The organism is Bradyrhizobium sp. SZCCHNR1043 (assembly GCF_032489675.1).
In the GTDB taxonomy this organism is placed as follows: Bacteria; Pseudomonadota; Alphaproteobacteria; order Rhizobiales; family Xanthobacteraceae; genus Bradyrhizobium.
On the sequence record NZ_JAUEYN010000016.1, the window covers coordinates 54,866 to 112,536 of the forward strand.

Below are 57,671 nucleotides of genomic sequence, written 5' to 3' on the forward strand. Positions count from 1 at the left end.
CGATCCGTTCTTCACGACCTTTGCGACGGCGCGCGAGGAGGAAGCGGTCGGCATTCTCACTGGGGCCTGGATGGGCGGCCGACGCGGCGCGCTGTTGATGCAGACCTCGGGCTTCGCCACGCTCGCCAACGTGCTGGCCTCGCTGATCGTGCCCTGCCAAATCCCGCTGATCATGATCGTGTCCGAGCGCGGCACGCTGGGCGAGTTCAATGTCGGCCAGTCGCTGGTGTGCCGAACCATGCGGCCAGTGCTCGATGCACTGGCCATGGAGCACCACACCATGACGCGGCTCGACGAGCTCGAATTCGTCGTCGACCGCTCGATCAAGCAGGCGGTGGCGACCCAGGCGCCGGTGGCGCTCATCCTCTCGCCTTTGCTCACCGGCGGAAAGGTGTTCGCATGAGCGCCCCTCACAGCAACACCAAGATCATGAACCGCTACGACCTCACCTGCCGTCTGGTCGCGAAGCTCAAGCACGAGGAAGCCGTCATCGGCGGCATCGGCAACACCAATTTCGACCTGTGGGCCGCCGGCCAGCGGCCGCAGAATTTCTACATGCTCGGCAGCATGGGGCTGGCCTGCCCGATCGCGCTCGGCGTCGCGCTGGCGCAGCCGCAACGCCCTGTGTTCGCGCTCGAAGGCGACGGCTCGCTGCTGATGCAACTGGGCTGCCTGACCACGATTGCCACGCTGGCGCCGAAGAATTTGGCCATCATCGTCATGGACAACGGCGTCTACCAGATCACCGGCAGCCAGCCGACGCCGGCCCGGAACGCCGACATCGTCGCCATTGCCGCCGGCTGCGGCATCGGCGCCAGCCATTGGGCCGCAGACGAGGAAGATTTCGAACGCTTGATCGCTCTTGCGCTCGAGACGCCCGGCCCGGTGCTGATTGCGGCGAAGATCGACGACAAGCCCGGTGTGGGCGCCACCAGGCGCGATCCGGCACAGATCCGCGAGCGCTTCATGCAGGGTCTGGGAGTCCGGCAGCCGATCTGAGGCGCCGGACGAAAGCTGTTCGCGGTACGATGAGAAGGCCATGTTCCGGCTTCCGAGCCACGTTAACTAAACCGGTGCCTCAAGCGACCGTGACCCCGGTTCGTGGCCCGGAACGTGCTAAGCAGCGTCCATGATGATCGTCATTCGCCTCTCGGCCTGGCTGCTCGCCGCAGCCGTTGCCTTCGCAACGCTGGGCCCGCCCAACTATAGGCCACATTCGCACCTGGGACAGGACGGCGAACACGCCCTCGCCTTCATCCTGATCGGCCTTGCCTTCGGCCTCGCCTATCGCAGTCATCGGCTGCTGACCACCGGGATTGCGGTGATCCTGATCGGTGCACTCGAACTCTCGCAGTTCCTGGCGCCGGGACGTCACGCGCGGCTGGAAGACTTCATCGTCGACGCCGCGGCCGCCTGCCTCGGATTCGGCCTGTCCGCGGCCATCGACTGGCTCATCCGACAGATCCGCACGCAGACCGCATGACGAGAGGCCCCGCCGCTGATGCGACGAGGCCCCTGTCGTCAGAACGTCAGATCACTCGATGATCTTGATGACGCGGCGCGTGCGCGGATCGACGATCACGCGGCGATCGTTTACGACGGCGTAGCGATACTCGGTGTAGCGCGGCACCGGACGCAGCTCGACGGTGGCGGGCAGCGGCTCGCCGACCACGACGCGCTCATGGACGACCACCGACGGCGCGCGCTCGGCCTCGATCGAGTTGATCACCGCGTTCGGAATTTCCAGGCCAGCACCGACGGCGGCGCCGACCGTTCCACCCACCATGGCGCCGACCGGACCGGCAACGGCGCCGCCGGCCGCAGCGCCATTGGCGGCACCTTCGACGGTCGTGGACTGTGCGAACGCAGCGGCCGACGCCAGCAGCGAGGTGGCGATCAGCGAAACGGCAAGACGGGTTCTCATCATTGTCTCTCCTCCAGTGCTTTCGAGATGCCGATCAACACCAAGGGATCGCCTGCAGTTCCGGTTCCAAATGGCCGAAACTTCATCATGCCACCGGGAACAAAACCTCGAACTCGTCGAGGACGACAGAAGTGCTCAGTTGCTATCCACGTTTCAAACAACCACGCGCAGGTTCGCACTCTCGCGGCGGATCACGCCCGAGTCCCACGATCGACGGCCCTTCGATGAATCGAGAGGGCGCAGGGAATGCCGGGTGAAGGCCTCACCCATGGCCCGCCTGCTGAAAAAAATGCAGGCGGCAGGTACCACAGGCAAAGCCGATCAACCGGCATTCCCTGCGCGGCGGTCTTAACGCTTCTTTCGCGCTCTCCTCGGGGACCGGCTGATTGACCCCGTCGCTCGCGCGAGGGCATGAGCCCTCGCCGCGCGCTTGACCTCGGCACCGGGAGGCCAGGACCACACGACTTCGCGTCCGTGATGTGTCGTTCGTCTGCATGCGCAAGCACATGCTGCGACATCTCACGGCCACCGCATCCCTGCCCCACGTGTCGTGACGATCGCGCGCAACGTCCCTCTCATCGAGGCAGGATGCGCACATGATGCATGATTTCTGAAAAATGGAAAGCACTTTCTTGGCTTCGCAGCGATGTGCGCGAGATCAGCTTGATTTCGTGGATAAATTCGATTCGTCCGATGCGGCGTGCCGTAGCCCTGGCGGCGCGCGTTTCAACCACGTGCGTACAAAGTGCCCAGACTGATTTGCCCGACGAGCGCGCAACCCTTGTTCTTCGGATCGCTTCTGGCCCGTCACGACCTTCCCGGTCGATGCCGGCGATGTCTGCGCTGGAGGCCACATCGAAGCTAATCGTGGAATGGTCGGCAGACAGCTCTTGACCAAAGCGGAACCGGCAGCCGTTATTGCGCAAGGCGATGGAGTTCGATCGATCGGATGATGGACAGATGAAGCTGGTGAGGGTGACGCTGGTCGCGGCGTTCATGCTTGGGAGCATGCAACCGAGTCATGCCGCCGTGCGCATTGTTTTTGATCAGGGCGGGCGGATCGGAAACTATATCGACAGGTTCAAACTTTTACGCGACTTCGGCGCGTCCGTCATCATCGACGGGATCTGCGCCGGCGCCTGCACGCTCGTGCTGGCGTACATTCCCCACGACAGCATCTGCGTGACCCCAAGAGCCGTGTTCGGCTTCAGGGTCGCGGACAATCCTGGGCCCGATGGGAAGGCAATTCCCAACCCTGAAGCCACGCAGATGCTCTATGATCGTTACCCACCCGCGGTCAGGCAATGGATTACGCGACACGGCGGCATGACCGCGCGCGCGATCTACCTCCGCGGCCGGCAACTCCAAGCGCTGTATCGGCCCTGCACCACCGATGTCGAAGGTGGACGCGGCCAGCCACGGTAGCCAGTGCCCACGAATGATGCTGCGCCGGGTCACCATGACGAGACGACCTCGCAGCGGCCGGGCTCGAGGCCACCCAAGAGTTGGGTTCAAATACCGAGTCTGAAGCCGAGCCGCTTCTTGAATTGCTAAAGGACTGTAAACGCGCCGGTGATTTTGACGGCTTTGCGCCTCAACGGCAGCTTGCGCTTTATCGGCGATATTGCGGGCTCACCTCGTAAAGCTGCCATGTCTGCTTCTGACCCATTGCGGACGTGGCCTAAGCAATCGATAAATCACTATTAAGCGTGTAAATGGGCGGAAGTGGCCCCACCGACTAGTTTGAAGATATCCTAACATAGTCCGAAGCGATGGTTGTCCCATGTCTCGCGCCGCCCCGGCGACAATACTCTCTCTGGCTGATCGATTTGCACTGTGGGTGTCGACAGGCCGCATTACAGATGGTCTTTGGATCGGAAGTTCTCAATCGGATTCGGAGCCAGATCTCCAGCGCGTCGAAGCGGCGCTTCATCTGATTGAACAGTACGCCCCACTTCACTACCAGCGTGTCAAGAATAACCTATCTCGAATTTGGGTGACGCTCGTTCCGCACGGAGCCGGTTGCTATCGGCATTCGATGAACGCCTGCTTGCTGGACGAACGCGTCATGGCTTCTGAAAACGCATCGATCGAATGGATCGCAACCGCGATTGTACACGAGGCGACCCATGCCAGGCTGGAGAAATGGGGTATCCGCTACGACGAAGCGGCCCGCCACCGGATCGAACGGATTTGCGCTCGAAGAGAACTTGATTTTGCTCGGCATTTGTCAGGAGTCGACGCCCTGCACGAAGAGATCACTTGGAGGCTCGACCGACACAATGAGAAGGACACATCCTATACCGACCAAAACATGTGGCAGAAAATAGATCAGGGCCATGCGGAGATTCTTCGTCATCTGGGAATGCCAGAATGGATTATAGCTCTAGTGTTTAGGGCGAGGACTCTACTCAACGGGATTCGCCGCTTCACACGACGCTCAGCCAGTGTTTCAATTCGATGACCTCGTACCCCAAGGACGTCAGCTTGTGGCCCATCTCGGACCTTTCGATCGTCGCGTGTGATGTCCGCTCGGGGGGCTCAACCGGAAGTAATCCACGGCGGGACCGAAAGGCGGCTTTTGACCCACAGCGGACGCAATGACGGACTGCGGAGCAACGGATATTGTCCAGCCGAGGGCGGCCACCAGGGGAGCTAGATCGTGGATCTTTCGATTATCGTTCACGATGCCGAGGAGGCCGTGCGGGTCTCAACGCTTGCAGAATTTGAAAGAGTAATCCGCATGGCTCGCGACGAAGCGCGAACGCTGGACACGTTGAACATCATCTCCCTCCAGGCCCCAAACGGCAATGATCTTGCGTTGGTCGTGGGTGGCGACGAGACCGTCCTCGCTTTTCAGTTCGGTCACCACAATCCGCCGTACTATGTAAGTCGCGGCGATCAGTCCAGCACGCATCCGGTTATGACTTGCTACGTCGGGCTCGCTCATCACACGGAGTTTCCGCGCAAATATGTGATACCCTTTGAAAAGGGCCTAATTGCCGCTCAAGAGTTTGCTGAATCTGAGACGCTCCCGAAGTCGATAGAGTGGATGGAGACGTGATCGACTGTCTGCATATGGCCCGTTCCGGACCTTCCGGAGTGGCGCTGAGAATGTCCGCTCTCGGGCCCGATCGGAAGTAGGCGCCGGAGTGCCTCAGGGCCCCTTTTGACCCCAAGCGACCCACCAAGGCTTGCTTTCATCAACTCTCGCCGGCCGCGGCGGAACATTCCGGGTTGACACCGGTTCGCCCAAGTTCCAGTGCGCTTGGAGCCGCCACGCGTTTTCTCAAGGGGTCCGCTGATGTCATCGTCCGATGTGGTCAGGAGTGCTCACGACCGCCGTCAACGAAGGCTGCTGATCGTGCTGGCCTTGGGATTTATCGCCTTTGGCGCCGCCGCGGCGGGCCTGTTCTACGTCTTGCAGCCCGAAGCTCTCCGGATCGCCGTCGGACCGGCGGGGAGTGACGACCACAAGGTGGTCCAGGCGATGGCCGACGCCTTCGGTGAGGAAAGCAGGACCGTCCGGCTCTCCCCGATCACGACCGGCGGAGCGGCTGAATCCCTGGCCCTGCTGGCCGCCGACAAAACCGATCTGGCGGTCGGCCGCGGCGACCTCGGCATGCCGCCCGATGCGCAAACACTGGCGGTCCTACGCAAGAACTATGTCGTGCTGTGGTCGCCCTCCGGGCGACGCGGCAACGAGCCCAAGCAGAAGGCCAGCGGCAAGATCGCAGATATCGCCCATCTGGCAGGTCACAAGGTCGGCATCATCGGGCGGACCGGAGCAAATGTCGCAGTGCTCCAGACCATTCTGGAGGGGTCCGGCGTGCAACCCGATAAGGTCGCCACGGCTCAATTCGGGACAGACGAGGTCGAGAAGCTTGCGCAAGACCCCACCCTCGATGCGTATCTCGCCGTCGGTCCGCTCGACAGCAAGATCACGGTGGACGCGATCACCGCGACCTCCCGAGCCCGCGGAGCTCCGACGTTTCTTCCGATCGAAGCATCGGAGGCCATTGCCCTGAAGCATCCGCGCTACGAGGCCGAGGAAATTCCAGCCAGCGTCTTCAATGCAAAACCAGCCTGGCCGGAGGACAATGTCGACACGATCAGCGTCAATCACCTGATCCTGGCCAAGAAGGGGCTCTCCGAAGCCAAGGCGGCGGCCTTCTACCGGCAGCTTTTCGCGGTCCGCGACACGATCACGCAAGGCCTCGCCGGCGCTTCGCACATCATGAAACCCGACACGGAGAAGGAGACCGAGCCTTCCGTGCATCGAGGCGCCGCGGCGGTGATCAACGGCACGGAGCGAACCTTTCTGGACAAGTACAGCGACTACTTCTGGTTCGCCTTGCTCGTTCTTTCCGGCATCGGTTCGGCCGCCGAATGGCTGCGCCGCTATCTGAACCGGGATGAACTGGAGGACAACACCAGCGGCCGCAACCGCATTCTTGCGGCGGTGTCGGAGGTGCGCAATGCCGGCTCGGAACACGATCTGCTGACCTGGCAACGGGAGGTCGACGGGATCATCGCCGAGACCCTCAAGGGCTATGACGATGGAGCCATCGAACAGGAGGACTTGGCGGCATTCGGCCTCGTCCTCGAACTCTTCAACCATGCCGTCGCCGAAAGGCGAGCGACGCTGCAGAGCGGCGCCTCCGATCAATCATGGACGACAGGTCCAACCCTCGCCTCTCGGCGATAGGCTCGGCTCATGAGGAGGAGATTTCGTGAGTCGACACCAGTTCGAACGGACCTTGCCACCGGACTTTTCCGATGTTCTGGACGGAGGACGCCGCGTGGCGAGCGCGTAGCAGCGTCCGCAAACAGCCATCGGGCGCGACGGATCGACGCCAGTGCGATGCCGCCGCGCCGTTCAGTCGATGATGCCCGGCCCTTCGGTCATCGCGCGCGCAACGCCCTCCTTCATCTGCTTCACCACCTCCGGCGCGTGCCCCTGCCACAGGACGACCTCGGCAATGATGCGCAGCGGCGCGCGGGATCGATGAGACCGCGTCGGATTTCCCGGGAACTTCTTGTCCGTCAGGTTCGGGTCGTCGACGAACGGACCGGTGGGCTCGACGACGTAGATCCGTCCCCGTCCGTCACCGGCAGCCAACTCGGCGCCCCAGATTGCCGCGTCCAGCGTGGCCGTGAAGTAGACCCAGGACAGCGGCTCCGCGTCGGTGAAATTGGAGACATATCCGACCGCGATCATGTCGCCCGGCCGCAAATCGGCTCGCGTGCCGTGAAAGAAGGATTGTGCAAACACGGTCGCAACAGATGACATCGGTGACCTCGATGGGTTTCCAGCACTCGTCATCTGTCGCGGAGCGGCAGTCGAATGCAAATGATCGTTTCGTCGGTTGAAGACTCTGTCGGCGAGCTACCCGCCTCTCTCGTTCCGCCACCTAGCTAGTCCACCAGCGCCGCGTGGCCTGGCACGTCTCCAGCGCCCGCTGATAGCCGGCACGGGCGCGCAGCCGCGTCATGTACGCCTGCACCGTATCCCCGAATACGACACCGGCGTTCTTCCGCGCCATCTCGAGCGCGTAGCCTACGGAGATGTCCGCCGCGGTGAACGCATCGCCGGCCATGTAGGGCCCGCGCTCCAGCTGTCGCGTCACCAGGCTCAATCGGGTCGTGAACACGTTCATCGCCTGACGCGCGCTCCAGTTGTTGCGCTCGCTTTCAGGCGCAAGGTGCCGGGCTCCCGAAACGAAATAAAGCGAGGCTGCGAGGCCGGCCTCACCGAGGTGGAGAAACTGCTGGTAGGCAGGAAAAGCAACATCATGTGCCGCGGGCGCCAGCGCTGTCGGCCCATACCGCCCCAGGATGTACTCCATGATCGCAACGGACTCGACCATCGTGACATCGCCATCGCGGATCGCCGGAATGAATCCGGCGGGATTGATCGCCAGGAACTCGGCGTCGTTCTCGACCCCGGCCAGGAGGTCCACGTCCCGAAGCCGGTATGGGAGTTCCATCTCTTCCAGCAGCCATACGACGCGGAAGCCTCTGCCCTCTCCGAACACCGTGATCATCGTTCGCAACCTCCTCCGTTGTCCGCTCCCAGGACGGCCCTCCGTTCGTCAGCCCGACATGCGGCCGGAGATTTTCTCAGCGGCTCCTCGAACTCCGGCTTGGCGCAGCACATCATGATCAGACTCGAAGATGAAAAGACGCACTAAAGATGTCGGCGGCTAGCCCATCCCAAACCGTCCAAACAGGTGGGAGCACAGCCCGCTTTCAGGTCTGAAGCAGAAGCAGGCGACCAAGGCCCTCAATGGCTGCATTTGACCCGCAGCGGGCATCCTAAGCCTACGAAACGAGCTGGGATCAGCGGCTCGAAAGTGTTTGGATAGCCCGCCACGCTGCCTTTCGAACGTGACCGTCGACGTCCGAGGACAGCTGTGACAACACTGGTAGAATGTCAGGGACTGAAAACTTCTCGGCTAACTCGCAAGCCCATTGCCGGTGTCGGGCAAGCTCATCAACTTGGAATGCATCGAAAAGCGTTCGCCAATGGGCAGAGTGGGCTCGCTGCCGCAGGACCCAAGCAGCTTCGCGCCGAATTTCATTTTCCGAGGCGTCGTTGTAGATGCGAAACACCGTCGGAAAATCTGCATCGACCCAGGTTGTACCCAGCGTGCGAATAGCGGTTTGCCGTGTCGCTTTGGATGGATTTGCCAGTAGAGCTACCACAAGCTCGTGCGCCTCTTGCAACTCCCATTGTGCGACGACTTCACACGCTGTGCGCACAACGTATTCTGATGGATCACGGAGAGCCCTCAAAATGATAGAGCGCAACTCGCGCCCATGTGGGTGACGTCCGATTGCATCAATAGCCGCCCGTCGTTCAAATTGATCTTCGAGTCCGGCTGCGTTGGCCAGTGCCTTTAGTGCCGCCGCACCTTCTTGCAAGGCGAGTTTGCGTATGACTTGGTGGGTAGTCGGCGGGTGCGCGCCGGAGGGCGAATTGCAGGACACGACAGCGTTCCAATGTAGGATTGTTCTACTGTTGCACCAAGCGGGGCAGTTCTGCAATTGGCCCAACGCGGACTTTTCAGCCGACGCTGGCGACGTCGGCTCGCAGACATTAACTGGAAAAGGCCGGTGAAGGGACCAAGGAATCAAGCTCAGCCGGCCGGAACGATCGCCCGGTCCGTCAGCCAGCCAAGTCCCTCCGCGGTCGTCGCCCGCGGCTTGTATTCGCAGCCGATCCAGCCGGGATAGCCGATCGCATCGAGGTGGCGGAACAGGAAGGCGTAGTTGATCTCGCCGGTGCCGGGCTCGTGGCGGCCCGGATTGTCGGCGAGCTGGATGTGCGCGATGCGGGCGAGATGCTTCTGCATCGTGCGGGCCAGATCGCCCTCCATGATCTGCATGTGGTAGATGTCGTACTGGACGAACAGATTGTCGGACTCGACCTCCGAGATCAGCTGCAGCGCCTGGGCGGTGCGGTTGAGGACAAAGCCGGGAATGTCGAACGTGTTGATCGGCTCGATCAAGAGCTTGATCCCCTGCGCTTTCAGCGCGGTTGCGGCAAAGCGCAGGTTGCGGACCAGCACCTGGTTGAGCTCGCGCGGGTCGGCATCATCAGGCGCTATCCCGACGAGGCAGTTGACCTGGCGGCAGTCGAGCGCCCGCGCGTATTCGATGGCGCGACGAACGCCGTCGCGGAATTCGTCGACGCGATCCGGCAGGATCGCGATGCCGCGCTCGCCCGCGGCCCAATTGCCGGCGGGCAGATTGTGCAACACCTGCGTCAGCCCGTGGCGCGTCAGCTGCTCGCGCAGCTCCGCCTTGTCGAAATCATACGGGAACAGATACTCGACGCCGCTGAAGCCAGCCGCCTTGGCGGCGGCAAAGCGGTCGACGAACGGAAGCTCGTTGAAGAGCATCGTAAGATTCGCAGCAAAGCGCGGCATGTCATGGTCCTCGAATTGGTCCTCGAATGAGAGCGGTCGCTGCGATCAGGCCGGCTGCAAGGTGCGCGGCGGCTCGGCCGGGGTGTCGTCGACCGGCAGGTCGAGCACCTCCTCGAATTCGACGACGTTGTCGATCTCGGTCCCCATCGCAATGTTGGTGACGCGTTCGAGCACGAACTCGACCACGACAGGCACCTGGTACTCCGCCATCCATTCGCGCGCGATCGCAAACGCCGCCTGCGCCTTGTCGGGATCGGTCACGCGGATGGCCTTGCAGCCGAGACCTTCGGCGACGGCTATGTGATCGACGCCGTAGCCGCCAACCTCCGGCGCATTGATGTTCTCGAACGACAGCTGGACCTGGTAGTCCATCGAGAAGCCGCGCTGCGCCTGCCGGATCAGGCCGAGATAGGCGTTGTTCACGACGACGTGGATGTAAGGCAGGTTGAACTGGGCGCCGACCGCGAGCTCCTCGATCAGGAACTGGAAATCATAGTCGCCCGAGAGCGCGACGATCTCGCGTTTGGGATCGGCGGCGCGTACACCGAGCGCAGCCGGCAGGGTCCAGCCCAACGGACCCGCCTGCCCCGCATTGATCCAGTGGCGCGGGCGGTGGACGCTGAGGAACTGGGCGCCACCGATCTGCGACAGGCCGATGACGCTGATATAGCAGGTGTCGCGGCCGAACGCCTTGTTCATCTCGTGATAGACGCGCTGCGGCTTGATCGGCACCTGGTCGAAATCGCTCCGCCTGAGCATCGTGCGCTTGCGATCCTGGCACGCCGCGGGCCACGCCTGCCGCTCGCGCAGCTTGCCAGCCTTGCGCCACTCGCGCGCGACGGTGATGAACAGCTCGAGCGCCGCCTTGGCGTCCGAGACGATGCCGAGATCGGGATTGAACACGCGGCCGATCTGGGTCGGCTCGATGTCGACATGCACGAAGCTGCGACCCTTGGTGTAGGTCTCGATCGATCCGGTGTGGCGGTTGGCCCAGCGGTTGCCGATGCCGAGCACGAAATCGGACTCCAGGAAATTGGCGTTGCCATAACGGTGGCTGGTCTGCAGGCCGACCATGCCGGCCATCAGCACATGATCGTCGGGAATGGCGCCCCAGCCCATCAGGGTCGGCACGACAGGAACGTTCACGGTCTCGGCGAACGTCACGAGGAGTTCGCTGGCATCGGCGTTGATGATGCCGCCGCCGGCGACGATCAGCGGGCGCTCGGCGGCATTGAGCATCTCCAGCGCCTTCTCGATCTGCTTGCGGCTCGCCGCGGGCTTGTAGACCGGCAGCGGCGTGTAGGTCTCGTCGTCGAACTCGATCTCGGCGAGTTGCACGTCGAGCGGCAGGTCGATCAGCACCGGTCCCGGGCGGCCGGAGCGCATGATGTGGAAAGCCTGGCTGAACACGCGCGGCACGAGGCCAGGCTCGCGCACCGTGACCGCCCATTTGGTCACGGGCTTGGCGATCTGCTCGATATCGACGGCCTGGAAATCCTCCTTGTGGAGCCGGGCCCGCGGCGCTTGGCCGGTGATGCAGAGGATTGGAATGGAGTCTGCGATCGCCGAATAGAGCCCGGTGATCATGTCGGTGCCGGCCGGGCCCGAGGTGCCGATGCACACGCCGATGTTGCCGGCCTTGGCGCGGGTGTAGCCCTCGGCCATGTGCGAGGCGCCCTCGACGTGGCGGGCGAGAATGTGGCGGATCGAGCCGCGCCGCTGCAGCGCGGAATAGAGCGGGTTGATTGCAGCTCCGGGAACGCCGAAGGCGCAGGTGACGCCTTCCTTCTCCAAGATACGCACCGCAGCATCGATCGCCCGCATCTTCGCCATCTCGCGCCTCCCTCTGGTTGATGCGCGAGCTTCGCTGCTGGCAGCTACGATCTCAATTCACTCGTCGATTTTTCCCACGATGCGGCACGCTCGGCAAAACCGCGGCGGCCTCAGTTAGTTAGGACAGAAGTCAGCTGACATGTCCTAACAGCATGACGGCTCGATCACGCTATTCGAACAGCGGCGCGAGCTCCATCTGCGGCACCAGCACGAGGCCCTTGTCGGTGATACGAATTTCCGGAATGACCGATAGGGGAATCAGATTGAAGCCCATGTAGGGAATGGTGCAGCCCGCCTCCACCCATTCGGTCTTCAAAAGCTTGACCTCATCGGCGACCTCGGTGACGCGCTTGTCCGACAGCAGGCCTGCGATCGGCAGCGGCACCATCGCCCTCACCTTGCCATCGGCAACGACGCAGACACCGCCCTGGTGCGCGCCGATCGCGGCGACGGCCGCCTGCATGTCCGCTTCGTTGGTGCCGGCGACGATGATGTTGTGGCTGTCATGGCCGACGCTGGACGCGACGGCGCCGCGCTTCAGGCCGAAATCCTTCAAGAGCCCATGCGCCACATTGCCAGCCGACTTGCCGTGGCGCTCGATCACCGCGACGAAACAGAGCCCATGGCGCGCGAACAGAGTTTCCCAATCGTTCGCCGGCTCGATCGCGACCTTGTCATGGATCAGCGTGATGCCCGGCAGCGCCGTCTTGATCGCATTCACGGTGCACGCCTTGGTCGGCAGCTCCGGCGTCAGTTTCATCTGCGCCGGCAGCTTCACCGTGGCATAGGCGGCCTTCGGATACTGATAGCGCTGCGACAGCGCCTGATCGAGACGCGGCGTGATCCTGCCCTTGTCGACGACGAGCTCGCCGCCATACCAGGTCGTTTGCGGCTTGAGGCCGTCGTCGAGCAAAACCAGATCGGCGCGGCGGCCGCCGCCGAGGCCGCCGATCTCGCCATCCATCGCAAAGCGCGTCGCGCCGTGCAGCGAGCCCATCGACCACGCCTGCTCCGGCGACATCCCCGCCTTCACCGCCTCGCGCACCACCCAGTCGAGTCCAAACAGCATGAGATCGTCGGCATCGCGATCGTCGGTGCACACCGCCGTGCGCTTGTGCGAGGCGCCGAGCTCGGTGATGGTGCGGATCGCCTGCGGCAGGCTGTGCCACGGGGTCGTGGGCGGACCACCGCGCAGGAAGATCCAGACGCCGGCATCCAGGAGATCATCGGCGATGTCGCGGTCGATCGCCTCATGCGTGTCGGTGACACCGCTCGCCGCATAGGCGGCGACGAATTCGCGGCCATAGACATGGCCTGACACCGGCCGTCCCCGCTGCAGGGCCGCGGCGAGAATGGCATGGCTGCGCTCGTCGCCCATGCAGACCGGCACGAAATCCATCTTCTCGCCGAGCGCGACCGCCTCGGGCCAGCGATCGAACAGGCCGGCGATCTTGTCCGGCGTGAGGTCGCCGCCCGCGGTCTCCAGCGCCGCCGATGTCGCCGGCACCGTCGAGGGCACGGTGAGGAAGATCGACAGCGGCGCCTGCCGCGCATCCTCCAGCATCGCCTCGACACCGGCGACGTCCATCACGTTGCCGATTTCGTGGCTGTCGCAGAAGATCGTCGTCGTGCCGTTGAGCAGCGCGGCCTCGGCATAGGCGCAGGCCGTCACCATCGAGGATTCGATGTGGATGTGCGGATCGACCAGCCCCGGCGCGATGATGCCGCCGGCCGCGTCATGGAGCGCGAAACCGCTGCCGAGCGCCTTGTGGGCACCAGCCGGCTTCACCGCCGCGACCCGCCCGCCGGTGATCCACAGTTCGCGCGAGGGGTGGATGCGCTCCGAATAGGTCGAAAGCACGCGCGCGCCGGTGATCACGAGATCGGGCGCAACGCGGCCCGAAGCGACATCGGCGAGGCGCCGCGTCATCGTGTGCAGAGGGGCGACCGAGAAGCGGGTGAGTTTGGTCATGGCACGAACTCGCTGGACGTGTTGGGCGATGCACCGCGATGGTTGCGCGATGCACGCGTCCCGGCAAGCCCAAATAGATCGGCAGCCCTGACCACGGCTTGAGCAGCGGGTGAATAGCCCCCTCGTCCCTCCCCTCGAAATATCCGCGCCTCCATTGTCCTCGGAGACGGACCGCAACATCGGATTGCCCAACGCTCGAGCCGACGAGCCAGGGAGCTCGACAGCAACTCAGGCCGGGCCGAAGCGTCCTTACGGACGCTCCTTCACAACGCGGCAATGCTCACTGCTGCTACGGCGCGCAGACGCAGTTGCAGCCGGCTGCCGTGAGCGTCATGTGCGCCTTGTTGCCTTTGGTGCAATGGTCTTGCGTAAGGACGCAATGAGGTCCACGCGGGGAGGCACGCTTGACGGCTGTGCAAGTCCCCGGGCCCGGGGCCTGGGCGAATGCCGATTCGGAGACAAATAACAGGCCGAGGGCCAAGGCACCGATGATCGGAATGCTCCCGCCCCTCCTTCGCCGATGCCACGCAGTCAAGTCGTCGCCGTGGTTGGCTGACCGCGATTTCGTCCGCACATGAGTGGCCATATCAAGCTCCCTTCGTTTGCAAGGCCTTCATAATCAGGCCGCGGCTTCAGAACGTTGGCCGGCTTCAGGGCGAACAACATTTGTTATCGCCCGACACTCCAGCTTTGCGGGACGGTCGCACCGACGCCGCTTAGCCTAGTAAGTGCAACGGCAACTTTAAATTACATTTATTAGGATAGTATCATAGAGATTGCATATCGGCAACGAGCAGAAGCGCGAAATCGCTCAACGGCACGCGAGGAAAGGGTTGAGCTGAATTTTGGACGGAAGGCGCCCCAAGCGACGAACAAGGGAATCATTCCGGTGATGGTGCACTCACCCCTCCGCCCGTGCGTTGGAGTCAGTTGCACTGTCATCGAAACGTTGCACCCTGCCGAAACATCCTGTTACCGAAACGTTCCGGCCGGCGGCGTCACGCCGCCGAGCGCCGCCGTGAGCTCGGCCGCGACATCCCGCACCATTGCTCCGATCACAGCCACCCGCTCATCGGTCAGCCGGCTCGCCAGGCCCGAGACCGAGATCGCCGCCAACGGCTCGCGGCAGGAATCGTGGACGACGGCGGCGATGCAGCGCAGGCCGATGCGCGCCTCCTCGTCGTCGACGGCATAGCCCTGGCGGCGGATGGTCTCGAGCTCGCGGAACAGGTCGCTGGCGCGGATGATGGACTTCTCGGTCAGGCGCGGCATGCCCTGGCGGTGGATGATGCCGTTGACGTCGTCGTCGGAATAGGTCGCGAGCACGGCCTTGCCCATGCCGGAGGCGACCATCGCCAAGCGGCCGCCGACCTTGGTCAGCGAGCGCATGATCTCGCGGCTCTCCAGCCGCATCAGCACCATCAGCGATTCATCGTCGACGACGGCGAGATTGGCGGTCTCGCGCGACTGGTCGCGCAGCCTTCGCAGATAGGGAATCGCCAGCGCCACGAAATTGCGCCGGCGCGTGAAGGTCGCGCCGACGGCAAAGCTCTGCGCGCCGACATGCCATTTCGACTCCATGCGGTCGAACTGCACGAAGCGGCGCTTTTCCAGCGTCGTCAGCAATCGATGGACGGTGGAGGTCGACAAGCCCGCACGCACGGCGAGATCGCTGAGGCGATAGCCTTCATCGTCCTCGGCGAGAATCTCAAGGATCTGCAGGGCGCGTCCGACGGATTGCACGCCGCCGTCGCGGGGCTCGGCCGCGGCATCTGCGCGGGACTCAATCGTCTTGCGACGGATCACGTGGCGCCTCTTTGCACCGTCATCGAAGGCGGCGCCGTTGCAGGACGGACGGATCTTGCTTGGGTATGCCTACAAAGAAAGTGCCGCTCCGGCGAGGGGCCGGAGCGGCATTCGCGTCAGATCAATCAGAGCAGGCCGGCGCCGCGCGCCCACTTGTACTTGGCGCCGAGCACCTCGACCGGCAGCTCGGTCGAATAGGCATAGGCCGGGATGCCGTTCTGGTAGAGATATTCGGCGGCTTCCTCGACCTCGACGTCGCCGGCGAGCGAGGCGACGATCGGCTTGACGAAGCCCTTGGCCTCCATCTCCTTCTTCACCTCGACCATGTTGCGCGCGAACACCATCGGCGGGGTCACGATCGTGTGCCAGTAGCCGAGGATCAGCGCGTGGATGCGGTCGTCCGACAGGCCGAGCTTGACCGTGTTCACATAGGTGATCGGCGGCTCGCCACCGGTGATGTCGACCGGGTTGCCGGCGGCACCGAACGGCGGGATGAACTTGCGGAAGGCGGCATCGAGATCCGCGGGCATCGCCATCAGCGACATGCCGTTGTCGACGACGGCGTCGGAGAGCAGCACGCCCGATCCGCCGGCGCCGGTGATGATGACGACGTTCTCACCCTTCGGCGTCGGCAGCACCGGCACGCCGCGGGCGAATTCGAGCAACTGGCGCAGCGAGCGGGCGCGGATGACGCCCGACTGCTTGAGCACGTCCTCGTAGATCTTGTCGTTGCCGGCAAGCGCGCCGGTGTGCGACGAGGCGGCCTTGGCGCCGGCCGAGGTGCGGCCGGCCTTGAGCACGATGACCGGCTTCTTCTTGGAAACGCGCTTGGCGGCTTCGGCGAAGGCGCGGCCGTCCTTGAGGTCCTCGCAGTGCTGGGCGATCAAATTGGTGTTGGGGTCCTGCTCGAAGAAGGCGAGCAGATCGTCCTCGTCGATGTCGGACTTGTTGCCGAGGCCGACGATCGCCGAGACGCCCATCTTGGCCGAGCGCGAGAAGCCGATGATCGCCATGCCGATGCCGCCCGACTGCGACGACAGCGCCGCGTGGCCCTTGACGTCGTAGGCCGTGCAGAAGGTCGCGCAGAGATTGGCCGGCGTGTAGTAGAAGCCGTAGATGTTCGGCCCCATCAGGCGGACGTTGTACTTCTTGCCGATCTCGACGATCTCGGCCTGCAGCTCGGGCTCGTTGGCTTCGGCAAAGCCCGAGGGAATCAGCACCGCGCCGGGGATCTGCTTCTCGCCGCATTCGATCAACGCGCCGGCGACGAACTTGGCGGGAATCGCGAACACCGCCGTGTCGATCACACCGGCCACGTCCTTGACGCTCTTATAGGCCTTGTAGCCGAGGATCTCGGAGGCCTTGGGATGGATCGGATAGATCTCGCCCTTGTAGCCGCCATTGATCAGGTTCTTCATCACCGAGTTGCCGATCTTGCCGTCCTCGGCGGAGGCGCCGATCACGGCGATCGCCTTCGGCATCATGATCCGCTTCATCGCGGTGACGATTTCCTCGTTCGAGCGCGGCGCCGGACGCGGCTTGTAGTCGAAATCGACGACGATACGGACGTCGGCGGCGATCGCGCCGTTCTTGGTCGCGAACACGGGGTTGAGGTCGAGCTCGACGATCTCCGGGAAATCGCTGACCAGCTGCGACACCTTGACGATGACGTCGGACAGCGCCTCGCGGCTGACCGCGTCGCCGCCGCGCACGCCCTTCAGCATCTCATGCGCCTGGATGCCGTCGAGCATCGACAGCGCGTCTTCCTTGGTGGCGGGGGCGAGGCGGAATGTCACATCCTTCAGCACCTCGACCAGCACACCGCCGAGGCCGAAGGCCACCAGCTTGCCGAACGATCCGTCGGTGATCGAACCGACGATCACCTCGGTCCCGCCGGTCAGCATCTGCTGTACCTGGATGCCTTCGATCTTGGCGTCGGCCTTGTACTTCTTCGCATTCGCGAGAATGGTCTCATACGCCTTCTGCGCGTCGTCAGCGGTCTTGACGCCAACGATGACGCCGCCGGCTTCCGTCTTATGCAGAATGTCGGGCGATACGATCTTCATGACGACCGGAAAACCCATGTCGCCGGCCAGCTTGGCCGCCTCGGCGGCGGATTTGGCCAATCCCTCCTTCGGCACCGGAATGCCATAGGCGTCGCAGACCACCTTGCCCTCGGGGGCGGTGAGGCTGGTGCGCTTGTCGGCCTTCACCCGATCCAGCACTTCGCGGATCGTGGCCTTGGCGTTCGGGATGGCGTCAGACATTGGGGGCTTCCTCCTGGGGATTGATCGCGGTTTATGGCATTTGGTATGCCAGAAGCAAACTTTGTCAAGCGCATCGAAGATGTGGAAACGCGGAAAATAGGTCGCCTTGACAGTCTGGCATCTGGCATGCCAAAAATATTGGACGCAAAATGCTGTACACAGGCATCTCCCAAGGAGAGGAGATCGGTCTTGTCTACAGAGAAAACAAACAAGGCATTGCCCATCATGGCCGAGGCCGACATCGCGATCACTCGCATCGCCCCGGAGACGAGCTTCAAGAATAAGGCCTACGAGGCCTTGAAAGAAGCCATTCTCAAGATGGACATCTACGCGTCGCCCGAGCCGGTGATGCTCGACGAGCGCGCTCTGTCCGAGCGCCTCGGTGTCAGCCGCACGCCTATCCGCGAAGCGATCGCGATGCTGGAGCAGGACGGCTTCGTGAAGACCGTGCCGCGTCGTGGCATCGTCGTAGTGCGCCGGACCAAGACCGAAATCGTCGACATGATCCGCGCCTGGGCGGCGCTGGAGAGCATGGCGGCGCGCCTGATCACGACGATCGCGCGCAAGAAGGACATCAGCGCGCTGCGCGACTACTTCAAAGATTTCGGCAAGGACCGCCCGCCGCAGGAGCACATCGAGGAATATTCGAAGGCGAACATCGCGTTTCATCAGGCGCTGATCTCGCTGTCGGAATCGCCCGTGCTCGTCGACATGACCAACGACATCCTCCTTCACGTGCGCGGCTATCGCCAGCTCACGATCGGACGCACCGACCGTATCGCAGCCTCCCTGCCCGAGCATCTGGCGATCATCGAGGCGCTGGAGGAACGCAACACCGAGCTCGCCGAAAAGCGCGCCCGTGATCACACGCTGGGCCTCGCGACCTATGTCGAGACGCACGGCCAGGAACTATTCAGCTGACAGGTTCAAACAGAAGAAGACGCCGCAAAGCGCCTTCACAGACGACCAGGGAGAGAGGCGCATGGCGCAGACTGCTGTTAAGACCGAGGCACCGGACACGCACGAGGAGCTCACGGACGGCTTTCATCTCGTCATCGACGCGATGAAGCTGAACGGGATCGACACGATCTACAACGTGCCGGGCATCCCGATCACCGATCTCGGTCGCATGGCGCAGGCTGAAGGCATCCGCGTACTCTCCTTCCGTCACGAGCAGAACGCCGGCTATGCCGCCGCGATCGCCGGCTTCCTCACCAAGAAGCCGGGCGTGTGCCTCACGGTCTCGGCTCCCGGCTTCCTCAACGGCCTCACTGCGCTCGCGCATGCGACGACGAACTGCTTCCCGATGATCCTGGTCTCGGGCTCCTCGGAGCGCGAGATCGTCGACCTGCAGCAGGGCGACTACGAAGAGATGGATCAGCTCGCGATCGCCAAGCCGCTGTGCAAGGCGGCGTTCCGCGTGCTGCACGCGCAGGACATCGGCATCGGCTTCGCCCGCGCGATCCGTGCCGCCGTCTCGGGCCGCCCCGGCGGCGTCTATCTCGACCTGCCGGCAAAACTGTTCGGCCAGGTGATGAATGCGCAGGCCGGCGCAGCCTCGCTGGTCAAGGTGATCGATCCGGCTCCGGCGCAGATCCCCTCCCCCGACTCGGTCAAGCGCGCGCTCGATCTGTTGAAGAACGCGAAGCGCCCGCTGATCATCCTCGGCAAGGGCGCTGCCTATGCCCAGGCCGACGAGGCGATCAAGACCTTCGTCGAGAAGAGCGGCGCGCCGTTCCTGCCGATGAGCATGGCCAAGGGCCTGCTGCCCGACCTGCATCCGCAATGCGCCGGCGCCGCACGTTCCACCGTGCTGAAGGACGCCGACGTCGTCATGCTGATCGGGGCCCGCCTCAACTGGCTCTTGTCGCACGGCAAGGGCAAGAGCTGGGGCGAGCTACCTAAGAAGTTCATCCAGGTCGACATCGAGCCGAAGGAGATGGACTCCAACGTCGAGATCGCCGCCCCCGTGGTCGGCGACATCGGCTCGGTCGTCACGGCCTTCTCCGAGGCGATGGGCAGCAACTGGGCCAAGGCACCGGTCGAGTGGACCTCTTCGGTGCAGAAGAAGCGCGAGGACAACGTCGCCAAGATGGCGCCGCGGCTGATGAACAACAACTCGCCGATGGACTATCACGGCGCGCTCGGCGTGCTCCGCACCATCATCAAGGAGCGTCCGGACGCGATCCTGGTCAACGAGGGCGCCAACACGCTCGACCTCGCCCGCGGCGTGATCGACATGTACCAGCCGCGCAAGCGCCTGGACGTCGGCACCTGGGGCGTGATGGGCATCGGCATGGGCTCGGCCATCGCCGCCGCGGTCGAGACCGGTAAGCCGGTGCTGGCGATCGAGGGCGACAGCGCCTTCGGCTTCTCCGGCATGGAGGTCGAGACGATCTGCCGCTACAATCTTCCGATCTGCGTCGTCATCTTCAACAATGACGGCATCTATCGCGGCACCGACCAGAACTCGGCGGGCGACGATCCGGCGACCACCGTATTCGTCAAGGGCGCCCGCTACGACAAGATGATGGAAGCCTTCGGCGGCGTCGGCGTCAACGCGACCTCGCCAGACGAGCTGAAGCGCGCCGTCAACGAAGCGATGGATTCCGGCAAGCCGACCTTGATCAATGCCGTGATCGATCCTGCAGCCGGATCCGAGAGCGGCCGTATCGGCAACCTCAATCCGCAGAGCGTGCTGACGAAGAAGAAGTAAGGCCACCCGCAAGACATCACCTGCCCGCGAGTTGCGGGATGACCATTCGTTACGGAGAGCAACACATGACCAAGGCGCTCGAGGGCGTTCGCATTCTCGATTTCACCCACGTCCAGTCCGGACCGACCTGCACCCAGCTGCTGGCCTGGTTCGGCGCCGACGTGATCAAGGTGGAGCGGCCGGGCGTGGGTGACATCACCCGCGGCCAGCTCCAGGACATCCCCAACGTGGACAGCCTCTATTTCACGATGCTGAACCACAACAAGCGGTCGATTACGCTCGACACCAAGAACCCCAAGGGCAAGGAGGTTCTGACCGAGCTGATCAAGAAGTGCGACGTGCTGGTCGAGAATTTCGGCCCCGGCGTGCTCGATCGCATGGGCTTCCCCTGGGAGAAGATCCAGGCGATCAACCCGAAGATGATCGTGGCGTCGATCAAGGGTTTTGGCCCTGGCCCCTACGAGGACTGCAAAGTCTACGAGAACGTCGCGCAGTGCACCGGCGGCGCCGCCTCGACCACCGGCTTCCGTGACGGCCTGCCGCTGGTCACCGGCGCGCAGATCGGCGATTCCGGCACCGGCCTGCACCTCGCGCTCGGCATCGTCACCGCGCTCTATCAGCGCACCCACTCCGGCAAGGGCCAGCGCGTCACCGCCGCGATGCAGGACGGCGTGCTCAACCTCTGCCGCGTCAAGCTGCGCGACCAGCAGCGCCTCGACCACGGTCCGCTCAAGGAATACAGCCAGTTCGGCGAGGGCGTGCCGTTCGGCGATGCCGTGCCGCGCGCCGGCAATGATTCCGGCGGTGGCCAGCCGGGCCGCATCTTGAAGTGCAAGGGCTGGGAGACCGACCCGAACGCCTACATCTACTTCATCACCCAGGCCCCGGTCTGGGAGAAGATCTGCGACGTGATCGGCGAGCCGACCTGGAAGACCGATCCGAACTACGCCAAGCCCGCCGCCCGCCTGCCGCGCCTGAACGAGATCTTCGGGCGGATCGAGCAGTGGACCATGACCAAGACCAAGTTCGAGGCCATGGACATCTTGAACGAGTTCGACATCCCCTGCGGCCCGATCCTGTCGATGAAGGAAATCGCCGAGGACGAGTCGCTGCGCAAGACCGGCACCCTGGTCGAGGTCGACCATCCGACCCGCGGCAAGTATCTCTCGGTCGGCAACCCGATCAAGCTGTCGGACAGCCCGGCCGACGTCACCCGCTCGCCGCTGCTCGGCGAGCACACCGACGAGGTCCTGCGCCAGGTGCTGGGCTTCAGCGACCACCAGGTCGCCGAAATCCACGACTCCGGCGCGCTCGATCCGCCGCGCAAGGAAGCCGCGGAGTAAAGGACGGGCGCGGCGCGAACGCCGCGCGTATGCGTTCCATCGACTCAAAAGCCGCCGGCATCGCCCGGCGGCTTTTTGACTTTTGCGGTGAAAGATTGATGTCTCTTCCGCAGACACCGGCGGGGACCTTGGTCTCGGCCTGCGCTGCGGATCACCATTACGGGCCACGGCCGGCCTCAGGGTGAAGCGGACATGACGCAGTCGCCGACGTTTCGACCGTATAACCCAGAGCTGACCTTGGTCGCGACTTCATGTTAGTCTCGTGCGATCGAACACATTGCCAGACCCTCGGGCACGCTTGCAGACTGGCCGTGTCGGGCAATTCTGCCCCTTCTTTGCCGAAAAGCGAATTATGCGACATGTCGCCAATGCGCGGCTGAAACAGCGCGCGAAACTCGTGGACGCCCAGCCGTCAGAGAGAGAATACATCCATTCTACACTACAGAACCGAGACCTACCGGCCAGGGAAAAAATTGAGCAAACACTATTGAACTTAGCCACCGCGCTTGGGCGAACGGTCGTAAGCCGAATCACGATCCGGGACGGCACGACCATGTATTCAGTTGATGGTTCGGCCTACCAGCGAGGTGCAAACGCTATCCTTGAGCTTTCGCGGGAAATCGTAGAATCTCGGGGCCAATGAACACCGGGTGCACTGTTAGCGAAACCATCGACTTCCGAAATGAAAGCGAGACGTCCGTTGAGGAGGCCTCCCAGTGGCCCATTGGTTTCAAAAAGGCTGGCTGCTCATTTCCCTGATGTCCGCCGTGCTTTCAGCGCCGACCGGCGTTGCACGTGCTCTGGACGACGCGAGTGATCGCGAGAGCTATGACCGTGCGGTCTCCTATTGCCGGTCGATCTGGCCGCCGAGAGCCATGACGCTGAGCCCGGACAAGCGCATCATGTGTTTCGACACGACGATGCTTCCAGAAGTCGACGTATCACTGACGAAAGTACTCGAGCTTGGTGGGCTCTTCGTCATCCGCAGCACCGGCGGGAGGGAAGACAAAGCCCTCGAACTCGCCGATCTCATTCGCGAGCGGCATGCGACCGTTGTCGTCTATGACTACTGCTTCTCGGCCTGCGCCGAATTCATCATCACCGCTCCCGACCAAACTTACGTGCTCAAGGACGCCCTCGTTCTCTGGCATAATCCCCAAAGCAGCGACCCGGCCCGTCCCTATTGTGCATTCCTCAAGACACCACGCGACGGCGGTCCGAGGGGCTTGCGGCGTGGACCATGTCGCGAGGGAAGCGACACCGTCGAATACTCATCGGCGCGCCAAGCTCGGTTTCTTTGGGAGAGAGCCATCGATCCCTCGTCTGTGATGCCGCCCGACAGCATCTACGTGAGACGAAGAGTGGCCAGCCTCTACGCAGAGACAGGGGTGGATCACGACATCCTATGGACGCTCAACCCGAGATATTATCCGCGTCTCTTTAAGGCAAACATCGTCTTTGAAGCCTATCCACAAAGTCAGGAAGAGGTCGATGCGGTCGCGGCCCGATTGGGCATCACGGCGAAGATCATCTACGATCCATGAGCGCCGCAAGTGCCTGTCGGTCGGCAATCCGACCAAGCTGTCGAACAGCCTGGTTACCTGCCGAATATTCCGCCCACCACCCGATGCATCGCGCCGCCGATCGCGCCGATGGGACCTCCCACATTCCGCTGACGTCGCGCGCGTCCCGTGCTGCGACGGGCCTGGCGGTCGGATTTGGCAGCCTCGGTGGCCGCGTCCATCAGCGCCTTGTGCTGGGCAGCATTGAGGAAGCCGGTCGCGGGGTAGCCGCGCTCCTCCTGCCAATGGGCAAGGGCGGCGCGGGTCGAATCGTCGAACGTCCCGTTGATCTTGGTGCCGAACCCGAGCCGGGTCAGCCCTCGTTGCACGGCGCGACGCTTCGCCTTGGTGAGGCCGATCTGATTCTCGGCCTGCTGATTGGCGTCCTGGGCAGCGATCACGGTATCGGCGGGTGCCGACGCTTCACGAGGTGTGCTGCTCAGACCAGCGTGAGCGACCTGCGCGCTTCCGGCGATCGCCAGGATGGACAGTGCCAGGATCAAGGCGCGCATGGCCTTTCCTTCGCCCTCAGGTCTGCTGATGATACGTTTCGAGGAATACAGCGCGACGGACTGAACGATCAACATCCGGCGGCGCCACTCCGCTTCATTGCAGAGTAACTGCGGCCCGGGCAGCACAGTTCCCTCACCTCGGGCCGATTGTTCCGTCGCGTTGCACGCGGGGGGATAGACGCACGGGATGGCAGCTCTCAGCAGTCGCCGAGATACCCCGACTTTGCCGGCTCGGTCCGCCAAGCAGGATCGAGCCGATCCGGTGCCCAGGTTGGGCGGCTCTTTCCATATGAAAATGCCGCCTTCAATAAGGAATCCAAATTGTTGCATTCCTGCTGCAGCGCAAAATCCTCATACCGCTATGCAATATGATCCGTTGTATCTGGCATCTGGTATACGTAAATTCTCCTCAGTCAGAACGTCGTACCGCCCAACTGATGGAGACAAACCATGGCCAAGACCGCCGCCCTCCCCCTCGTTCAGCCCGTGTCCCTGTTCGGCCGCCTGCTGGCGACCCTCGATCGTGTTCTCATGACCAGCGCCCGCGCCGCCAACCGCAACGGCGACCTGCCGTATTTCGGCCTCTGAGGCCGGCGCGCTTCGCGCGCGCAAGCAGCATCGAAGCCCAATCAAGAGCCCCGGACCTCCGGGGCTTTTGCTTTTGCGACACCCCCCCGCGGCCTGCGACAAATTGGCCCCGTGAGCATCCCAACCGATCTCCTCAATTGCGGTCGGTCACCTCTTCATACCAAAATCAAATCGGTCGATTTGCTGCGGATGCACGTCTTGCTGCATGACCCAGGCCGCTACTACAACTTTTGGCTGCATGGGCATTGCGAGAGAGTCCAAGGCCGACGGCGACCTGAAGCGCGTCACGGTGGAGGATGACACCGGCCGGACTCGACGGGTCAGTGGTTCGATTGGGCATAGCGGCCGGAAGAAGCCGTGCGGTCCGGGAATGAAGGGGAGAAAGCGTCGATGAAGCGTTCCATGCGCGTGGCCGTTGTGGCCGGCGTCGCCCTGATGGTGGGGCATATCCCGGCTCTGGCGGGATGGGAGCCCGTCCGGCCCGTCGAGTTCATCGTTCCGGCCGGAACCGGCGGCGGTGCCGACCAGATGGCTCGGACGATTCAGGGCATCGTCACCAAGCACAATCTGATGAAGCAGCCGCTGGTCGTCATCAACAAGTCCGGCGGTGCCGGTGGCGAAGGCTTCCTCGACGTCAAGGCGTCAGCCGGCAACCCCCACAAGATCATCATCACCCTGTCGAACCTGTTCACGACGCCGCTCGCGACCGGCATCCCGTTCAGCTGGAAGGACCTCACACCGGTCGCCATGCTGGCGCTCGACGAATTCGTGCTCTGGGTCAACGCCGACAAGCCCTACACAACCGCCAAGGACTACATCGACGCGGTCAAGCAAGGCGCGGGCATCCTCAAGATGGGCGGCACCGGCTCGAAGCAGGAAGACCAGATCATCACGGTGGCCATGGAGAAGGCGACCGGCGCCAAGTTCACCTACATCCCCTACAAGGGCGGTGGCGAAGTGGCCGTGCAACTGGTCGGCAACCACATCGACTCCACCGTCAACAATCCCATCGAAGCGGTGGCGCAGTGGCGCGGCGGCAAGGTCAGGCCGCTCTGCGTGTTCGACGACAAGCCGATGGGCTACGGCGAGCAGATCACCGACGGCAAGGCCTGGAAGGACATTCCGACCTGCAAGTCGCAGGGCCTCGACATCGAATACCTGATGCTGCGCGGCATCTTCATGTCGCCGCGGGCCACCAAGGACCAGATCGAATACTATGTCGACCTGTTCAAGAAGGTGCGGGAAACCCCGGAATGGCAGGACTTCATGAAGACCGGCGCCTTCAACACCACCTTCATGACCGGTGCGGACTACGCGAAGTGGGTTGAGACCGAAGAGAAGCGTCACGAGCTCCTGATGAAGGAAGCCGGCTTCCTCGCCTCGAACTGAGCGGCTCGCATGAGAAGCCAGGGAGGATCCGCCGGGCCCAGCCACAAGGCGGTCGAACTCGGCGTCACGCTCGCGATCGCGCTGTTCGGGATCATCGTGATCCTCGGCAGCGTGAAGGCGGGGATCAATTGGGGCGCCGAGGGGCCGCGCGCGGGATTCTTCCCGTTCTACGTCGGCCTGTTCATCATCGCGGCGAGCGCGATGAATGTCCGCAACACGCTGCGCGAGGCTGACGGCAGCGTCTTCGCCGAATGGCGTCAGCTCCGCCAGGTCATGAGCGTGGTGGTGCCGACGGCGATCTATGTCGGCGCCCTGCCCTTCACCGGTCTGTACGTCGCCTCCATGATCTTCATCGCCTGGTTCATGCGTTGGCTTGGCAAATATGGCTGGCTCACGGTGGCGGCGGTCGCGATCGGAATGCCGGTGGTGACCTATCTGATCTTCGAGCGCTGGTTCATGGTCCCACTGCCCAAGGGGCCGGTCGAGGATTGGCTCGGACTCTGACACGAAAACTCATCCGCTGAGGGTTGCAGGACCAAGCTGGCATGGAAGAACTCGCCAATCTGTTTCACGGCTTCGCAGTCGCGCTCCAGCCCTTCAACATCATGGTGATGATCCTCGGGATCGTGCTCGGGGTGATCATCGGCGTGCTGCCGGGATTGGGCGGCGCCAACGGCGTCGCGATCCTGCTGCCGCTGACCTTCAGCATGCCGCCGACCTCGGCCATCATCATGCTGTCCTGCATTTATTGGGGTGCCTTGTTCGGCGGCGCCATCACCTCGATCCTGTTCAACATACCCGGCGAACCATGGTCGGTCGCGACCACGTTCGACGGCTACCCGATGGCGCAGCAGGGCAAGGCCGGCGAGGCGCTCACGGCAGCGTTCACCTCGTCCTTCGTCGGCGCGCTGTTCGCGGTCATCATGATCACGCTGATCGCGCCGCTGGTGGCCGGCTTCGCGCTTCAGTTCGGCCCGGCCGAGAAATTCGCCGTCTACTTCCTCGCCTTCTGCAGCTTCGTCGGCCTGAGCAAGGAGCCGCCGTTCAAGACGATCGCGGCGATGATGATCGGCTTCGCGCTCGCGGCCGTCGGCCTGGATTCCATCACCGGCCAGCTCCGGCTCACCTTCGGCATCACCGAGCTGCTCAACGGTTTCGACTTCCTGATCGCCGTGATCGGCCTGTTCGGCATCGGCGAGATCCTGCTGACGATGGAGGAAGGCCTGAGCTTCCGCGGCGGCAATGCCAAGATCAATCTGCGGGTGGTGCTGCACACCTGGAAGGAGATGCCGGCGTATTGGCTGACGTCGCTGCGCTCCTGCGTGATCGGCTGCTGGATGGGCATCACCCCCGCCGGCGCGACACCGGCGTCGTTCATGAGCTACGGCATCGCCAAGCGCCTCTCCAAGCGCGGCAAGAATTTCGGCCGTGGCGAGATCGAGGGCGTCGTCGCGCCGGAGACGGCGGCCCATGCGGCGGGCACGGCGGCGCTGCTGCCGATGCTGTCACTCGGCGTGCCCGGCTCCCCCACGGCGGCGGTGCTGCTCGGCGGCCTCTTGATCTGGGGCCTCCAGCCCGGCCCGATGCTGTTCGTCGAGCAGAAGGAATTCGTCTGGGGCCTGATCGCCTCAATGTATCTCGGCAACCTCGCCGGCCTGCTCGTCGTGCTGACCTGCGTGCCGGTCTTCGCGGCGATCCTGCGCATTCCCTTCAGCATCATCGCCCCGCTCATCCTGGTGCTCTGTGCGATCGGCGCCTATTCGGTGCACAGCAGCACGTTCGACGTCGTGCTGATGCTGGTGTTCGGCGTGCTCGGCTATCTGTTCAAGAAGTGCGGCTATCCGCTCGCGCCGCTGGTGCTCGCCATCGTGCTCGGCGACAAGGCCGAGGAGGCCTTCCGGCAGTCGCTGCTGGGATCCCAGGGATCGCTCGCGATATTCTTCTCCAACGGACTGGTCGGCACCATCATGGCGCTCGGGTTGATCGCGCTGTTCTGGTCGGCGATCCAGCAGGGCTACAACCGGTTGCGGGCCGTCGCCGCATAAACTCGCCCCTACTCCGATAGTTGAGCTACAAATATCCTCTGCTGCGTCGTATTGTCGCTGCAGCGATTTGCCTTGCTTCTACAGGGTTTTTTCGTCGATCGCTGGGCTACCAGCGAGCACGGGGTCGATGAATCCGCTTGTCTATTGGCATATCATATACCAAACTCCGCATAGCTGTTAGGACAAAAATAGACAGCCCTGGAGGAAACATGACGGACTTGGCTCACGCGGGGGCGCCCGCATCTGCAAGAGTAAGCGACGCCTATCGCTGGACGCAGCTCGCGGTTGGCGTCCTGGCGATGGTGATGATCGCCAACTATCAATATGGCTGGACCTTCTTCGTCCCGGATATCGCCAAGACGTTCGGCTGGGATCGCGCCTCGATCCAGTGGGCCTTCACCCTGTTCGTGCTGTTCGAAACCTGGCTCGTGCCGGTCGAGGGCTGGTTCGTCGACAAATACGGCCCGCGCATCGTCGTGCTCGTCGGCGGCGTGCTCTGCGCGATCGGCTGGATGATCAACGCCTACGCCACCTCGCTCAACGGCTACTATCTCGGCATGATCATCGCGGGCATCGGCGCCGGCGGCGTCTACGGCACCTGCGTCGGCAACGCGCTGAAGTGGTTTCCCGATAAGCGCGGCCTCGCGGCAGGCATCACGGCAGCCGGCTTCGGCGCCGGCTCGGCGCTGACAGTCGCGCCGATCCAGGCCATGATCCGCGACTCCGGCTTTCAGACCACCTTCCTGTATTTCGGTCTCGGCCAGGGCATCATCATCGTCATCCTCGCCTTCTTCCTGTTCGCGCCCAAGGAAGGCCAGGTGCCGGCCGTTGCTCAGAACACGAACCTGGTGCAGAGCCGTCGCAACTACAACCCGACCGAAGTGATCCGTCAGCCGATCTTCTGGCTGATGTACTTCATGTTCGTGATCGTCGGCGCCGGCGGCCTGATGGTGACGGCCAACCTCAAGCCGATCGCCGGCGACTGGAAGGTCGACAACATTCCGGTGACGCTGATCGGCATGACCATGACGGCGGTGACTTTCGCAGCCACCATCGACCGCGTGCTGAACGGCCTGACGCGTCCGTTCTTCGGCTGGATCTCCGACAACATCGGCCGCGAGAACACGATGTTCATCGCGTTCGGCATGGAAGGCATCGGCATCTGGGCGCTGTACATGCTGGGCCATGATCCGGTGTGGTTCGTGATCCTCTCCGGCTTCGTGTTCTTCGCCTGGGGTGAGATCTACTCGCTCTTCCCCTCGACCTGCACCGACACGTTCGGCACCAAGTTCGCCACCACCAATGCCGGCCTGCTCTACACCGCCAAGGGCACGGCCGCGCTGCTGGTGCCGATCGCGAACTACATGCAGCAATCGAGCGGCAACTGGGATCGCGTCTTCATCATCGCGGCCGGCGCCAACATCCTGGCATCGATCCTCGCGATCGCGGTGCTCAAGCCCTGGCGGAGGGTCGTGGTGCAGAAATCGACGCTCTGACGCATCCCTTCGCGCTGCAACAAAAAAATAAAAAACGCGTCCAGATTGACGACGCTCGGCATTTTGCCGAGCGTTTTCTTTTGCTTGGCGGACGATTTCGGTCTCGCTGCAAAGCAACATGTCGCACCCTGTGTCGCAGGCCATATTGCAGACTGGAATATATTATACCAGAATGGTTCCGTGCGCAGATGAGGAGCGCGCTTGCAGCGGCATCCTCCAAGAGAGCGCGTTTGGGAGGACACATGGTTTCCAGCACAGAGGCAACACCGCCTGTCCAGGCACAGTCCAGCGGCTTCCGCTGGATCCAGCTCGCAATGGGCATCGTCTGCATGGCGATGATCGCCAACCTGCAATATGGCTGGACGCTGTTCGTCGATCCGATCGACGCGAAGTTTCACTGGGGTCGCACGGCGATCCAGCTGGCCTTCACGATCTTCGTCGTCACCGAAACCTGGCTCGTGCCGGTCGAGGCCTGGTTCGTCGACAAATACGGTCCGCGCGTCGTCATCATGTTCGGCGGCGTCATGATCTCGCTAGCCTGGATGCTGAACTCCTACGCCGACTCGCTCACCCTGCTCTACGCCGGCGCCGTCATCGGCGGCATCGGCGCGGGCGCAGTGTACGGCACCTGCGTCGGCAATGCGCTGAAATGGTTTCCCGACCGCCGCGGCCTCGCCGCGGGTGCCACCGCCGCGGGCTTCGGCGCCGGTGCCGCGCTGACCGTGGTGCCGATCGCCAGCATGATCGCCTCGAGCGGCTATCAGAGCGCCTTCTTCACCTTCGGCATCGGCCAGGGGCTGGTCGTGTTCGTGCTCGCGATCTTCCTGCGGCCGCCGACGGTTGCGGCGCCGACCCGCAAGAAGCAGCTCAATCTGCCGCAGAGCAAGATCGACTACACGCCGCCGCAGGTGCTGCGCACGCCGATCTTCTGGATCATGTATCTGGTGTTCGTCATGGTGGCCTCGGGCGGCCTGATGACCGCCGCCCAGATCGCCCCGATCGCCCACGACTTCAAGATCGCCAACGAGCCGGTGACGCTCGCCGGCTTCCAGATGGCGGCGCTGACGTTTGCGATCTCGCTCGATCGAATCTTCGACGGCTTCGGCCGCCCTGTGTTCGGCTGGATCTCCGACACGATCGGTCGCGAGCACACCATGTTCATTGCCTTCGGCACGGCCGCTTTGATGCTGCTGACGTTGTCGAGCTACGGGCACAACCCGATCGTGTTCGTGCTCGCGACCGCCGTCTATTTCGGCGTGTTCGGCGAAATCTACAGCCTGTTTCCGGCGACCTCGGGCGATACGTTCGGCAGCAAATACGCCGCGACCAACAACGGCATGCTCTACACCGCGAAGGGCACCGCCTCGCTGCTGGTCCCGCTCGCGAGCCTCGTCTCCGCAAAATATGGCTGGCAGGCCGTGTTCGTGATCGGCGTCGGGCTGAACGCGACGGCCGCATTGATGGCGCTGTTCGTGATCAAGCCGCTGCGCCGCGCCTTCATCCTCGGCAAGGAGCCGGTTACCGAGCCGGTGACGCAGGACGCCCGGATGGCGTGACGCCACTGTTTCTTCCCGCGACTTCAGGAGGCGCACCACGGTGCGCCTCCTTTTTTTGCGCCGGGGCAGGACGCTGGCGCGTCATATCCGGCAGCTCCGGCAGTGTCGCTGACGTGTTTTTTCGGTGGCCGAGCGCACGAAAAGCCGTCAAACCCGATTGACTTCTGGCATAACGTATACCAGACTTCCCTCCGTTCACTATCAACAAACGGGAGGGTGCCATGAAAGTCGGAGACATCCTGCGCAACAAGACGGCGCGCGTGATCACGGTGCGAATGAACGAGACCGTCGGCGTCGCGGCGCAGCTGATGCGCGCCAGCAATGTCAGCGCCCTCGTCGTCAAGGACGTCGTCCGCACCGAAGGCAACACCGCGGCCGGCATGTTCACCGAACGCGATGTCGTACGCGCCATCGCCGAGCATGGCGCCGCCGGCGTCAACCTGAAGGTCTCGCAGTTGATCTCGCCGCAGCGGCTGATCTCCTGCAGCACCGAGGATACGCTCGAGCACGTGCGGCACCTGATGAACGTGCATCACATCCGCCACCTCCCCGTCATCGTCGACTTCGCGCTCGCCGGCGTCATCAGCATGCGCGACGTCTCCAGCGCCTTCGACGAAGCGGAAGCTCCGGTCGCCGCCTGACGCGTCCAGCCCGGTCAGCGGAACCGGTTCATGACTGAGAGAGTCTTGTCGGAGCAGCGCGCCGCCTGTTAGGCGGTGCGCAGAGAGGAGCGGCACAGTAAGGTCGCCGCTCATGCCGACCCGACAGGATCCTCGCGATGAAAGCCTATGTGTATGGCGCCCAGGGCGCCGCGATCACCGATATCGCCAAGCCCGCACCGAAGGGCACGCAGGTCCTGGTGCGCGTGCGCGCCTGCGGCCTCAATCGCGCCGACCTCGGCATGACAAAGGGGCATGTGCATGGCGTCGCCGGCGGCGTCGGCACGGTGCTCGGCATGGAATGGGCCGGCGAGGTCGCCGAGCTCGGTCCCGACGCCAGGGGCGTCAAGATCGGCGACAAGGTCATGGGCTCGGGCAGCGCGGCGTTCGCCGAATACACCCTTGCCGACCATGGCCGCCTGTTCCACGCGCCGTCGAACATGAACTTCGACGAGGCTGCCACGCTCCCGATCGCGCTGACCACGATGCACAACGCCGTCATCACCAACGGCGCTTTGCAGCCGGGCCAGCGCGTGCTGGTGCAGGGCGCGAGCTCCGGCGTCGGCCTGATGGCGATGCAGATCGCAAAGCTCAAGGGCGCCTCCCTGGTGGTGGGCTCCTCGACCGATGCGATGCGCCGCCAACGGCTCAACGAGTTCGGCGCCGATCTCGCCATCGACTCCAGCGATCCCGCCTGGGTCGATCAGGTGCTGCAGGCGACCAACGGCGAGGGCGTCGATCTGATCATCGACCAGGTGTCGGGCAAGGTCGCCAATCAGAACCTCGCCGCGACCAAGGTCCTCGGCCGCATCGTCAATGTCGGCCGGCTCGGCGGCACCCATGCCGACTTCAACTTCGACCTGCACGCGGCGCGCCGCATCACCTATGTCGGCGTCACCTTCCGCACCCGTTCGATCGAGGAGATCCGTACGATCTTCGACGAGGTGAAAAAGGACATCTGGAGTGCGGTCGAGCAGCGCACGCTGCGGCTGCCGATCGACCGCGTCTTCGCCTTCGACGACATTGGCGCGGCGTTCGCGCACATGGAGGCGAACAAGCATCTCGGCAAGATCGTGGTGACCTTGTGAACGCAAGCTTCTGAGATTTAGAAGCACTCGAAACAGCGCACGGTCCACGCCCATGGACCGCGCGATCCTGGCTTTCATGGTGCGGCCTCGGCTGCTACATCCGCCGCCATGAGAGACGCCGCCTCCCATATCGATTCCGGGAAAACCCGTGTCGCCGCGATCTCGATCGCGGCGAGCGCCAGCATGGCCGCGGCGAAGTTCATCGTCGGCATCCTGATCGGCAGTCTCGCGCTCGTCTCCGAGGCACTGCACAGCGCCGTCGACGTCGTCGCCACCGTGATCACCTGGATGGTGGTTCGGGTATCGGACCGGCCGGCCGACGACGAGCATCATTACGGCCACGGCAAGCTGGAGAGCCTATCGGCGCTCGGCGTCATCGCCCTGCTCTACGTGCTGGCCGGCGGCGTGCTGGTGGAATCCGTCAGCCGGCTGCGCGAGGCGGCGGCGCCGCCGTCGCTGTCGGCGATTCCGTTCGTGGTGCTGCTGGTCGACATCGCCGTCAACTTCTGGCGCGCCCGCGCGCTGCACCGCGCCGCGCACGAGACCCACAGCCAGGCGCTCGCCGCCGACGCGCTGCATTTCGCCTCCGACGTGCTCGGCTCGATCGCCGTCATCGCCGGCCTCGTCCTCACCGCGCTCGGGTTCTGGTGGGGGGATTCCGCCGCCGCGGTCGCGGTCGCCCTGATGATCTCCGTGCTCGGCCTGCGGCTGGCGCGCTCCACCGTAGAAACACTGCTCGACCGCGCGCCAGAGGGTGCGGCCGAGAAGGCGCGCGCCGCGATCCGTTCGATCAATGGCGTCGTCGATGTCGAGCGGCTACGGGTCCGGCTCGTCGGCGCGACGCATTTCGTCGACGCCACGGTGCAGGTGCCGCGCACCTACCCGATCGACCGCGTGCACGAGATCAAGCGCGATGCGCAGGCCGCGGTCGATGCCAGCCTGTCCGGCGCCGACGTCACCTTCACGACGGTGCCGGTCGCGCTCAGCAACGAGAGCGTCCGCGAGCGCATCATGGTGATCGCGCGCAATTCCGGCCTCGCGATCCATCACGTCACCGTCCATGACGTCGGTGGCCGCCTGATCGTCGCGATCGACCTCGAGGTCGACGGCGACATGAGCCTGTTCGGAGCGCATGCCATCGCGCACGAGCTGGAACGCAGCATCCGCGCCGAATTCGGCGCCGACGTCGAGGTCGACACCCATATCGAGCCGCTCGAGCCCGAGCTGCCATTCGGCGTCGATGCGCCAGCGCAGCGGATCGCCGAGATCGCCGAGGCCCTGCAGCGCCTCGCCGCCGAGACCGACATGTACGACGTACACAATGTCCGCGTCCGCAACACCGAGGCCGGCGAGATCGTCAACTTCCACTGCCGCGCCGCGCCGTCGATGAGCGTGCTGAAGGTGCACGACAATGTCGACCACATCGAGCGCGGGGTGCGTCGCGCCTTCCCGAGCGTCAAGCGCGTCATCAGTCACGCCGAGCCGCCGCACGGCTGAAGCATGAAAGTCATGCTGCGTTCCCGCTTCGGACTCACTCTGCCGGCCTTTCGCCATGGCAATTCCGCATTGGATAAGATTTATTAGCTTTTGCCAAATCGTTGACTCTCGACAGCCCGACAAATCTGGATTCAAATCAACTTGATTCGGAAGCGGCTGGGGCTCTTTCGAAATTCGGGTATCCAAGAAGTTTCGGGGGTCTTCAGCATGGCGCGTGCGCATGCCGCGAACGCGTGCGTCCAATCTTCTGATTCCATCAAAGGGTTGGCGCAATCGATCGCGAAACCGGCCTATCAAAGGCTACTGACTGCTGAGCCGGTATTGCGTCGTGCTGTCCCTACTTTGATCATCGCCTTTCTCGTCACCATCTGTCTCGGCGCCTTCGTCCAGGTGCTCGACCAGAGCCGTCAGAAGCGCGGCGCGACCAAGCGCGACCTGGCCGCGATCTCCGACCTGCTCGCCGACCGCATCGGTCATCTGGCGATGCGCCCGGACCGCATCGCCCACATCGAGCATCTGCAGAGCCTGCTGCCCGACCTGATCCCCGCCTGGGGAGCGGCGGCCGGACGCCACGTGATCGTCACCGGCGCCGACCACCGCATCCTGGCCCGGGTTCCGGTCGACGCAGCGCTCGGCGAGAACGACCGCATCCTCGATCTGATCTCGACCGCGCAGCTCTTGGCCACGCCCGGCCTGCAGGGCGCGGTCACCGAGATCACCTTGCCGAACGGCCGTCCGGCCTTCGCGGTGTCACAGTTGATCAAGGCGCTGCCCGGCCGCGTCGTCGTGATCCAGGAGAAGCTCGAGCCGATCTGGGGCTCGGACGCCGCGCTCTCCGTGACCTTGTCGGCGACGACGGGCTTCGTCGTGCTGATCCTGGGCTTCGCCTTCCACTGGCAGTCGACGCGCGCCCGCGAGGGCGACCTGATCAACGACGCGGTGCGTGGCCGCATCGACACCGCGCTCAACCGCGGCCGCTGCGGGCTGTGGGACTGGGACCTGTCGCGCGGGCGCATCTTCTGGTCGAACTCGATGTTCGCGATGCTCGGCCTCGAAAACCGCACCGACCTCCTCACCTTCGGCGAGGTCAACGCGCTGGTGAACTCGGACGACATCGACCTGTTCGCGATCGCCGACCAGCTCGTCGCCGGCGGCATCCACCAGATCGACCAGAGCTTCCGGATGCGCCACACCGAGGGCCACTGGATCTGGCTCCGGGTCCGTTGCGAGCTCAGCCAGGGCACCTCCGACTCCGGCCTGCACCTGATCGGCATCGCGGTCGACGTCACCGAGCAGAAGAGCCTGGTCGAGAAGACCGTCGAGGCAGACCTCCGCCTGCGGGACGCGATCGAGACGATCTCGGAAGCCTTCGTGCTGTGGGACGCCAACAACCGGCTCGTGCTGTGCAACTCGCATTTCCAGAAGCTGCACAAGCTGCCGGACTCCGCCGTGATCCCCGGCACCTCCTACGAGACCGTCATCGAGGTCGGCAAGATGCCGGAGATCCGCACCCGGCTGCACGACCACAGCCAGCAGGCGCCGGGCGGGCGCACCTTCGAGGCCCAGCTCGACGACGGCAGCTGGCTGCACATCTCCGAGCGCCGCACCAAGGACGGCGGCTACGTCTCGGTCGGCACCGACATCACCCGCATCAAGGAGCACGAGCAGAAGCTCGTCGACAACGACCTGCGCCTGCGCGCCACCGTGATCGACCTGCAGCGCTCGCAGAGCGCGCTGGAGCGCCAGGCGATCGAGCTCGCCGACCTCGCCGAGAAGTACTCGCAGGAAAAGACCCGCGCCGAGGAAGCCAACCAGACCAAGTCGAAATTCCTCGCCAACATGAGCCACGAGCTGCGCACGCCGCTCAACGCCATCATCGGCTTCTCCGAGATCATGGGCAGCGGCATGTTCGGCTCGCTCGGCTCAGAGAAGTATCAGGAGTACTGCCACGACATCCTGACCTCTGGTCAGTATCTGCTCGAAGTAATCAACGACATCCTCGACATGTCGAAGATCGAGGCCGGCCGCATGAAGCTCGACATGGAGCCGCTGGACCTCGCCAAGACGCTGGCCGAATCCCTGCGCGTCGTCTCCGGCCGCGCCCAGGACAAGAGCCTGGTGCTCGACGCCGACATCGGAGGCAGCATCCCCGTCGTCGCCGACCGCCGCGCCACCAAGCAGATCATGGTCAACCTGCTGTCCAACGCGGTGAAGTTCACTCCCGAAGGCGGCCGGGTCACGATGCGCAGCCGCGTGTTCGAGGACAAGGTCGTGCTCATCATCGCCGACACCGGCATCGGCATCCCCGCCCAGTCGCTGGCGCGGCTCGGCCGACCGTTCGAGCAGGTCGAGAGCCAGATGACCAAGACCTATCACGGCTCCGGCCTGGGGCTCGCGATCGCCCGCTCGCTGGCCCAGCTGCACGGCGGCTCGATGCGGCTGCGCTCGCGGCTGGAGTTCGGCACCGTGGTCCGCGTCACCCTGCCCCGCGACGCCCATAAGGCAACAGCGAGCATCTCCGTCGCGGCATGAGTTGCGTGCGTGGTGCCGTAGGGCGGGCAAAGGCGCGCCCGCGAGACGCGCGTTGAGCTGTGCTCTCTCGCGCGCCGTGCCCACCGATGTTCGCGACGCAGACGGTGGGCACGCGCCGCCCTGCGGGCGGCTCTTTGCCCACCCTACGCCAGCTACAAAAACGTCGTCGTGCACGGCTGCATCGACACAGACCGCTGTCGTCCCAGCAACCTCTCGCGGTACATGACGCCCAAGGTCTGCAATCAGCTGCCCTTTTCGCCGCGTGCGCTGACATCGGCCTCGCACTTAGTAAGCAACATTAGCAGAATGTGGTATTGACGCACCTGCGCATCGGCAACTAAGGCAATCGCTCCGAAATCTGGAGTGCCGAGCGTGATCATCGCCTTCATTGTCGCCGCCTTTGCCTATCGTTTTGCCATGCTCGCCGTCTCGATCCGCAACGAGAAGCGGCTGCGCGCCAACGGCGCGACCGAATACGGAGCATCGGTTTCGCGCTGGCTTGCGATCGCCCATGTCGCCTTCTACCTCGCCGCGACGACCGAGGGCCTTGTCCGCGACGCCCCGGTCGACGCCGTCAGCATCACGGGGTTCGTGATCTATCTGTTCGGTGCGGTGATGCTGTTCGTGGTGTCACGGCTGCTCGGCCGGTTTTGGACCGTCAAGCTGATGATCGCGCGGGACCATGCGCTGGTGACGCATCCGCTGTTCCGGATGGTCCGCCATCCCAACTACTTCCTCAACATCCTGCCCGAGCTGATCGGCTACGCCCTGACGCTGCACGCCTATGTCACGCTCGTGGTCGGCATGACCATCTATGCCGTGCCGCTCGTCTTGCGCATCCGGCAGGAGGAGAAAGTGATGCGGGAGAGGTTTGCGGGCTATTAGTCCTGCCACGCCACGATCACCCTCAATTCGGGGGGCGTCAACGGGAGGGCGCGAAGCGGCCTCGCTGACGATGGAAGCTGGAATCTCCATATGGTTCGGGACGGCGGATTCCGGGTTCAAGGCCTATAGGTCTTGCCCCGGAACGATGGTGGCTGTCTGACACATCGGTCGCAGAAAGCGCAATTTTGACCAAGTGCACTGCCACCGGCCTGTGCGAGTTCTCGGGTGAACATCGTCACGACGGAGGACGATCAGATGCTGAAGCGTATATGGCGCGGCTGGACCAGGGCAACGGATGCCGATGCCTATGAGGAGCTGCTGAGGTCGACAATCTTTCCGGCCATTGTGGATCAGGCAATCGAAGGATTTCTAGGCATCGAGCTGCTGCGCAGACCGCTGGAGGCCGAGGTCGAATTCGTGACGATCATGACCTTCGTCGATCAGGCGGCGGTGGTTCGCTTTGCGGGTCCAGCGCATGACACGGCGGTGGTGCCGCCCGCGGCGCGGAAGCTGCTCAGCCGCTATGACAGCCATGCCGCGCATTATGAGCTGAAGACCACGCGCCGCGCGCAAGGTCAGGGTTCCCCAACCGCATGAGAGCCCGAAGTCTGCCGATGACGCCAGCGAGGTCGGTGACGACGCCGACCGTCGCCACGGCAGCAACCTGATTGCCTCGTTGCGCTCGCAATGACGAGAGGAGACAATTTGCGCCATCATGGCGAGCGCAATCCAGGCCATTGTTCACCGCCGGTGGTGAGACACGGCGTCAGCGGCAACTCAGCTGCCGGACATGCGCCTCACGCCTGCAGGCTCGGTGCGACCTCGCGCGCGACCTGCACCAGGGCTGCGATCAGCGGCGTCATCGGGTCACGCTGCGGGATGACGAGGCCGATCTGGTAGTTGATCACGGGATCGATGATCGGGATCGAGCGCACCTTGTCGGCGAGGCCGAGCGTCTCGGCAAGCTTGGCCGGCATGACACTGGCCCAGCGGCCGGTCTTCACATGGGTGTAGAGCACGAGCAGCGAGTTCGAGGTGAGCGTTGGCGTGACGTCGTTACCGGCGGCGCGCAGCGCGCGGTCGATGATGCGGCGGTTCTGCATGTCCGGCGTCAGCAGGCACAGCGGCACCTGCCCGACCTCCTGCCAAGTCACCTGCTCGCGATCGCCGAACATCGCGTCGGGCGCGGTCAGCAGGCGGTAGCTTTCGTTGTAGAGCGGGATGGTGCGGACACGGCCGATCGGCTCGTTCTCGATGTAGGTCAGGCCGGCATCGACCTCGAGATTCTCCAAGAGGCCGAGCACGTCGGCCGACGTGCACGACATGATGCGGAACCGGACCTCCGGATGCTTGGCGCGGAACGGCGTCGTCAGCGAGGCCACCATGCCGAGCACGGTCGGCACCGCCGCGATGCGGATCTCGCCCGACAGCTTGTCCTTGAGGCCGTTGATCTCCTGGCGCATCGCCCGGAAGTCGCCGACGATCCGGCGCGCCCAATCCAGCGTTCGCTCGCCTTCGGGCGTGAACCCCTGGAACCGCGATCCCCGCTGCACCAGCATGACGCCGAGGATCTCCTCCAGCTGCTTGATGCTGGTCGACATGGTCGGCTGGGTGACACCGCACGCCTCCGCCGCCCGGCCAAAATGACGCTCCTTGGCCAACGCCAGCAGCAGTTCGAGCTTGTCGATCAAGAGGTCGGCCTTCCAGCGGTTGAACGGCCCGGTTCCGCACGTTTTCGGCGTTGCCAGCCATGGTGAAACCCTATCACGACGAGGGGGGCGCCGACATGGTAAAACACGCCGCAGCCCTGTCGCGCGAACGCCTGTTTTTCGTCAACTTCTAGCTATCTCTCGATTGCGTTTCGCTATCGCAGCACGGGACTGCTTTATTGATATCTCGAGCAATTCCAATTTGGATGTGCGAAACGCTTGCAACGCAGAATCGGGACCAGGATGACGCCGGTGTACGAAAGTTGGGACGCGGCGCGCGGCGCCGAGATCATCGCCGAACATAGCAGCATGGAGGGCGCAACCTTGCCCATCCTCCATGCGTTGCAGGAGACGTTCGGCTACGTGCCGGAGGATGCCATTCCGATGATCGCGTCCGCCCTGAACCTGTCGCGCGCCGAGGTTTACGGCGTGTTCACGTTCTACCATGATTTCCGCGCCAAGAAGGCCGGTCGTCACGTGCTGAAGCTGTGCCGCGCCGAAGCCTGCCAGGCCGCCGGCGGTGATGCGCTCGCGGCGCGCGCCGAGGCCAAGCTCGGCGTCGCCCTCGGCAACACCACGGCTGACGAGCGCGTCACGCTCGAGCCGATCTACTGTCTCGGCCTGTGCGCAACCGCGCCGTCGGCCATGCTCGATGGACGCCTGGTCGGCCGGCTCGACGAAGCCCGGATCGATGCTCTCGTCTCGGAGGCCCAGCGATGAGCGTGCGTCTTTTTGTCCCGTGTGATGCCGGCGCGCTCGCTGTCGGCGCCGATGAGGTCGCGCAGGCGCTGCACAAGGCGGCGCTGGAGCGCAATGTCGACATCGAAATCGTCCGCAACGGCTCGCGTGGGTTGTACTGGCTGGAGCCGCTGGTCGAACTGGAGACGGCGCAGGGCCGCTTCGGCTTCGGTCCGGTGACAGCCGACGACGTGCCGTCGCTGCTCGACGCCATCATCGCCGACAAGTCGCACAAGCTCTCGCTCGGCCTGACCGAGGAGATCCCGTGGCTGAAGCGGCAGACCCGCCTCACCTTCGCCCGCTGCGGCATCGTCGATCCGCTGTCACTCGAGGACTATCGCGCCCATGGCGGCTACAAGGGCCTGACGCGCGCGCTGACGCTGTCGCCGGATGCGGTCATTGCCGAGGTCACGACGTCGGGCCTGCGCGGCCGCGGCGGCGCCGGCTTCCCGACCGGCATCAAGTGGAAGACGGTGGCGCAGACGGCGGCCGACCGCAAATACGTCATCTGCAATGCCGACGAGGGCGACAGCGGCACCTTCGCCGACCGTATGCTGATGGAAGGCGATCCCTTCGTGCTGATCGAAGGCATGACCATCTGCGGCATCGCGGTGGGCGCCACCAAGGGCTACATCTACACGCGCTCCGAATATCCGCACGCGATCGCCACCATGACCAAGGCGATCGACATCGCCCGGAAGGCCGGCCTGCTCGGCGACAAGATCGCCGGCTCCAACCACACCTTTGATCTCGAGGTGCGCACCGGCGCCGGCGCCTATGTTTGCGGCGAAGAGACCGCGCTGATGGAAAGCCTCGAAGGCAAGCGCGGACTGGTTCGCGCCAAGCCGCCGCTGCCCGCCCATCATGGGCTGTTCGGCAAGCCGACCGTGGTCAACAACCTGCTATCGTTCGCCGCGATCCCCTTCATCCTCAATGAAGGCGCCAAGGCCTATGCCGATTTCGGCATGGGGCGCTCGCGCGGCACGATGCCGATCCAGATCGCCGGCAACGTCAAGTTCGGCGGGCTGTTCGAGACCGCGTTCGGCATCACGCTGGGCGAACTCGTCGACGACGTCGGCGGCGGCACCCTCACTGGCCGCCCTGTCCGCGCGGTGCAGGTCGGCGGGCCGCTCGGCGCCTACTTCCCGCGTGCGCTGTTCGACACGCCGTTCGACTACGAGGCGTTCGCGGCCAAGGACGGCCTGATCGGCCATGGCGGCATCGTCGTGTTCGACGACACCGTCGACATGTCGAAGCAGGCACGCTTCGCGATGGAGTTCTGCGCCATCGAATCCTGCGGCAAGTGCACGCCGTGCCGCATCGGCTCGACCCGCGGCGCCGAGACCATCGACAAGATCCGCCGCGGCGAGCGCGTCGCCGAGAATATCGCTCTGGTCGAGGACCTCTGCGGCACTATGAAGCTCGGCTCGCTGTGCGCACTTGGCGGCTTCACGCCCTACCCTGTGCTATCAGCGCTCAGGCACTTCCGCGAAGATTTCGGACCCCAGCAGCCGCGCCTGCAGGCCGCGGAATAGGCTATCGGGAAAGGACACCGACCATGTCGCTCATCCACGAAACCGATTACGGCACGCCCCGCTCCAAGTCCGAGACGATGGTCACGCTCACCATCGACGGTCAGAGCATCACCGTTCCCGAAGGCACCTCGATCATGCGCGCGGCCATGGAGGCCGGCACGCAGATCCCGAAGCTGTGCGCGACCGACATGGTCGATGCGTTCGGCTCCTGCCGCCTCTGCCTCGTCGAGGTCGAGGGCCGTGCCGGCACGCCGGCCTCCTGCACCACGCCGGTGGCCGCGGGCCTCGTCGTCCACACCCAGACCGAGCGGCTGAAGAAGCTGCGCAAGGGCGTGATGGAGCTCTACATCTCCGACCATCCGCTCGACTGTCTGACCTGCGCCGCGAATGGCGATTGCGAGCTGCAGGACATGGCCGGCGCGGTCGGCCTGCGCGACGTCCGCTACGGCAACCAGGGTGAGAACCACGTGTTCGCCGACGCCTGCGGCGAGGCCAATCCTGCCTGGCTGCCGAAGGACGAATCGAACCCCTATTTCACCTACGATCCCTCCAAGTGCATCGTCTGCTCGCGCTGCGTCCGCGCCTGCGAGGAGGTGCAAGGCACGTTCGCGCTGACCATCTCCGGCCGCGGCTTCGACAGCCGGGTGTCGCCGGGCATGAGCGAGAGCTTCCTCGGCTCGGAATGCGTGTCCTGCGGCGCCTGCGTGCAGGCCTGCCCGACCGCGACCCTGACCGAGAAGAGCGTGATCGAGATCGGCCAGCCCGAGCATTCCGCCGTCACCACCTGCGCCTATTGCGGCGTCGGCTGCACCTTCAAGGCCGAGATGCGCGGCGAAGAAGTCGTGCGCATGATGCCCTACAAGGACGGCAAGGCCAATCGCGGCCATTCCTGCGTCAAGGGCCGCTTCGCCTATGGCTACGCGACCCACAAGGAGCGCATCCTCAAGCCGATGATCCGCGAGACCATCGACCAGCCCTGGCGCGAGGTCTCCTACGACGAGGCCTTCAAGTTCGCAGCCGACAAACTGCGAGGCATCCAGGCAAAGCATGGCCGCGACTCGATCGGCGGCATCACCTCGTCCCGCTGCACCAACGAAGAGACCTATCTGGTGCAAAAGCTGATCCGCGCCGGCTTCGGCAACAACAATGTCGACACCTGCGCCCGCGTCTGCCACTCGCCGACCGGCTACGGCCTTGCCACCACCTTCGGCACCTCCGCCGGCACCCAGGACTTCGACTCGGTCGAGGACAGCGACGTCATCATGGTGATCGGCGCCAACCCGACCGACGCGCATCCGGTGTTCGGCTCGCGCATGAAGAAGCGGCTGCGCGAGGGCGCCAAGCTGATCGTCGTCGATCCGCGCAAGATCGACCTCGTGAAGTCAGCGCACATCAAGGCGGACTATCATCTGCCACTGCTGCCCGGCACCAACGTCGCCATCCTGACCGCGCTGGCGCATGTCATCGTCACCGAAGGCCTCGTCAACGAGACCTTCGTGCGCGAGCGCTGCGACTGGAGCGAGTTCCAGGACTGGGCCGAGTTCGTCGCGCTCGAGAAGAACAGCCCCGAGGCGATCGCCAGCATTTCCGGCGTGGACCCGGAAGCGATCCGCGGCGCGGCCCGGCTCTACGCCAAGGGCGGCAACGGCGCGATCTATTACGGCCTCGGCGTGACCGAGCACAGCCAGGGCTCGACCACGGTGATCGCGATCGCCAACCTCGCGATGGCGACCGGCAATATCGGCCGCCGCGGCGTCGGTGTGAACCCGCTGCGTGGCCAGAACAACGTGCAGGGCTCGTGCGACATGGGCTCGTTCCCGCACGAGCTGCCGGGCTACCGGCACATCTCGGGCGACGCCGTGCGCGACCAGTTCGAGGCGATGTGGAACGTCAAGCTCAACCCTGAGCCGGGCCTGCGCATCCCCAACATGTTCGACTCCGCGATCGAAGGCACCTTCATGGGCCTCTACGTGCAGGGCGAGGACATCCTGCAGTCGGATCCCAACACCACGCATGTGGTGCAGGCGCTGTCGTCGATGGAATGCGTCATCGTCCAGGACCTGTTCCTGAACGAGACCGCCAACTACGCCCACGTGTTCCTGCCCGGCTCGACCTTCCTGGAGAAGGACGGCACCTTCACCAACGCCGAGCGCCGCATCCAGCGCGTGCGCAAGGTGATGAGCCCGCGCAACGGCCTCGCCGATTGGGAGGTCACGATCGGTCTCGCCAAGGCGATGGGCTTCGAGATGAAGTACAACCATCCGTCCGAGATCATGGACGAGATCGCGGCGCTGACGCCGACCTTTGCCGGCGTTTCCTACCAGAAGCTCGAGGAAATGGGCTCGGTGCAGTGGCCCTGCAACGAGAAGTTCCCCGAGGGCTCGCCGATCATGCATGTCGACGGCTTCGTCCGCGGCAAGGGCAAGTTCGTGGTCACCGAGTATGTCGCGACCGACGAGCGCACCGGCCCGCGCTTCCCGCTGCTGCTGACCACCGGCCGCATTCTGTCGCAGTACAATGTCGGCGCTCAGACAAGGCGCACCGACAACGTGGTGTGGCATGGCGAGGACGTGCTGGAGATCCATCCGCACGACGCCGAGCAGCGCGGCATCCGCGACGGCGACTGGGTGCGGCTGACCAGCCGCGCCGGCGAGACCACGCTGCATGCGCTGATCTCCGAGCGCGTGGCGCCGGGGGTGGTCTACACCACCTTCCACCACCCGCTGACCCAGGCCAACGTCATCACGACAGACTATTCGGACTGGGCGACCAACTGTCCGGAGTACAAGGTCACGGCGGTGCAGGTGTCGCAGTCCAACGGACCGTCGGACTGGCAGAAGGCCTATGACGAGCAGGCCCGCAACTCGCGTCGCATCGCCCCGATCGTGGAGGCGGCGGAGTAGCATGACCGATGCAGTGCGCATCGCGGATCGTCTGGTCTGGCGCGACGGAGCCCTCACCGAGGGCCACCGCCGCGTGCCGGAGGAGACCGCGGTCGCGCTGACCTACAATGGCGGCACCCAGGCCGTCATGATGGCGACCCCGCAGGATCTCACCGACTTCGCCATCGGCTTCAGCCTCAACGAGGGCATCATCGCCAGCCGCGACGACATCATCTCGCTCGATGTCGTCGAGCTCACCGACGGCATCGAGCTCAGGATGTGGCTGCCGCCGGAGCTTGCTGCGCGCATGGCAGAGCGCCGCCGCAGCCTCGCCGGTCCCACCGGCTGCGGACTGTGCGGCATCGACTCCATCGCGGAAGCGGTGCGGCCGGTGGCGCGCGTGCCCGCGGGCCGGCGCTTCGCGCCGCGCGACGTCATGACCGCGCTCGCCGCGATCGAGCCGCTGCAGAAGCTCAATCGCGAGACCCGCGCCGTGCACGCCGCGGCGTTCTGGACGCCGGCGCGCGGCATCGTTGCGCTCCGCGAGGATGTCGGCCGCCACAATGCGCTCGACAAGCTCGCCGGCCACCTCGCGCAGGCGCGAAGCATTGCGACCGAAGGCATCGTGCTCATGACGAGCCGCGTCTCCGTCGAGCTGGTGCAGAAGGCCGCGGCTATGGGCGCCCCCGTTCTGGTCGCAGTGTCAGCACCGACCGCGCTCGCCATCCGCATGGCCGAGTCCGCGGGGATCACGCTGATTGCGGTGGCCCGCAACGACGGCTTCGAAATCTTCACCCATCCCGACCGGATCGTCGCGAGCGCCGAGACCGGCGCGCGATCAACACAGACGGACAACACCCATGTCGCATAACCCCTCCGAGCGCCTCGTCTACATGGCCAACCAGATCGGCAAGTTCTTCCAGAGCCAGGGGCAGGAGAAAGAGGTCGCCGGCGTCGCCGAGCACATCAAGAAGTTCTGGGACCCGCGGATGCTCAAGACGATCTATGCGCATCACGATGCTGGCGGCGCCGGCCTCGACCCGGCGGTGAAGGAAGCGATCGGCCGGCTGAAGCAGGCGGCGGTCACCAAGGAAAAGGCATAGGCGGCCGGCTGTCCTACCGCGCGCCTGGTCCGGTCATCCCTCCACGAGTGCGGTGAACACGCGCCGCACCTCGGTCTGCGTTTCGCGCAGCCTCGCCTCGAGCGCCGAGAAATCCGGCGCGTCGCCCGCCCGGGTCATCACCCGCAGCAGGTCCTCGCCGGCCTGATCCGGCTTGAACTTGTCGCTGACGCACAGCCGCACGATCTGCGTCAGATCGTGATAGAGCCGCGCGGCCTGACGCAGGATCACGGCTTCAGCACGCGGTAGCACGCCGAGCCGCTCGGCATTGTCCAGCACCGCAAGCGTGCTGACATCGAGAATCTCCGGCGTCGTCGCGGCATGGACGAGCTGCAGATATTGCGCGACGAAGTCGATGTCGACCATGCCGCCGGCGGCGTGCTTGAGATCCCACAGATCGGCCTCGCCCTTCTCGGCGGCGATCGCGCGGCGCATGTCGGCGACGTCGCGCGCGATCGCGCTCCTGTCGCGCGGCCGGCGCAGCGCCGCCTGGATGATCTCCTCGATGTGCGCCCGAAACGCCGGCGACGCCGAGATCACCCGCGCGCGCGTCAGCGCCATGTGCTCCCAGGTCCACGCCTCGTGCTCCTGGTAGTGCGCAAAGGAGTCGATGTGCGAGGCCAGCGGACCGGCGCGACCCGACGGCCGCAGCCGCATGTCGATGTCGTAGAGCACGCCGTAATTGGTGCGCGAGGTGAAGGCTGAAATCAGCCGCTGGGTGAAGCGCGCAAAATAATGCGCGCCCTGCAGCGAGCGCTCGCCGTCGGAATCCGGCGCGTCGGCATCGAAATCATACAGCAAAATCAGGTCGAGATCGGAGGAGGCCGTCATCTCGCGCGCGCCGAGCCGCCCCATCGCCACGATCGCGGTCTCCTGGCCCTTGATGCGGCCATGCTGGGCGGCAAAGCGGTCGGTCACGAGATCATGCACGGTGTGCACGATGCCCTCGGCGACATCGGCGAACGCGGTGCCGGCCTGCTGCGCCGACACCGTCCCCGAGAGGATGCGCGTGCCGATCAGGAATAGGCTCTCCTGGCCGAACAGCCTGAGACGATCGAGAAACTCCTCATAGGTCCCGGCATCCTGCAGCGTCGACGCCAGCCGCTCCGACAATTCACGCCGGTCCGGGATGGCGCCGAAGAAGCGCGGATCGATCAGGCCGTCCATCAGCCGCGGCTGCCGCGCCAACATGTCGCCGAGCCGAGGCGCCGCCCCGAGCACGAGCGCAACGAGCGCAACGAGGTCGCGGTTCTGCCCGAGCAGGGTGATCAGGCGGCCGCCGAGCTGCAGTGCCTGCAGGAAACGGTCGAAGGCGACGACCGCGCGATCCGGCTCGTCGGCATGGGCGAGGCCATCGATCAGCGCGGGCAGGAAATCGGTGAACGCGGTGCGCGTCGCATCGGTGCGGAACACGCGGTACTCGCCCGCGAGCCATTGCTGCAGGGTCTTGGCGACCATCACGGGATCGCGGAAGCCCAATGCGGCAAGATGCTCCATCAGGCGCGGCTCGTCGGGACCGGCGCCGTAGTTCACCGCCGGCAGGCTGACAGTGCCGGTGGGATCGCCCTCGAACAGCCTGGCGTAATGTCCCTGCACGACGGCGAGATGGAACAGCAGATCGGTCGCGAACCGCTCGCGGCTCTCATAGCCGAAAAAGCATGCGAAGCGGCTCACGCCCTCGATATCGTCGGGCAGGCTGTGGATCTGCTCGTCCGCCATCATCTGCAGCCGGTGCTCGACCCTGCGCAGGAACTCATAAGCCGTGGTGAGCTCGTCACGCGCCTGCTCCGTGATCCACTTGCTGGCGGTGAGCACGTCGAGCGCCTGCAGGGTCGGACGCACCCGCAGCTCGGGGTGTCTTCCACCGGCGATCAGTTGCTGGGTCTGGGCGAAGAACTCGATCTCGCGGATGCCGCCGCGCCCGACCTTGACGTTGTGGCCCTCGACCGCGATCTCGCTGTGGCCGCGATAGACCTGCATCTGCCGCTTCATGTCGTGGACGTCGGTCAGCGCCTGGAAGTCGAGATGCTTGCGCCATACGAAGGGCGACAGCTCCGCCAGCATCGCCTCGCCCGCGACGACGTCGCCGGCACAGACCCGCGCCTTGATCATCGCGGCGCGTTCCCAGGTGCGGCCCTCGCGCTCGTAGTAATGCAGCGCTGCCTCGGTCGACATCGCCACCTGCGTCGAGGCCGGATCCGGCCGCAGCCGGAGATCGACGCGGAATACATAGCCGTCCGCGGTGCGGCTCTGCAGCAGCCGCGCCATCGCTTGCGTCACGCGGACGAAGAACGGCTGCGGCTCGATGTCGCGCGCCAGCGAATTGACCTCGGGGTCGAAGAACACGATCAGGTCGATGTCGCTCGAATAGTTGAGCTCGCCCGCGCCCATCTTGCCCATCGCGAGCACGAACAGGCCGCTGCCCTGCTCCGGATCGTCGGCATCAACGGGCGCAAGCCGGCCGCGCACCGTCTCCAGGCGCAGCAGATACCGCAGCGCCATCTGCACCGAGGACACCGCGACGTCGGTCAGCCCCGCCGTCACCTGCATCACCGGCCACACGCCGCCGATGTCGCACAGCGCGATCAGCAGCGCCGCCTCGGATTTCAGCCGCCGCAGCAGGCTCATCACCTCGGTTTCGCTGGAGGCGGCGAACACCTCGCGGCCGGTGCGGGCGATCAGCTCGGAAAGGTGCGCCTGCGGGTCGCAGCGCAGAAGACGGTCCAGACGATGGCCGTCGGCGCGGACGAGATCGAACAGATAGGGCGAGCACTCGGCAATCCCGAGCAGGATGGTTCGCGGCCAGCCGCCGGCGAGCAGCGCGCGGAGCGAGACGGCCAAGGACGGCTCAAGCTCGGCGAGCCACTCGTGGAGGCGGTGTTCGGCTTTGTCGGGCGCACGGACATGCGGGCCGGCAACGAAACGTTCGGCCAGCGTCTGCCCGTCCGCGTTTCCCGGCGCGGATGAGGTCATGCGGCCTTCTGTGGCACATCCTGCGCCGGCGCCGCAAGCTTCGCGGGCACGCCGGCACCGGCCGGCAGCACCAGCGTCGCGATCAGCCCCGGCCTGGCATCGGCGAGCCGGAGCTCGCCGCCATGCAGGGTCGCGACGGCGGACGCCAAGCTGAGACCGAGGCCGGACCCCGGCAAGGTGCGGCTCGCCTCCAGCCGCACGAAACGCTCGACGGCGCGCTTGCGCTCGGCCTCGGGAATGCCCTCGCCATGATCGGTGACGCTGAGCAGCACCTGTCCGCCCTCGCGCCGCGCCTCGATCAGGATCTCGCGGCTATCAGCGGCGGCGGCATCGAGCGGCAGCGCCGCCGGCTTGCCGTATTTGATCGCGTTCTCGACGAGATTGGCGAGCGCCTGGCTGATCAGCTCGCGATTGCCATGCACCGGCGCGGCCGCGGCCTTGACCCGCAACGTCATCTCATTGTCCTCGGCCAGCGGCTCGTACAATTCGTGGATGCCGCCGGCAACCTCGGCCGCGTCGAACTCGACCATGTCGCCGCGCGCCTGCCCGGACTCCGCCCGCGCGATCATCAAGAGCGCGTTGAAGGTGCGGATCAGGCCGTCGGATTCCTCGATCGTGCGCTCCAGCGCGGCGCGATATTCGTCCTCGGAGCGCGACTTCGCCAGCGCCTCCTCGGCGCGGTTGCGCAGCCGCGTCAGCGGCGTCTTCAGGTCATGCGCGATGTTGTCGGAGACCTCCTTGAGGCCGGTCATCAGCGCCTCGATGCGCTCCAGCATCGCATTGAGATTTTCGGCCAGGCGATCGAGCTCGTCGCCGCTGCGCCCGACCGGCAGCCGGCCCGAGAGATCGCCATCCATGATCCGCCGCGTCGTGCCGGTCATCGCATCGATCCGGCGCAGCACGCGCCGCGCCACGAAGATGCCGCCGCCGATGCCGAGCACCATGACCACGAGCACCGACCATTGCGCCGCCTTGGCGACGATGCCGAACAGCCGGCGCCGTTCCTCGAGGTCGCGACCGATCAGGAGCCGAAAGCCGTTGGAGAGCTGCGTGACGTAGACCAGCGCGCGGTGGTTCTGCTCGCTGGAATCATCGAGCCGGCGATAGAAGGTCTCCGACCAGCCGGACGAGCCCATCACGCCCGCCGCCAGCGAGCCGACATTGCCGGCGATCATCTGTCCTGTCGGCGTGGTGATGAGATAGAGATTGGCACCGGGCCGCAGCGCGCGGCTCTCGATCGCGCCGACGATTCCGCGCAGGCCCCAGCGGGAGAAGATGTCGGTCATCTCGCTGATTTCGGAGGTGACCGTGGTCGAGATCTGCTCAGTGATGAGGCGGCGGGTGTTCCAGGCGAAATAGCCGAGCAGCGAGGCTGCGAACAGCGCAAACAACAGCAGATAGACCAGCGTCAGCCGGAACGCCGTGGTGCGGATCAGCTTACCGAAGGCCGTCACGGATCATGTACCCCGCGCCGCGGATGGTGTGGAGCAGCGGGCGGTCAAAACCCTTGTCGATCTTGGAGCGCAGCCGCGAGATGTGGACGTCGATCACGTTGGTCTGCGGATCGAAGTGATAATCCCAGACGTTCTCCAGGAGCATGGTGCGCGTGACCACCTGCCCCGCGTGCTTCATCAGATATTCGAGCAGGCGGAACTCGCGCGGCTGCAGGGTCAGCTCGTCCTTGCCGCGCGCAACCCTGTGAGAAAGACGGTCGAGCTCGAGATCGCCGACCTTGTAGGTCGTCTCCTCGGCCGGGCCGCCATGGCGGCGCGACAGCACCTCGACGCGGGCGAGCAGCTCGGCAAAGGCGTAGGGCTTCGGCAGATAGTCGTCGCCGCCGGCGCGCAGGCCCTTGATGCGGTCGTCGACCTGGCCGAGCGCCGACAGAATGAGCACCGGCGTCCGGTTGCCCTCGTCGCGCAGCGCGCCGATCAGCGACAGGCCGTCGCGCTTGGGCAGCATGCGGTCGACCACCAGCACGTCGTAATCCCCGCTTTCGGCCATGGCGAGCCCCTCCTCGCCGTCGCTGGCGAGGTCTGCGACATGTCCGACCTCGCGGAACGCCTTGACCAGATAGTCGGCGGACTCGCGGTCGTCTTCGATGATCAGGAGGCGCATTGCGGAAACGGGGGCGGTGGTCACGGTTGGTGTCCATCTACATGGACCGGCCGCGGTTTCCGTGCAAGGCGGCGTGGGCCCGGGGTTGATCGGCAGCAAAGTGGGCGGTGAGGTTGGGGGACCTCACCGCCCGAGTTCCTTCCGACGGAGGGGGGCGTTGTCCAACGGAAGGTCTGTGGGAGCGGAACTTTAAGCCCGCCCCAGGAAGAGCCGCCGACGCGGGGGCACTTGCCGGCGGCCTCCCATCTCGTAAGGGCTCTTAGCCCTTGGCCAGCGGCACCGCGACGAAGCGCGACTGGCCGCCGCTCTTCACGCGCATCAGCACGCTGTTCTTGTTGTCGGCCTTCGCGGCGTTGATGGCCTCGCGGACGTCACCGGCAGAGGTCACCGACTTGCCCGCGACCTCCAGGATGACGTCGCCTTCCTTGAAGCCGCGATCGGCGGCCGCGCTCTTCGGATCGACCTCGGTGACGACGACGCCGTCCTTGCCGGCGCCGGCGACGCTCGAAGCGGGCGCGACGGTCATGCCGAGCTTCGGCACGTCGGCGCCGCGGGTCGGGCTCGCATTGTCGCCGCCGGTGTCGGCCTTGGCCTCGATCGTGTTCGGCAGCTTGCCGAGCGTCAGGTTGATGGTCTTCTCCTGGCCCTTCTGCAGGACGTTGAGCTTGACCGAGGCGCCCGGCGCAATGCCGCCGATGGTGCGGGCGAGCTCACGCGCGTCCTTCACCGGCTCGCCATTGACCGCGGTGATGACGTCGCCGGACTGGATGCCGGCCTTCGCCGCCGGACCATTGGCCTGGGGCTCTGCGACCAGCGCGCCCTCGGCCTTCTTCATGCCGAGGCTGTCGGCGATATCCTGCGTCACCGGCTGGATCTGCACGCCGATCCAGCCGCGGCTGACCGAGCCGCTGTCCTTGAGCTGCGCGATCACACTCTTCACCGTCGAGGCGGGGATCGAGAACGCGATGCCGACGCTGCCGCCGGACGGCGAATAGATCGCGGTGTTGACGCCGACCACATTGCCGTCGACATCGAACGCCGGACCGCCGGAGTTGCCCTTGTTCACGGGCGCGTCGATCTGGATGAAATCGTCATAGGGGCCGTTGCCGATGTCGCGGCCCACCGCCGAGACGATGCCGGCCGTCACCGTGCCGCCGAGGCCGAACGGATTGCCGACCGCCAGTACCCAGTCGCCGATGCGCGGCTTGCCGTCGGCGAGCTTGGCGAACGGGAAGTTCGAGCTGCCCTCCACCTTGATCAGCGCCAGATCCGTGCGCTGGTCGGTGCCGATCACCTTGGCGCTGTAGGTCTTGCCGTCGTCGGTCGTCACCTCGACCTTGTTGGCGCCGTCGACCACGTGGTTGTTGGTCACGGCATAGCCGTCGGCGGAGATGAAGAAGCCGGAGCCCTGCCCGGTCACGGCGCGGCCGCCACCACGGCCGCCGCGGCCCGGCATGCCGGGAATGCCGTTCTCACCGCCGAAGCGGCGGAAGAAGCGCTCCATCGGCGAGCCCGGCTGGAACGGCGTATCGTCGTCGCTGTCGTCCTTGGCGACCTTCTCCGCGATGTTGACCTTGACCGAAATCACCGACGGCTTCACCCGCTCCACGATGTCGGCAAAGCCGACGGGGCGCGCGACCTTGCTGACCTCGTTGGCGACCTGCGCGTGCGCCGAGGTCGAGAACAGATCGACCGGCGCCCCCTGCGGCGCCAGGCCATAGGCGGCGACGCCGAGGCCCGCGACCACGGAGGCCATCAGCGCGAACTTGCGCGCCGAGAACAGCCCGCGCCGGGGCTGGCGATAGGACGGAAGCGAGGACAGGTCGGTCGGACGGTCAGTCATACGGTTTTCTCCGCAAGCGATTTTGGTCAAGGTCTAAACTGGGGTCCCGGGCCGTGCGCCCCGTTCGCCAGTGAAGATGGGGGCCGCCGCCTTACGGCGTGCTGGCTGCGGCGTTAAACTTCTGTAATGGACGGACACGAACACTGCGGCGGAATGGCGCAGATGGTGGAGCGCGACAGAAAAGCCTTGCGAGACCAGGCGCTTGCCCACGTCCCGGCCGCCCCGTAGCGGCCATCATTTTGGCCGGTCCGACCAAAGTCGTAACCCCCGTAGGGCGGGTTAGCCGCAGGCGTAACCCGCCGCCTTTCCAACAGCCCCCGATCCAGCCGCCGCACATCCGCCCGCACCGGAGCCAGCCCCCGGCGGATGACGCTTTCGCTAATCCGCCCCACCCGTCCGGTGCGCTCGCAATGACGCCCGGAGCAACTATCCTGATCCACACTATCAAACAGCATGTGGAGAAAACTAACCGCGAGTCGAGCCTCCACATCCTCGCGACGCATCCCGCGCCCGAGCTATGCCCTTGAACTCGCACCCTCGCATCGAGGGCACAGGGAAGGCCGGGCGCTGGCCGCGCCCGTGGCCCGCCTGCGGAAAAAAATGCAGGCGGCAGGTACCACAGGTCTGGCCGAACACGCCCGGCCCTCCCTGTGCGATGGTGTTAACGATTATACGTGATCTCCCCGGGGACCGGCTGTCTTGCCCCCGTCGCCGGCGGATCATCACCACCGGCTTGGCCTCAGCACCGGGAGGCCAGGACCACACGATTTCCCGTCCGCGATCCGCCGTTCGTCGGCGAGGCCAAAGCCCCGCTGCGGCAGCCCGCGTCCATCGCATTCCATCCCGACGTCCGTGACGATCGCGATACGCTCCCTCAGCGGAACGGAACGCGGTGGAGCATAAGGGTGATTTGGGGTGGGAGGCAAGAGGATTTTTGATTTTCGGAAAGTATTGACTAGATTGTGTAAGAACGACTGATTTGCCCGACGAGGCTGGGCAAGAATCCGAATTAGGGGGGTGAGAGGGCTCGGCGCGGTGCAATTTCGAGCCATGACTGCATCATGGTCCAGAATCGGATCAGGGCAAGCGAAACCGCCTCCCATGCGCCCCTCGCTTCGCCGGAAGTGGCATGTAGAGCTGCAAGAGCCCATTCGGCGATGCGGGCGAGGAAGTCGTCGAAGCCGAGAATGTTGAGGGCGCGGGTGAGATTGTAGCAGAGCGCCATGAGGCTCCATTCCCCGCGAACCTTGTCGAAGCCGCGGACAAGGAAGTGCTGATAGCCGGCGCGGCACTTGAGCGTGCCGAACGGGTGCTCGACGATGGCCGAGCGGCGGCGCATCAATTGGCCGGCCTGTTCGCTCGCCATCCTCTGGCGGTGACGATCCAGCACCTCTTCGTGCTCCCATCGAGAGACGCGGCGGCTTTTTTCCTTCGCAGAGAGACAAGACGCCTTGAGGGGGCAGATGCCGCAAGTCGCCACGGAGGCCAGGTAGCGGCGTTCCATCCTGCCGCTCGTATTCTTCCAGAGCTTCTTTGTTGGATGCAGCGCTTGGTCTGCGGGACACTGGTAGGTGTCGGTCGCGGAATTGTAGGTGAAGTCACCTCGCGTGAAGCGACCGTGCTTCTTGCCATTGCCGTGATGCAGCGGGACATAGGCGGTGACGCCGTCATCCTCGCAAGCCTTGATATCCTCGCTGTTGTAATAGCCGACATCTGCCAGTATCTGCAGCGCCTCGACCTGGAGGCCCTCCTTGGCCGCCTTCGCCATCATATGAAGGTGTCCTGTATCGCTGCGATTGACGACCTCGCTGGCGATGATCAGCTTATGCTTGTCGTCGACGACGCTCTGGACATTGTAGCCTGCGATCGTCTGGTCGCCCTTGCTCAGCAGTCGCGCATCGGAATCGGTCTTCGACACCTGTCCCTTGTCGCCCTTGTCCAGGTTCTCCAGATCGGACTGTGCGCGTTCACGCCTGGCCATCAGCTCCTTGATCTTGTCCCCGACATCGCCGCCATCCTTGTTGCCATCCTTGCCGTCGTCGGGCTGCTTCGCTTCCGCCGCGTCGTTGGTGTCGAGAGACTTGCCGTACGCCTCAATCTCCTCATCGAGCTTGGCGATCTGTTTGGCGAGCTTCCCGCGCGTGAAGATGCTGTCCTTGCTGGCATTGCCGTGGAACAGCGCGCCGTCGACCGCGACCAGGGTCCCGCCGATCAACCCGATCTCCTGCAGCAACAGGACGAAGCTACGGTTCGCCGCCTTCAAGGCAGCCCAGTTCTCCTTGCGGAAGTTCGCAATCGTCCGATAGCCGGGCTTCAGGTTCCTCAACAACCAGATTAGCTCCAGATTGCGGCCGGCTTCACGCTCGAGCCGGCGCGACGATCTGATCTGGTTCAGATAACCATAGAGATAAACGTAGCTGTCAATCGCACGAACCGGATTGTCCGGCCCGACATAATCCTCAATCCGAGGCGGAAGCAGGCTCTTTTGATCGCGGCTCTCGCCGCTCTTGAACGGCCGATTCGTCATGCCCCCAAATCTTACCGTGAACACTGAGTTCTTGCCCAGCCTCGACGGGCAAGAGTTGCGGAGTTGACATCACCAACACCCAGAGACCATTTAAGATCTAATACGTTTCGACTTTAGATCGTGATAGGCAACCCAGATGCGGTTCGTCTTCAGCAATATCGCCGCGGCCCTCATTCGGCTGACTGTAATAACCGCGATCACCGTTTTTCTCGCCGCTTATCAGCTCTCGCCGCAGAGTGTGGTCGAGGCATTGCTGAATAACCCGCCTGCATGGACAACCAATCCTTTGGTCAGACTCGGAGTGCTCTTTTTAGGAGGAGCAGCAGTCGCGTTGCTGCTGAATTGGGACAGGCTTTTCACGACCCGGCTCAACCGCGATCGAAGAGCGCTAGTGGACCGAGCATTCGGATCGCTACCACTGGAATCCCGCGAATGGCTGATCCAGCACTACGCGGGCGGCCGCCCCACGTCACCTCATGCAGAAATTCTGTATGAACTACGATTAGTTGACAGAGACTTCGTCGGCTGGACGGAGGTAAAATCCGATTTAAAGCCGTTTATTGCCGAGAAGGTATCGCGCAGCAACTCCGTGTTCCTTCAATGGAAGCCAAACAGTGATAGCTATGACATCAACGCAGTGGATCGTTATCTGCTTAATAGCCTCGATGCTGTTTGCGGCTTCCGCATTATTTCTCGTCATTCGCAACGGAATATCCAACAGCGCCACCCTGACCAAGGACGTCGCATCGGATGCGCTTGCGCGTTTGCCCAGCCATGCAACGGCCCCTATTGAGCGGCTTGCGGAGCTTGGTTGGACTGTCACGCCTCAACCAGACAAATTGCAGTTTAGCATTACCGGACCGAACCTTCCTGACATGGCGCTGTCGGCTAGTCTGTTCAATACGCTGGACCGCCCGTTCACACTCCAACTACAGCAGCTCAACAGCCTAGCTGGCTTGCACCTACTTTCTGACAACCACCAATGCACTGAGATAGGCATTGGGGCCAGTGAATTTACAGACACAGCTGAACTTGGTGGCTTTACCAACTTGACGAAGCTCGTGATTTCTCAAACACCGTTGAACGGCAAGGGAGTGCTAGATGCGTCGCCACTAGGAAAATTGGTGAATTTGCGTGTACTCGTGCTCAATTCGTCGCGAGTTAAAGACGTAACTTTCGCGTCGTCGCTCGTGAATTTGGAAACGCTCAATTTGGGCGAAACCCTCGTAACCGATATTTCTGCAGTTTCGGCACTATCAAAATTAGTCTCATTTGACGTGAGAGGCACCCGCGTGACCGACCTGCGGCCTCTCAGACAAAGCCTCGCGCTGCGAGAATTGGAAATCGGGGGAGCCCAAACGCTCTCACTTACAAACTTGTCGCATCTGGATGGCTTGAAACAGCTTCGGGTAATCGAACAGGGCGACGTCGATCTTTCGACAATTAGCTCGTTGGTAACACTCGAGCGAATTTTTTTGTGGGGGCCACTGCATGTCGACGCAAACGTTCTTCGGCCACTGAAGGCGCTTAAGGATCTCCAGATATCAGGGTTCGGCTTTCAGCAAATCGCAACAACAGTCGTCAACGCGCAGGCCATCGCCGAACTGAAGAACTTGAACACATTGACGCTTGGCAGCCTACGGCTCGACACCTTCGATTTCCTAGGGAGCCTTATGTCGTTGACCACTCTCAACCTCAACGAATTGCCATTGAATTCGATAGAACCAGTGCGCAAGCTTCAAGCACTGAAAAGCATCTCCCTCACATCCATCCCAGTCGTGGACATCACCCCCCTTGTTGATCTTCCTGCTTTAGAAGAGGTTCGCATAATGCGAACTCCTGCGCGTTCAGACGCAGTAAGCGCGCTAGAACGGCGGGGCGTCAAGGTGATTGTATACTGACTGATCCTCCTCGATATGACAGGACCGGGCTTGTCCCGGGCTCTACGTCGTTCTCAGCGTTCTGGACGACGTAGATGGCCGGGACGAGCCCGGCCATGACGGCGTGGAGATGGACGAGCGCACCACTCCGATCGTCGAAACGCGAGAGCCATATCTCGCGCCGCCTGCAACGACCCCAGGAACCGGCTCACCTCTTGCTTCAGGCGGCTGCTGTCCGCCGACAGCGACCTTGCCGCCGTCAGCACCTGGCTCGACGCCGAGCCGGTCTCCGACGCGTCGCGTTGGACGTCATCGATGTTGCGGGAGACGCGCTGGGTGCCGCTCGCGGCGTGCTGGACGTTGCGGGAGATTTCCTGAGACGCGGCGCCCTGCTCTTCCACGGCGGCGGAGACGGCGGCCGAGATTTCCGACAGGCGGCCGATGGTGCTGCCGATCTCCTTGATCGAGCCGACCGACTCCGCGGTGGCGGCCTGGATGCCGGAGACCTGCTGGGCGATCTCGCCGGTGGCCTTTGCGGATTGATCGGCCAGCGCCTTGACCTCGGCGGCGACCACCGCGAAGCCGCGGCCGGCCTCGACGGCGCGCGCCGCCTCGATGGTGGCGTTGAGCGCCTGGAGGCTGGTCTGGCCGGCGATGGTGGAGGTCGGCAGGCGTCGCCCGGATGAGCGCAGCGATATCCGGATTCATATCGACAGGGCGTGAGACCCCCGATGTCGCTTT

The 57,671-nt window shown here is 64.2% G+C and carries 48 protein-coding genes and 1 pseudogene (1 of these 49 cut by a window edge); 29 read left to right on the plus strand and 20 right to left on the minus strand.

Going from position 1 to position 57,671, the window contains the following annotated elements; genetic code table 11:
* From QX039_RS26550 to QX039_RS26560, 3 genes are all read left to right on the plus strand, one after another.
* Nucleotides 1-403, plus strand: the 3' portion of a protein-coding gene (locus QX039_RS26550; RefSeq protein ID WP_315770423.1) for a thiamine pyrophosphate-binding protein. The gene continues 149 nt to the left of window position 1, outside the view; 403 of the gene's 552 nt are visible here — the last part of the coding sequence; its start codon lies off the left edge, out of view; its stop codon occupies nucleotides 401-403.
* A complete protein-coding gene (locus tag QX039_RS26555) occupies nucleotides 400-999 on the plus strand; it encodes a thiamine pyrophosphate-dependent enzyme (protein ID WP_315770425.1) in 600 nt (199 codons plus the stop codon). The genes QX039_RS26550 and QX039_RS26555 overlap by 4 nt, the downstream gene beginning before the upstream one ends.
* Nucleotides 1,000-1,129: 130 nt before the next feature.
* Entirely contained in the window at nucleotides 1,130-1,483 is a 354-nt protein-coding gene (locus QX039_RS26560) for a VanZ family protein (protein ID WP_315739787.1), read from the plus strand.
* Nucleotides 1,484-1,534: 51 nt separating this feature from the next.
* Here QX039_RS26560 and QX039_RS26565 read toward each other — a convergent pair whose 3' ends face one another.
* Nucleotides 1,535-1,924 (minus strand): DUF1236 domain-containing protein, encoded by a 390-nt coding sequence (locus tag QX039_RS26565; RefSeq protein WP_315770427.1) that lies wholly within the window; start codon nucleotides 1,922-1,924, stop codon nucleotides 1,535-1,537.
* A gap of 575 nt (nucleotides 1,925-2,499) precedes the next feature.
* A complete protein-coding gene (locus QX039_RS26570; protein WP_315770429.1) occupies nucleotides 2,500-2,922 on the minus strand; it encodes a hypothetical protein in 423 nt (140 codons plus the stop codon).
* Between QX039_RS26570 and QX039_RS26575 the strand changes: the two genes are divergently transcribed.
* The 4 genes from QX039_RS26575 (at nucleotide 2,885) to QX039_RS26590 (ending at nucleotide 6,632) form a co-directional block, all read left to right on the plus strand.
* Nucleotides 2,885-3,349 (plus strand): hypothetical protein, encoded by a 465-nt coding sequence (locus QX039_RS26575; protein ID WP_315770431.1) that lies wholly within the window; start codon nucleotides 2,885-2,887, stop codon nucleotides 3,347-3,349. The genes QX039_RS26570 and QX039_RS26575 overlap by 38 nt on opposite strands.
* Nucleotides 3,350-3,707: 358 nt before the next feature.
* Nucleotides 3,708-4,388, plus strand: coding sequence for a hypothetical protein (locus tag QX039_RS26580; RefSeq protein WP_315770433.1), 681 nt, complete (start codon nucleotides 3,708-3,710; stop codon nucleotides 4,386-4,388).
* Between the two features lie 198 nt (nucleotides 4,389-4,586).
* Complete coding sequence (locus QX039_RS26585) at nucleotides 4,587-4,988, plus strand: Imm1 family immunity protein (RefSeq protein WP_315770435.1); 402 nt, start codon at nucleotides 4,587-4,589, stop codon at nucleotides 4,986-4,988.
* Nucleotides 4,989-5,228: 240 nt separating this feature from the next.
* A complete protein-coding gene (locus QX039_RS26590; RefSeq protein ID WP_315770437.1) occupies nucleotides 5,229-6,632 on the plus strand; it encodes an ABC transporter substrate-binding protein in 1,404 nt (467 codons plus the stop codon).
* A gap of 171 nt (nucleotides 6,633-6,803) precedes the next feature.
* Here the strand turns inward: QX039_RS26590 and arr are convergent, their stop codons facing one another.
* From arr to QX039_RS26625, 8 genes are all read right to left on the minus strand, one after another.
* Nucleotides 6,804-7,217 (minus strand): NAD(+)--rifampin ADP-ribosyltransferase, encoded by a 414-nt coding sequence (arr, locus tag QX039_RS26595; RefSeq protein ID WP_315770438.1) that lies wholly within the window; start codon nucleotides 7,215-7,217, stop codon nucleotides 6,804-6,806.
* A gap of 121 nt (nucleotides 7,218-7,338) precedes the next feature.
* Nucleotides 7,339-7,971, minus strand: coding sequence for a glutathione S-transferase family protein (locus QX039_RS26600; RefSeq protein ID WP_315770439.1), 633 nt, complete (start codon nucleotides 7,969-7,971; stop codon nucleotides 7,339-7,341).
* Between the two features lie 295 nt (nucleotides 7,972-8,266).
* Nucleotides 8,267-8,917, minus strand: coding sequence for a HEAT repeat domain-containing protein (locus QX039_RS33100; protein ID WP_409997737.1), 651 nt, complete (start codon nucleotides 8,915-8,917; stop codon nucleotides 8,267-8,269).
* Between the two features lie 149 nt (nucleotides 8,918-9,066).
* Nucleotides 9,067-9,858, minus strand: a complete 792-nt coding sequence (gene hyi, locus QX039_RS26605; RefSeq protein ID WP_315770440.1) for a hydroxypyruvate isomerase — start codon at nucleotides 9,856-9,858, stop codon at nucleotides 9,067-9,069.
* A gap of 45 nt (nucleotides 9,859-9,903) precedes the next feature.
* Nucleotides 9,904-11,691, minus strand: a complete 1,788-nt coding sequence (gcl, locus tag QX039_RS26610; RefSeq protein WP_315770441.1) for a glyoxylate carboligase — start codon at nucleotides 11,689-11,691, stop codon at nucleotides 9,904-9,906.
* 169 nt (nucleotides 11,692-11,860) lie between these two features.
* Nucleotides 11,861-13,663 carry an adenine deaminase gene (locus QX039_RS26615; RefSeq protein WP_315770442.1) on the minus strand — a complete coding sequence of 601 codons (1,803 nt, stop codon included), beginning with the start codon at nucleotides 13,661-13,663 and terminating at the stop codon, nucleotides 11,861-11,863.
* 972 nt (nucleotides 13,664-14,635) lie between these two features.
* Nucleotides 14,636-15,469, minus strand: coding sequence for an IclR family transcriptional regulator (locus tag QX039_RS26620; protein WP_315739804.1), 834 nt, complete (start codon nucleotides 15,467-15,469; stop codon nucleotides 14,636-14,638).
* A 125-nt stretch (nucleotides 15,470-15,594) separates the two neighbouring features.
* Nucleotides 15,595-17,736 carry an acetate--CoA ligase family protein gene (locus QX039_RS26625; RefSeq protein WP_315739805.1) on the minus strand — a complete coding sequence of 714 codons (2,142 nt, stop codon included), beginning with the start codon at nucleotides 17,734-17,736 and terminating at the stop codon, nucleotides 15,595-15,597.
* Nucleotides 17,737-17,961: 225 nt separating this feature from the next.
* Here QX039_RS26625 and QX039_RS26630 point away from each other — a divergent pair, with 225 nt between their 5' ends.
* The 4 genes from QX039_RS26630 (at nucleotide 17,962) to QX039_RS26645 (ending at nucleotide 23,339) form a co-directional block, all read left to right on the plus strand.
* Entirely contained in the window at nucleotides 17,962-18,657 is a 696-nt protein-coding gene (locus QX039_RS26630; protein WP_409998125.1) for a GntR family transcriptional regulator, read from the plus strand.
* A 61-nt stretch (nucleotides 18,658-18,718) separates the two neighbouring features.
* Nucleotides 18,719-20,452 carry an oxalyl-CoA decarboxylase gene (gene oxc, locus QX039_RS26635; protein ID WP_315739806.1) on the plus strand — a complete coding sequence of 578 codons (1,734 nt, stop codon included), beginning with the start codon at nucleotides 18,719-18,721 and terminating at the stop codon, nucleotides 20,450-20,452.
* A 65-nt stretch (nucleotides 20,453-20,517) separates the two neighbouring features.
* Nucleotides 20,518-21,795, plus strand: a complete 1,278-nt coding sequence (frc, locus tag QX039_RS26640) for a formyl-CoA transferase (protein ID WP_315739807.1) — start codon at nucleotides 20,518-20,520, stop codon at nucleotides 21,793-21,795.
* Between the two features lie 716 nt (nucleotides 21,796-22,511).
* Nucleotides 22,512-23,339, plus strand: coding sequence for a hypothetical protein (locus tag QX039_RS26645; protein WP_315739808.1), 828 nt, complete (start codon nucleotides 22,512-22,514; stop codon nucleotides 23,337-23,339).
* A gap of 53 nt (nucleotides 23,340-23,392) precedes the next feature.
* On the opposite strand, the gene QX039_RS26650 is transcribed toward QX039_RS26645, so the two are convergent.
* The gene (locus QX039_RS26650; RefSeq protein ID WP_315739809.1) at nucleotides 23,393-23,869 is read right to left on the minus strand and encodes a peptidoglycan-binding domain-containing protein; all 477 of its coding nucleotides are present in this window, start codon (nucleotides 23,867-23,869) and stop codon (nucleotides 23,393-23,395) included.
* Nucleotides 23,870-24,319: 450 nt separating this feature from the next.
* Between QX039_RS26650 and QX039_RS26655 the strand changes: the two genes are divergently transcribed.
* The 8 genes from QX039_RS26655 (at nucleotide 24,320) to QX039_RS26690 (ending at nucleotide 32,690) form a co-directional block, all read left to right on the plus strand.
* Nucleotides 24,320-24,457, plus strand: a complete 138-nt coding sequence (locus QX039_RS26655; protein ID WP_315739810.1) for a hypothetical protein — start codon at nucleotides 24,320-24,322, stop codon at nucleotides 24,455-24,457.
* A gap of 402 nt (nucleotides 24,458-24,859) precedes the next feature.
* The gene (locus QX039_RS26660) at nucleotides 24,860-25,846 is read left to right on the plus strand and encodes a Bug family tripartite tricarboxylate transporter substrate binding protein (RefSeq protein WP_409998124.1); all 987 of its coding nucleotides are present in this window, start codon (nucleotides 24,860-24,862) and stop codon (nucleotides 25,844-25,846) included.
* A gap of 9 nt (nucleotides 25,847-25,855) precedes the next feature.
* Nucleotides 25,856-26,350, plus strand: a complete 495-nt coding sequence (locus QX039_RS26665) for a tripartite tricarboxylate transporter TctB family protein (protein WP_315739812.1) — start codon at nucleotides 25,856-25,858, stop codon at nucleotides 26,348-26,350.
* 41 nt (nucleotides 26,351-26,391) lie between these two features.
* Entirely contained in the window at nucleotides 26,392-27,891 is a 1,500-nt protein-coding gene (locus QX039_RS26670) for a tripartite tricarboxylate transporter permease (protein WP_315739813.1), read from the plus strand.
* Between the two features lie 209 nt (nucleotides 27,892-28,100).
* Nucleotides 28,101-29,387 (plus strand): oxalate/formate MFS antiporter, encoded by a 1,287-nt coding sequence (oxlT, locus tag QX039_RS26675; protein WP_315739814.1) that lies wholly within the window; start codon nucleotides 28,101-28,103, stop codon nucleotides 29,385-29,387.
* A gap of 242 nt (nucleotides 29,388-29,629) precedes the next feature.
* Nucleotides 29,630-30,943, plus strand: a complete 1,314-nt coding sequence (gene oxlT, locus QX039_RS26680; protein ID WP_315739815.1) for an oxalate/formate MFS antiporter — start codon at nucleotides 29,630-29,632, stop codon at nucleotides 30,941-30,943.
* Nucleotides 30,944-31,164: 221 nt separating this feature from the next.
* Entirely contained in the window at nucleotides 31,165-31,584 is a 420-nt protein-coding gene (locus tag QX039_RS26685; RefSeq protein WP_172114347.1) for a CBS domain-containing protein, read from the plus strand.
* A gap of 137 nt (nucleotides 31,585-31,721) precedes the next feature.
* Nucleotides 31,722-32,690 carry a zinc-binding dehydrogenase gene (locus QX039_RS26690; protein WP_315770443.1) on the plus strand — a complete coding sequence of 323 codons (969 nt, stop codon included), beginning with the start codon at nucleotides 31,722-31,724 and terminating at the stop codon, nucleotides 32,688-32,690.
* Between the two features lie 74 nt (nucleotides 32,691-32,764).
* On the opposite strand, the gene QX039_RS26695 is transcribed toward QX039_RS26690, so the two are convergent.
* Nucleotides 32,765-32,893 carry a hypothetical protein gene (locus QX039_RS26695; protein WP_315739817.1) on the minus strand — a complete coding sequence of 43 codons (129 nt, stop codon included), beginning with the start codon at nucleotides 32,891-32,893 and terminating at the stop codon, nucleotides 32,765-32,767.
* Here QX039_RS26695 and QX039_RS26700 point away from each other — a divergent pair.
* Nucleotides 32,874-34,187 carry a cation diffusion facilitator family transporter gene (locus QX039_RS26700; RefSeq protein ID WP_315739818.1) on the plus strand — a complete coding sequence of 438 codons (1,314 nt, stop codon included), beginning with the start codon at nucleotides 32,874-32,876 and terminating at the stop codon, nucleotides 34,185-34,187. The two genes, QX039_RS26695 and QX039_RS26700, sit on opposite strands and share 20 nt — an antisense overlap.
* 207 nt (nucleotides 34,188-34,394) lie before the next feature.
* A complete protein-coding gene (locus QX039_RS26705) occupies nucleotides 34,395-36,719 on the plus strand; it encodes a PAS domain-containing sensor histidine kinase (protein WP_315739819.1) in 2,325 nt (774 codons plus the stop codon).
* A gap of 242 nt (nucleotides 36,720-36,961) precedes the next feature.
* On the opposite strand, the gene QX039_RS26710 is transcribed toward QX039_RS26705, so the two are convergent.
* Nucleotides 36,962-37,108 (minus strand): hypothetical protein, encoded by a 147-nt coding sequence (locus tag QX039_RS26710; RefSeq protein ID WP_315739820.1) that lies wholly within the window; start codon nucleotides 37,106-37,108, stop codon nucleotides 36,962-36,964.
* Between QX039_RS26710 and QX039_RS26715 the strand changes: the two genes are divergently transcribed.
* Nucleotides 37,092-37,604, plus strand: coding sequence for an isoprenylcysteine carboxyl methyltransferase family protein (locus QX039_RS26715; protein WP_315739821.1), 513 nt, complete (start codon nucleotides 37,092-37,094; stop codon nucleotides 37,602-37,604). The genes QX039_RS26710 and QX039_RS26715 overlap by 17 nt on opposite strands.
* A gap of 255 nt (nucleotides 37,605-37,859) precedes the next feature.
* The gene (locus tag QX039_RS26720) at nucleotides 37,860-38,201 is read left to right on the plus strand and encodes an antibiotic biosynthesis monooxygenase (protein WP_315739930.1); all 342 of its coding nucleotides are present in this window, start codon (nucleotides 37,860-37,862) and stop codon (nucleotides 38,199-38,201) included.
* A 200-nt stretch (nucleotides 38,202-38,401) separates the two neighbouring features.
* Here the strand turns inward: QX039_RS26720 and QX039_RS26725 are convergent, their stop codons facing one another.
* A complete protein-coding gene (locus tag QX039_RS26725; protein WP_315739822.1) occupies nucleotides 38,402-39,295 on the minus strand; it encodes a LysR family transcriptional regulator in 894 nt (297 codons plus the stop codon).
* Between the two features lie 261 nt (nucleotides 39,296-39,556).
* On the opposite strand from QX039_RS26725, the gene QX039_RS26730 reads away from it, so the two are divergent.
* Genes QX039_RS26730 through QX039_RS26750 form a run of 5 tightly spaced genes read left to right on the plus strand, consistent with a single transcriptional unit; the run spans nucleotide 39,557 to nucleotide 45,571 of the window.
* The gene (locus tag QX039_RS26730; protein WP_315739931.1) at nucleotides 39,557-40,033 is read left to right on the plus strand and encodes a formate dehydrogenase subunit gamma; all 477 of its coding nucleotides are present in this window, start codon (nucleotides 39,557-39,559) and stop codon (nucleotides 40,031-40,033) included.
* Nucleotides 40,030-41,586 carry an NADH-quinone oxidoreductase subunit NuoF gene (locus tag QX039_RS26735; RefSeq protein WP_315739823.1) on the plus strand — a complete coding sequence of 519 codons (1,557 nt, stop codon included), beginning with the start codon at nucleotides 40,030-40,032 and terminating at the stop codon, nucleotides 41,584-41,586. Before QX039_RS26730 ends, QX039_RS26735 begins: the two co-directional genes overlap by 4 nt.
* Before the next feature lie 23 nt (nucleotides 41,587-41,609).
* Complete coding sequence (gene fdhF, locus QX039_RS26740) at nucleotides 41,610-44,489, plus strand: formate dehydrogenase subunit alpha (RefSeq protein WP_315739824.1); 2,880 nt, start codon at nucleotides 41,610-41,612, stop codon at nucleotides 44,487-44,489.
* Nucleotide 44,490: 1 nt separating this feature from the next.
* Nucleotides 44,491-45,339: a formate dehydrogenase accessory sulfurtransferase FdhD gene (gene fdhD, locus QX039_RS26745; protein WP_315739825.1), complete on the plus strand. Its 849-nt coding sequence runs from the start codon at nucleotides 44,491-44,493 to the stop codon at nucleotides 45,337-45,339.
* Nucleotides 45,329-45,571, plus strand: a complete 243-nt coding sequence (locus QX039_RS26750) for a formate dehydrogenase subunit delta (protein WP_315739826.1) — start codon at nucleotides 45,329-45,331, stop codon at nucleotides 45,569-45,571. The genes fdhD and QX039_RS26750 overlap by 11 nt, the downstream gene beginning before the upstream one ends.
* 33 nt (nucleotides 45,572-45,604) lie before the next feature.
* Here the strand turns inward: QX039_RS26750 and QX039_RS26755 are convergent, their stop codons facing one another.
* From QX039_RS26755 to QX039_RS26775, 5 genes are all read right to left on the minus strand, one after another.
* Nucleotides 45,605-48,562, minus strand: coding sequence for a bifunctional [glutamine synthetase] adenylyltransferase/[glutamine synthetase]-adenylyl-L-tyrosine phosphorylase (locus QX039_RS26755; RefSeq protein ID WP_315739827.1), 2,958 nt, complete (start codon nucleotides 48,560-48,562; stop codon nucleotides 45,605-45,607).
* Nucleotides 48,559-50,016 carry an ATP-binding protein gene (locus QX039_RS26760; protein WP_315739828.1) on the minus strand — a complete coding sequence of 486 codons (1,458 nt, stop codon included), beginning with the start codon at nucleotides 50,014-50,016 and terminating at the stop codon, nucleotides 48,559-48,561. The genes QX039_RS26755 and QX039_RS26760 overlap by 4 nt, the downstream gene beginning before the upstream one ends.
* A complete protein-coding gene (locus tag QX039_RS26765; protein ID WP_315739932.1) occupies nucleotides 50,000-50,680 on the minus strand; it encodes a response regulator transcription factor in 681 nt (226 codons plus the stop codon). The genes QX039_RS26760 and QX039_RS26765 overlap by 17 nt, the downstream gene beginning before the upstream one ends.
* 259 nt (nucleotides 50,681-50,939) lie before the next feature.
* The gene (locus QX039_RS26770; RefSeq protein ID WP_315739829.1) at nucleotides 50,940-52,523 is read right to left on the minus strand and encodes a Do family serine endopeptidase; all 1,584 of its coding nucleotides are present in this window, start codon (nucleotides 52,521-52,523) and stop codon (nucleotides 50,940-50,942) included.
* Between the two features lie 1,009 nt (nucleotides 52,524-53,532).
* Entirely contained in the window at nucleotides 53,533-55,050 is a 1,518-nt protein-coding gene (locus QX039_RS26775; RefSeq protein WP_315770445.1) for an IS1182 family transposase, read from the minus strand.
* Nucleotides 55,051-55,715: 665 nt separating this feature from the next.
* On the opposite strand from QX039_RS26775, the gene QX039_RS26780 reads away from it, so the two are divergent.
* Complete coding sequence (locus QX039_RS26780; RefSeq protein ID WP_315739831.1) at nucleotides 55,716-56,951, plus strand: leucine-rich repeat domain-containing protein; 1,236 nt, start codon at nucleotides 55,716-55,718, stop codon at nucleotides 56,949-56,951.
* A gap of 158 nt (nucleotides 56,952-57,109) precedes the next feature.
* On the opposite strand, the pseudogene QX039_RS26785 reads toward QX039_RS26780, so the two are convergent.
* Nucleotides 57,110-57,592: pseudogene (locus tag QX039_RS26785) on the minus strand (methyl-accepting chemotaxis protein); the annotation flags it as partial.
* Between the last annotated feature and the right edge of the window lie 79 nt (nucleotides 57,593-57,671).

Excerpts from the sequence above, each read along its gene's own strand:
- QX039_RS26555 (WP_315770425.1), top strand. The coding sequence starts at position 400 with ATGAGCGCCCCTCACAGCAACACCAAGATCATGAACCGCTACGACCTC.
- QX039_RS26560 (WP_315739787.1), top strand. The coding sequence starts at position 1,130 with ATGATGATCGTCATTCGCCTCTCGGCCTGGCTGCTCGCCGCAGCCGTT.
- QX039_RS26565 (WP_315770427.1), bottom strand. The coding sequence starts at position 1,924 with ATGAGAACCCGTCTTGCCGTTTCGCTGATCGCCACCTCGCTGCTGGCG.
- QX039_RS26575 (WP_315770431.1), top strand. The coding sequence starts at position 2,885 with ATGAAGCTGGTGAGGGTGACGCTGGTCGCGGCGTTCATGCTTGGGAGC.
- QX039_RS26570 (WP_315770429.1), bottom strand. The coding sequence starts at position 2,922 with ATGAACGCCGCGACCAGCGTCACCCTCACCAGCTTCATCTGTCCATCA.
- QX039_RS26580 (WP_315770433.1), top strand. The coding sequence starts at position 3,708 with ATGTCTCGCGCCGCCCCGGCGACAATACTCTCTCTGGCTGATCGATTT.
- QX039_RS26590 (WP_315770437.1), top strand. The coding sequence starts at position 5,229 with ATGTCATCGTCCGATGTGGTCAGGAGTGCTCACGACCGCCGTCAACGA.
- arr (WP_315770438.1), bottom strand. The coding sequence starts at position 7,217 with ATGTCATCTGTTGCGACCGTGTTTGCACAATCCTTCTTTCACGGCACG.
- QX039_RS26600 (WP_315770439.1), bottom strand. The coding sequence starts at position 7,971 with ATGATCACGGTGTTCGGAGAGGGCAGAGGCTTCCGCGTCGTATGGCTG.
- hyi (WP_315770440.1), bottom strand. The coding sequence starts at position 9,858 with ATGCCGCGCTTTGCTGCGAATCTTACGATGCTCTTCAACGAGCTTCCG.
- gcl (WP_315770441.1), bottom strand. The coding sequence starts at position 11,691 with ATGGCGAAGATGCGGGCGATCGATGCTGCGGTGCGTATCTTGGAGAAG.
- QX039_RS26615 (WP_315770442.1), bottom strand. The coding sequence starts at position 13,663 with ATGACCAAACTCACCCGCTTCTCGGTCGCCCCTCTGCACACGATGACG.
- QX039_RS26625 (WP_315739805.1), bottom strand. The coding sequence starts at position 17,736 with ATGTCTGACGCCATCCCGAACGCCAAGGCCACGATCCGCGAAGTGCTG.
- QX039_RS26630 (WP_409998125.1), top strand. The coding sequence starts at position 17,962 with ATGGCCGAGGCCGACATCGCGATCACTCGCATCGCCCCGGAGACGAGC.
- oxc (WP_315739806.1), top strand. The coding sequence starts at position 18,719 with ATGGCGCAGACTGCTGTTAAGACCGAGGCACCGGACACGCACGAGGAG.
- frc (WP_315739807.1), top strand. The coding sequence starts at position 20,518 with ATGACCAAGGCGCTCGAGGGCGTTCGCATTCTCGATTTCACCCACGTC.
- QX039_RS26650 (WP_315739809.1), bottom strand. The coding sequence starts at position 23,869 with ATGCGCGCCTTGATCCTGGCACTGTCCATCCTGGCGATCGCCGGAAGC.
- QX039_RS26655 (WP_315739810.1), top strand. The coding sequence starts at position 24,320 with ATGGCCAAGACCGCCGCCCTCCCCCTCGTTCAGCCCGTGTCCCTGTTC.
- QX039_RS26660 (WP_409998124.1), top strand. The coding sequence starts at position 24,860 with ATGCGCGTGGCCGTTGTGGCCGGCGTCGCCCTGATGGTGGGGCATATC.
- QX039_RS26665 (WP_315739812.1), top strand. The coding sequence starts at position 25,856 with ATGAGAAGCCAGGGAGGATCCGCCGGGCCCAGCCACAAGGCGGTCGAA.
- QX039_RS26670 (WP_315739813.1), top strand. The coding sequence starts at position 26,392 with ATGGAAGAACTCGCCAATCTGTTTCACGGCTTCGCAGTCGCGCTCCAG.
- oxlT (WP_315739814.1), top strand. The coding sequence starts at position 28,101 with ATGACGGACTTGGCTCACGCGGGGGCGCCCGCATCTGCAAGAGTAAGC.
- oxlT (WP_315739815.1), top strand. The coding sequence starts at position 29,630 with ATGGTTTCCAGCACAGAGGCAACACCGCCTGTCCAGGCACAGTCCAGC.
- QX039_RS26685 (WP_172114347.1), top strand. The coding sequence starts at position 31,165 with ATGAAAGTCGGAGACATCCTGCGCAACAAGACGGCGCGCGTGATCACG.
- QX039_RS26690 (WP_315770443.1), top strand. The coding sequence starts at position 31,722 with ATGAAAGCCTATGTGTATGGCGCCCAGGGCGCCGCGATCACCGATATC.
- QX039_RS26700 (WP_315739818.1), top strand. The coding sequence starts at position 32,874 with ATGGCCGCGGCGAAGTTCATCGTCGGCATCCTGATCGGCAGTCTCGCG.
- QX039_RS26695 (WP_315739817.1), bottom strand. The coding sequence starts at position 32,893 with ATGAACTTCGCCGCGGCCATGCTGGCGCTCGCCGCGATCGAGATCGCG.
- QX039_RS26705 (WP_315739819.1), top strand. The coding sequence starts at position 34,395 with ATGGCGCGTGCGCATGCCGCGAACGCGTGCGTCCAATCTTCTGATTCC.
- QX039_RS26710 (WP_315739820.1), bottom strand. The coding sequence starts at position 37,108 with ATGAAGGCGATGATCACGCTCGGCACTCCAGATTTCGGAGCGATTGCC.
- QX039_RS26720 (WP_315739930.1), top strand. The coding sequence starts at position 37,860 with ATGCTGAAGCGTATATGGCGCGGCTGGACCAGGGCAACGGATGCCGAT.
- QX039_RS26730 (WP_315739931.1), top strand. The coding sequence starts at position 39,557 with ATGACGCCGGTGTACGAAAGTTGGGACGCGGCGCGCGGCGCCGAGATC.
- QX039_RS26735 (WP_315739823.1), top strand. The coding sequence starts at position 40,030 with ATGAGCGTGCGTCTTTTTGTCCCGTGTGATGCCGGCGCGCTCGCTGTC.
- fdhF (WP_315739824.1), top strand. The coding sequence starts at position 41,610 with ATGTCGCTCATCCACGAAACCGATTACGGCACGCCCCGCTCCAAGTCC.
- fdhD (WP_315739825.1), top strand. The coding sequence starts at position 44,491 with ATGACCGATGCAGTGCGCATCGCGGATCGTCTGGTCTGGCGCGACGGA.
- QX039_RS26750 (WP_315739826.1), top strand. The coding sequence starts at position 45,329 with ATGTCGCATAACCCCTCCGAGCGCCTCGTCTACATGGCCAACCAGATC.
- QX039_RS26755 (WP_315739827.1), bottom strand. The coding sequence starts at position 48,562 with ATGACCTCATCCGCGCCGGGAAACGCGGACGGGCAGACGCTGGCCGAA.
- QX039_RS26765 (WP_315739932.1), bottom strand. The coding sequence starts at position 50,680 with ATGCGCCTCCTGATCATCGAAGACGACCGCGAGTCCGCCGACTATCTG.
- QX039_RS26770 (WP_315739829.1), bottom strand. The coding sequence starts at position 52,523 with ATGACTGACCGTCCGACCGACCTGTCCTCGCTTCCGTCCTATCGCCAG.
- QX039_RS26775 (WP_315770445.1), bottom strand. The coding sequence starts at position 55,050 with ATGACGAATCGGCCGTTCAAGAGCGGCGAGAGCCGCGATCAAAAGAGC.
- QX039_RS26780 (WP_315739831.1), top strand. The coding sequence starts at position 55,716 with ATGCTGTTTGCGGCTTCCGCATTATTTCTCGTCATTCGCAACGGAATA.